The sequence below is a fragment of the Methanocellales archaeon genome (genome assembly GCA_028715985.1).
Classification (GTDB): Archaea; Halobacteriota; UBA148; order UBA148; family UBA148; genus UBA148.
In genome coordinates this window covers 113,141-170,811 of the sequence record JAQUQR010000002.1, presented here as the reverse complement: position 1 = coordinate 170,811, position 57,671 = coordinate 113,141, and the positions used below count along the sequence as shown (strand labels likewise).

Annotated in this window: 58 protein-coding genes (2 of these 58 running past the window's edge); 37 read left to right on the top strand and 21 right to left on the bottom strand. The window is 44.2% G+C overall.

Features of this window, described 5'->3' with window-relative positions; genetic code table 11:
* Positions 1 to 233 carry the final stretch of a nickel pincer cofactor biosynthesis protein LarC gene (gene larC / locus PHI74_03405; protein ID MDD5485060.1) on the top strand. The gene continues 811 nt to the left of window position 1, outside the view, so only the last 233 of its 1,044 coding nucleotides appear in the window; its start codon lies beyond the left edge, outside the window; it ends in the stop codon at positions 231 to 233.
* A gap of 373 nt (positions 234 to 606) precedes the next feature.
* On the opposite strand, the gene PHI74_03400 is transcribed toward larC, so the two are convergent.
* Positions 607 to 1,194 (bottom strand): CARDB domain-containing protein, encoded by a 588-nt coding sequence (locus PHI74_03400; protein ID MDD5485059.1) that lies wholly within the window; start codon positions 1,192 to 1,194, stop codon positions 607 to 609.
* A gap of 620 nt (positions 1,195 to 1,814) precedes the next feature.
* On the opposite strand from PHI74_03400, the gene PHI74_03395 reads away from it, so the two are divergent.
* The 7 genes from PHI74_03395 (at position 1,815) to PHI74_03365 (ending at position 10,016) form a co-directional block, all read left to right on the top strand.
* Positions 1,815 to 2,786 carry a CARDB domain-containing protein gene (locus tag PHI74_03395; protein ID MDD5485058.1) on the top strand — a complete coding sequence of 324 codons (972 nt, stop codon included), beginning with the start codon at positions 1,815 to 1,817 and terminating at the stop codon, positions 2,784 to 2,786.
* 32 nt (positions 2,787 to 2,818) lie between these two features.
* Positions 2,819 to 4,747, top strand: coding sequence for an aldehyde ferredoxin oxidoreductase N-terminal domain-containing protein (locus PHI74_03390; protein MDD5485057.1), 1,929 nt, complete (start codon positions 2,819 to 2,821; stop codon positions 4,745 to 4,747).
* Positions 4,728 to 5,612 (top strand): 4Fe-4S dicluster domain-containing protein, encoded by an 885-nt coding sequence (locus PHI74_03385; GenBank protein MDD5485056.1) that lies wholly within the window; start codon positions 4,728 to 4,730, stop codon positions 5,610 to 5,612. Before PHI74_03390 ends, PHI74_03385 begins: the two co-directional genes overlap by 20 nt.
* Before the next feature lie 20 nt (positions 5,613 to 5,632).
* Complete coding sequence (gene larB / locus PHI74_03380) at positions 5,633 to 6,394, top strand: nickel pincer cofactor biosynthesis protein LarB (GenBank protein MDD5485055.1); 762 nt, start codon at positions 5,633 to 5,635, stop codon at positions 6,392 to 6,394.
* Positions 6,395 to 6,503: 109 nt separating this feature from the next.
* The gene (locus PHI74_03375; protein MDD5485054.1) at positions 6,504 to 7,490 is read left to right on the top strand and encodes a dimethyl sulfoxide reductase anchor subunit; all 987 of its coding nucleotides are present in this window, start codon (positions 6,504 to 6,506) and stop codon (positions 7,488 to 7,490) included.
* Positions 7,491 to 8,035: 545 nt separating this feature from the next.
* Complete coding sequence (locus PHI74_03370) at positions 8,036 to 9,568, top strand: DUF362 domain-containing protein (GenBank protein MDD5485053.1); 1,533 nt, start codon at positions 8,036 to 8,038, stop codon at positions 9,566 to 9,568.
* 7 nt (positions 9,569 to 9,575) lie between these two features.
* Entirely contained in the window at positions 9,576 to 10,016 is a 441-nt protein-coding gene (locus PHI74_03365; protein ID MDD5485052.1) for a hypothetical protein, read from the top strand.
* Between the two features lie 101 nt (positions 10,017 to 10,117).
* Here the strand turns inward: PHI74_03365 and PHI74_03360 are convergent, their stop codons facing one another.
* The gene (locus tag PHI74_03360) at positions 10,118 to 10,720 is read right to left on the bottom strand and encodes a hypothetical protein (protein ID MDD5485051.1); all 603 of its coding nucleotides are present in this window, start codon (positions 10,718 to 10,720) and stop codon (positions 10,118 to 10,120) included.
* Positions 10,721 to 11,488: 768 nt separating this feature from the next.
* Between PHI74_03360 and PHI74_03355 the strand changes: the two genes are divergently transcribed.
* From PHI74_03355 to PHI74_03330, 6 genes are all read left to right on the top strand, one after another.
* Positions 11,489 to 12,346, top strand: coding sequence for a 4Fe-4S binding protein (locus PHI74_03355; protein MDD5485050.1), 858 nt, complete (start codon positions 11,489 to 11,491; stop codon positions 12,344 to 12,346).
* 27 nt (positions 12,347 to 12,373) lie between these two features.
* Positions 12,374 to 13,249, top strand: a complete 876-nt coding sequence (locus PHI74_03350; GenBank protein ID MDD5485049.1) for a 4Fe-4S binding protein — start codon at positions 12,374 to 12,376, stop codon at positions 13,247 to 13,249.
* A gap of 499 nt (positions 13,250 to 13,748) precedes the next feature.
* On the top strand, positions 13,749 to 14,294 hold the full coding sequence (locus tag PHI74_03345) for a hypothetical protein (GenBank protein ID MDD5485048.1): 546 nt from the start codon (positions 13,749 to 13,751) through the stop codon (positions 14,292 to 14,294).
* Between the two features lie 75 nt (positions 14,295 to 14,369).
* The gene (locus tag PHI74_03340; protein ID MDD5485047.1) at positions 14,370 to 14,600 is read left to right on the top strand and encodes a thioredoxin family protein; all 231 of its coding nucleotides are present in this window, start codon (positions 14,370 to 14,372) and stop codon (positions 14,598 to 14,600) included.
* A gap of 68 nt (positions 14,601 to 14,668) precedes the next feature.
* Entirely contained in the window at positions 14,669 to 15,118 is a 450-nt protein-coding gene (locus PHI74_03335; protein ID MDD5485046.1) for a hypothetical protein, read from the top strand.
* A 39-nt stretch (positions 15,119 to 15,157) separates the two neighbouring features.
* A complete protein-coding gene (locus PHI74_03330; GenBank protein MDD5485045.1) occupies positions 15,158 to 15,817 on the top strand; it encodes a cytochrome c biogenesis protein CcdA in 660 nt (219 codons plus the stop codon).
* A 168-nt stretch (positions 15,818 to 15,985) separates the two neighbouring features.
* Here PHI74_03330 and PHI74_03325 read toward each other — a convergent pair whose 3' ends face one another.
* The 9 genes from PHI74_03325 to PHI74_03285 form a co-directional block, all read right to left on the bottom strand.
* Positions 15,986 to 17,521 carry a hypothetical protein gene (locus tag PHI74_03325; protein MDD5485044.1) on the bottom strand — a complete coding sequence of 512 codons (1,536 nt, stop codon included), beginning with the start codon at positions 17,519 to 17,521 and terminating at the stop codon, positions 15,986 to 15,988.
* Between the two features lie 162 nt (positions 17,522 to 17,683).
* Positions 17,684 to 18,742: a nicotinate-nucleotide--dimethylbenzimidazole phosphoribosyltransferase gene (cobT, locus tag PHI74_03320; protein MDD5485043.1), complete on the bottom strand. Its 1,059-nt coding sequence runs from the start codon at positions 18,740 to 18,742 to the stop codon at positions 17,684 to 17,686.
* Positions 18,743 to 19,360, bottom strand: coding sequence for a hypothetical protein (locus tag PHI74_03315; GenBank protein MDD5485042.1), 618 nt, complete (start codon positions 19,358 to 19,360; stop codon positions 18,743 to 18,745).
* A 2-nt stretch (positions 19,361 to 19,362) separates the two neighbouring features.
* Complete coding sequence (locus PHI74_03310) at positions 19,363 to 20,652, bottom strand: ABC transporter ATP-binding protein (GenBank protein ID MDD5485041.1); 1,290 nt, start codon at positions 20,650 to 20,652, stop codon at positions 19,363 to 19,365.
* An 11-nt stretch (positions 20,653 to 20,663) separates the two neighbouring features.
* A complete protein-coding gene (locus PHI74_03305) occupies positions 20,664 to 21,698 on the bottom strand; it encodes an iron chelate uptake ABC transporter family permease subunit (protein ID MDD5485040.1) in 1,035 nt (344 codons plus the stop codon).
* Between the two features lie 179 nt (positions 21,699 to 21,877).
* A complete protein-coding gene (gene cbiE / locus PHI74_03300; protein MDD5485039.1) occupies positions 21,878 to 22,531 on the bottom strand; it encodes a precorrin-6y C5,15-methyltransferase (decarboxylating) subunit CbiE in 654 nt (217 codons plus the stop codon).
* A 16-nt stretch (positions 22,532 to 22,547) separates the two neighbouring features.
* A complete protein-coding gene (locus tag PHI74_03295; protein ID MDD5485038.1) occupies positions 22,548 to 23,486 on the bottom strand; it encodes a cobalamin-binding protein in 939 nt (312 codons plus the stop codon).
* 232 nt (positions 23,487 to 23,718) lie between these two features.
* On the bottom strand, positions 23,719 to 24,522 hold the full coding sequence (locus tag PHI74_03290) for a carbon-nitrogen hydrolase family protein (GenBank protein ID MDD5485037.1): 804 nt from the start codon (positions 24,520 to 24,522) through the stop codon (positions 23,719 to 23,721).
* Between the two features lie 93 nt (positions 24,523 to 24,615).
* Entirely contained in the window at positions 24,616 to 26,688 is a 2,073-nt protein-coding gene (locus PHI74_03285) for a helical backbone metal receptor (protein MDD5485036.1), read from the bottom strand.
* Between the two features lie 112 nt (positions 26,689 to 26,800).
* On the opposite strand from PHI74_03285, the gene PHI74_03280 reads away from it, so the two are divergent.
* The 7 genes from PHI74_03280 to PHI74_03250 are packed head-to-tail and all read left to right on the top strand — an operon-like array spanning position 26,801 to position 32,742.
* Entirely contained in the window at positions 26,801 to 28,228 is a 1,428-nt protein-coding gene (locus PHI74_03280) for a cobyric acid synthase (GenBank protein MDD5485035.1), read from the top strand.
* Complete coding sequence (locus PHI74_03275; protein MDD5485034.1) at positions 28,225 to 28,728, top strand: AAA family ATPase; 504 nt, start codon at positions 28,225 to 28,227, stop codon at positions 28,726 to 28,728. Before PHI74_03280 ends, PHI74_03275 begins: the two co-directional genes overlap by 4 nt.
* On the top strand, positions 28,728 to 30,053 hold the full coding sequence (locus PHI74_03270) for an aminotransferase class I/II-fold pyridoxal phosphate-dependent enzyme (GenBank protein ID MDD5485033.1): 1,326 nt from the start codon (positions 28,728 to 28,730) through the stop codon (positions 30,051 to 30,053). Before PHI74_03275 ends, PHI74_03270 begins: the two co-directional genes overlap by 1 nt.
* The gene (locus tag PHI74_03265; GenBank protein MDD5485032.1) at positions 30,050 to 30,937 is read left to right on the top strand and encodes a cobalamin biosynthesis protein; all 888 of its coding nucleotides are present in this window, start codon (positions 30,050 to 30,052) and stop codon (positions 30,935 to 30,937) included. Before PHI74_03270 ends, PHI74_03265 begins: the two co-directional genes overlap by 4 nt.
* 17 nt (positions 30,938 to 30,954) lie before the next feature.
* Entirely contained in the window at positions 30,955 to 31,422 is a 468-nt protein-coding gene (locus PHI74_03260) for a phosphatidylglycerophosphatase A (protein ID MDD5485031.1), read from the top strand.
* Positions 31,415 to 32,158, top strand: a complete 744-nt coding sequence (cobS, locus tag PHI74_03255; protein MDD5485030.1) for an adenosylcobinamide-GDP ribazoletransferase — start codon at positions 31,415 to 31,417, stop codon at positions 32,156 to 32,158. The genes PHI74_03260 and cobS overlap by 8 nt, the downstream gene beginning before the upstream one ends.
* Complete coding sequence (locus PHI74_03250; protein ID MDD5485029.1) at positions 32,143 to 32,742, top strand: NTP transferase domain-containing protein; 600 nt, start codon at positions 32,143 to 32,145, stop codon at positions 32,740 to 32,742. The genes cobS and PHI74_03250 overlap by 16 nt, the downstream gene beginning before the upstream one ends.
* A gap of 161 nt (positions 32,743 to 32,903) precedes the next feature.
* On the opposite strand, the gene PHI74_03245 is transcribed toward PHI74_03250, so the two are convergent.
* Positions 32,904 to 33,527 (bottom strand): CBS domain-containing protein, encoded by a 624-nt coding sequence (locus tag PHI74_03245; protein ID MDD5485028.1) that lies wholly within the window; start codon positions 33,525 to 33,527, stop codon positions 32,904 to 32,906.
* A gap of 60 nt (positions 33,528 to 33,587) precedes the next feature.
* Between PHI74_03245 and PHI74_03240 the strand changes: the two genes are divergently transcribed.
* Genes PHI74_03240 through PHI74_03230 form a run of 3 tightly spaced genes read left to right on the top strand, consistent with a single transcriptional unit; the run spans position 33,588 to position 36,229 of the window.
* Positions 33,588 to 35,126: a homocysteine biosynthesis protein gene (locus PHI74_03240; protein ID MDD5485027.1), complete on the top strand. Its 1,539-nt coding sequence runs from the start codon at positions 33,588 to 33,590 to the stop codon at positions 35,124 to 35,126.
* 24 nt (positions 35,127 to 35,150) lie between these two features.
* Positions 35,151 to 35,534 carry a 4Fe-4S binding protein gene (locus PHI74_03235; GenBank protein ID MDD5485026.1) on the top strand — a complete coding sequence of 128 codons (384 nt, stop codon included), beginning with the start codon at positions 35,151 to 35,153 and terminating at the stop codon, positions 35,532 to 35,534.
* Positions 35,531 to 36,229 carry a UPF0280 family protein gene (locus PHI74_03230; GenBank protein ID MDD5485025.1) on the top strand — a complete coding sequence of 233 codons (699 nt, stop codon included), beginning with the start codon at positions 35,531 to 35,533 and terminating at the stop codon, positions 36,227 to 36,229. The genes PHI74_03235 and PHI74_03230 overlap by 4 nt, the downstream gene beginning before the upstream one ends.
* Before the next feature lie 589 nt (positions 36,230 to 36,818).
* Here PHI74_03230 and PHI74_03225 read toward each other — a convergent pair.
* The gene (locus tag PHI74_03225; GenBank protein MDD5485024.1) at positions 36,819 to 37,142 is read right to left on the bottom strand and encodes an NMD3-related protein; all 324 of its coding nucleotides are present in this window, start codon (positions 37,140 to 37,142) and stop codon (positions 36,819 to 36,821) included.
* Complete coding sequence (locus tag PHI74_03220; GenBank protein ID MDD5485023.1) at positions 37,135 to 37,422, bottom strand: SOSS complex subunit B family protein; 288 nt, start codon at positions 37,420 to 37,422, stop codon at positions 37,135 to 37,137. The genes PHI74_03225 and PHI74_03220 overlap by 8 nt, the downstream gene beginning before the upstream one ends.
* 401 nt (positions 37,423 to 37,823) lie before the next feature.
* On the opposite strand from PHI74_03220, the gene PHI74_03215 reads away from it, so the two are divergent.
* The 8 genes from PHI74_03215 to PHI74_03180 all read left to right on the top strand — a co-directional run bounded on the left by PHI74_03215 (position 37,824) and on the right by PHI74_03180 (position 44,976).
* Positions 37,824 to 38,921, top strand: coding sequence for a KamA family radical SAM protein (locus PHI74_03215; protein ID MDD5485022.1), 1,098 nt, complete (start codon positions 37,824 to 37,826; stop codon positions 38,919 to 38,921).
* Positions 38,899 to 39,927, top strand: coding sequence for a hypothetical protein (locus PHI74_03210; GenBank protein MDD5485021.1), 1,029 nt, complete (start codon positions 38,899 to 38,901; stop codon positions 39,925 to 39,927). The genes PHI74_03215 and PHI74_03210 overlap by 23 nt, the downstream gene beginning before the upstream one ends.
* 5 nt (positions 39,928 to 39,932) lie before the next feature.
* Complete coding sequence (locus tag PHI74_03205; GenBank protein ID MDD5485020.1) at positions 39,933 to 41,495, top strand: GNAT family N-acetyltransferase; 1,563 nt, start codon at positions 39,933 to 39,935, stop codon at positions 41,493 to 41,495.
* 214 nt (positions 41,496 to 41,709) lie between these two features.
* Entirely contained in the window at positions 41,710 to 41,931 is a 222-nt protein-coding gene (locus tag PHI74_03200) for a hypothetical protein (protein ID MDD5485019.1), read from the top strand.
* A 1-nt stretch (position 41,932) separates the two neighbouring features.
* Positions 41,933 to 42,910 (top strand): EVE domain-containing protein, encoded by a 978-nt coding sequence (locus PHI74_03195; GenBank protein ID MDD5485018.1) that lies wholly within the window; start codon positions 41,933 to 41,935, stop codon positions 42,908 to 42,910.
* Between the two features lie 17 nt (positions 42,911 to 42,927).
* Complete coding sequence (locus tag PHI74_03190; GenBank protein MDD5485017.1) at positions 42,928 to 43,155, top strand: hypothetical protein; 228 nt, start codon at positions 42,928 to 42,930, stop codon at positions 43,153 to 43,155.
* Positions 43,156 to 43,364: 209 nt separating this feature from the next.
* Positions 43,365 to 43,835 (top strand): DUF192 domain-containing protein, encoded by a 471-nt coding sequence (locus tag PHI74_03185; protein ID MDD5485016.1) that lies wholly within the window; start codon positions 43,365 to 43,367, stop codon positions 43,833 to 43,835.
* 88 nt (positions 43,836 to 43,923) lie between these two features.
* Positions 43,924 to 44,976, top strand: coding sequence for an L-threonylcarbamoyladenylate synthase (locus PHI74_03180; protein ID MDD5485015.1), 1,053 nt, complete (start codon positions 43,924 to 43,926; stop codon positions 44,974 to 44,976).
* 51 nt (positions 44,977 to 45,027) lie between these two features.
* On the opposite strand, the gene PHI74_03175 is transcribed toward PHI74_03180, so the two are convergent.
* The 7 genes from PHI74_03175 to hisA are packed head-to-tail and all read right to left on the bottom strand — an operon-like array spanning position 45,028 to position 50,872.
* Positions 45,028 to 46,083 (bottom strand): M42 family metallopeptidase, encoded by a 1,056-nt coding sequence (locus tag PHI74_03175; protein MDD5485014.1) that lies wholly within the window; start codon positions 46,081 to 46,083, stop codon positions 45,028 to 45,030.
* 4 nt (positions 46,084 to 46,087) lie between these two features.
* A complete protein-coding gene (hxlB, locus tag PHI74_03170; protein ID MDD5485013.1) occupies positions 46,088 to 46,696 on the bottom strand; it encodes a 6-phospho-3-hexuloisomerase in 609 nt (202 codons plus the stop codon).
* Positions 46,677 to 47,468 carry a TIM barrel protein gene (locus PHI74_03165; protein ID MDD5485012.1) on the bottom strand — a complete coding sequence of 264 codons (792 nt, stop codon included), beginning with the start codon at positions 47,466 to 47,468 and terminating at the stop codon, positions 46,677 to 46,679. The genes hxlB and PHI74_03165 overlap by 20 nt, the downstream gene beginning before the upstream one ends.
* Positions 47,431 to 47,961, bottom strand: coding sequence for a hypothetical protein (locus PHI74_03160; protein ID MDD5485011.1), 531 nt, complete (start codon positions 47,959 to 47,961; stop codon positions 47,431 to 47,433). Before PHI74_03160 ends, PHI74_03165 begins: the two co-directional genes overlap by 38 nt.
* A complete protein-coding gene (gene metG / locus PHI74_03155) occupies positions 47,924 to 49,642 on the bottom strand; it encodes a methionine--tRNA ligase (GenBank protein MDD5485010.1) in 1,719 nt (572 codons plus the stop codon). The genes PHI74_03160 and metG overlap by 38 nt, the downstream gene beginning before the upstream one ends.
* Positions 49,575 to 50,153, bottom strand: a complete 579-nt coding sequence (gene hisB, locus PHI74_03150) for an imidazoleglycerol-phosphate dehydratase HisB (protein MDD5485009.1) — start codon at positions 50,151 to 50,153, stop codon at positions 49,575 to 49,577. Before hisB ends, metG begins: the two co-directional genes overlap by 68 nt.
* Positions 50,150 to 50,872 (bottom strand): 1-(5-phosphoribosyl)-5-[(5-phosphoribosylamino)methylideneamino]imidazole-4-carboxamide isomerase, encoded by a 723-nt coding sequence (hisA, locus tag PHI74_03145; protein ID MDD5485008.1) that lies wholly within the window; start codon positions 50,870 to 50,872, stop codon positions 50,150 to 50,152. Before hisA ends, hisB begins: the two co-directional genes overlap by 4 nt.
* A gap of 113 nt (positions 50,873 to 50,985) precedes the next feature.
* On the opposite strand from hisA, the gene PHI74_03140 reads away from it, so the two are divergent.
* The 5 genes from PHI74_03140 to PHI74_03120 all read left to right on the top strand — a co-directional run.
* The gene (locus PHI74_03140; GenBank protein ID MDD5485007.1) at positions 50,986 to 52,032 is read left to right on the top strand and encodes a mechanosensitive ion channel family protein; all 1,047 of its coding nucleotides are present in this window, start codon (positions 50,986 to 50,988) and stop codon (positions 52,030 to 52,032) included.
* Positions 52,033 to 52,438: 406 nt separating this feature from the next.
* Positions 52,439 to 55,453: a CoB--CoM heterodisulfide reductase iron-sulfur subunit A family protein gene (locus PHI74_03135; protein ID MDD5485006.1), complete on the top strand. Its 3,015-nt coding sequence runs from the start codon at positions 52,439 to 52,441 to the stop codon at positions 55,451 to 55,453.
* Entirely contained in the window at positions 55,453 to 55,872 is a 420-nt protein-coding gene (locus PHI74_03130; GenBank protein ID MDD5485005.1) for a hydrogenase iron-sulfur subunit, read from the top strand. The genes PHI74_03135 and PHI74_03130 overlap by 1 nt, the downstream gene beginning before the upstream one ends.
* Positions 55,863 to 57,011 (top strand): (Fe-S)-binding protein, encoded by a 1,149-nt coding sequence (locus PHI74_03125; protein ID MDD5485004.1) that lies wholly within the window; start codon positions 55,863 to 55,865, stop codon positions 57,009 to 57,011. The genes PHI74_03130 and PHI74_03125 overlap by 10 nt, the downstream gene beginning before the upstream one ends.
* A protein-coding gene (locus PHI74_03120; protein MDD5485003.1) for a CoB--CoM heterodisulfide reductase iron-sulfur subunit A family protein crosses the window boundary here: on the top strand, positions 57,011 to 57,671 show its 5' portion. It continues 629 nt past the right edge of the window; the window shows 661 of its 1,290 coding nt (coding positions 1–661); its start codon is at positions 57,011 to 57,013; its stop codon lies beyond the right edge, outside the window. Before PHI74_03125 ends, PHI74_03120 begins: the two co-directional genes overlap by 1 nt.

The following is a 57,671-nucleotide window of genomic DNA, read 5'->3' as shown; positions in this document are numbered from 1 at the left end:
AGACGAACGTCGATGATGTCACAGGAGAGGTCATTGGTCATGTAGTTGAGAGGCTATCGAGGGCAGGGGTCCGAGAAGTATGCGTCATTCCGGTGTTCACGAAGAAAAACAGGCCTGGTCAGATAATAAAAGCGATTGTCAGCAAGGAAGATGTGGGCAAAATCTCTCGTTTGATGATGGAAGAGCTTGGAACGCTTGGCGTGCGGGTAATCCCTTGTTATACCATGGGTTAATACCTCCCACTTTTATCGAGTATCACTCAGCCCTCGGTCTTTCACTCGTGTGGGGGGCTCTACAAGGTACTGAACTCGTATTATCCGTTGGTAACTCATGAACTATTTATATATTAATCAATATGCAGACTAACATATTAGGTGAAAGGGTTCAATTAATCGCCAAAACTGTCTTCTGGTATCAATATAATGGGGCATTTGGTTTGGGACTTTGTCATGATGAAATTTTGCGTTACCTGAAATGTCATGGGTCTGCTTAAAGTCGCCTTTATGTAACGATTTGAACCCTATTCACCTCTCTAGTAGACCGAAATGCGAACTTGGAATATGGCAATGACCTGCTATGTCTTTTCCTTTAAGTGTCACTCTATGCCTACGTAATTGGCATAAATGGCGTCGGCGCTAGCACAAACGTTGTTGTCACTCCGCCCACTTCAACCGTAACATCCCTTTCTGTTGGAAGTTCTCCTTCGACTTCTTCCTCTTCCCCCTGGAAAACTTGTCCCAGCTCTTCAGGACTTGTTGTTGTCTTAGTCCTATGTTTGAAAGTGACTTCTGTGGATGCACCTGCTGCAAGAGTAACCTCTTCGGTATCTACTTCAACACCATCAACATTAAGTACCAATGTTTGGGTGCTTTCACTTGCCCCACCATTCTTCACCGTGACTATTATCTCTATGGGACTGCCTGCTATGATTCTAGTTGGGTCACAGGTTATACTGGTGACTACGAAGTCGCCTATAGATGCAGGTGCTGCAGCTGGTGCTGGCTTTGGTGTTGGTGCTGCTGGTGCTGCTGGTGCTGCTGGTGCTGCTGGTGCTGCTGGTGCTGCAGTAGGCTCTACTAATTTCGGTTGTCCAACTGGTATTGATTCTATTGTTGATAATATAATTCCTGCATGAGCAACTAGTATGGTCGCTACAAGCAACACTGCCAATAATGGTATAGTTACTTTCTTCATTACCCTTTTTGTTATATCGCCACGATATATAAAACTTTTGAAGCAAGTAAAATATGATGATGTTAAATGTAGGTATTGGTTTTTATCCATGAAATGAATGTCTCGAATGAATAAGGGGTCGAGATGTCCATAAGACCTTGATTTCTATAGAGTCTTGCTTTATAGAATAATATCTAGATATATAAAAAAAGGGATTTCGGTCTATACCTTTCCAACTCGCTGAGTTCTGAATCCTGATTTTATATCTCCCCATCTTGGTATGGGCAGTACTCTGGATTGCATCAAAACCAGTGCCGCTTTTCATAAGATAATTTTGGGTATAAAGCCAATATCTTTATCTACTATGAAAGCATAATATTAAAGTAGACAAAGATAGAAAACAAGTAAGGTATGTGTAGAAAGTATATGTTAAAAAGGGGGGGGGCATAGTTCATAGCTACATCATACCCTCATAATCGACTACATCTCGTCTCAGAATGGTTTCACACGATATAATTAAATAGGATTAAGGAGTGTAGGCATTAATAGAAAATAAACGATAGTTAATGCCCTAACAAGGTAAACCCCCAATACAATACGACTATCGTTGGTTAAAAATATATGGATGGAAGGATATAAAAATGGCAGTAATATCAAAACCATCAGTTCCGCAGGCCAAGGCACATTTGGCAGGTGACCCAGAACTTTGTAGTGGATGTCGACTGTGCGAGTTAGTTTGCTCTCTTCATAACGAAGGAGTGGCCAATGCTGACCTAGCCAAAATACGTATTGATCGATTAAAAGACTATGGGCAATGGGACACTGGGCTTTTTGTGCCGGAGGTTTGCTATCAATGTGATGAACCGGCATGTTTAATGGATTGTCCACAGGGCGCTATAAAAGCAGATGAGAGTACTGGTTTCGTCAGAGTTGTGGATAAAAATCTATGTACGGGTTCATGCATTTCTATTTGCCAGGGGGCTTGTACATGGAGAATGCCATCTTTCAATCCTGGGCAGTCCGTCGCTAACATAAAGTGCCACCTATGTCAAGGCGATCCTACATGTGTAAAGTATTGTCCCACCGGGGCATTAAAGCTGCTTTATCAAATGCCATACGAAGTGGAGCCTAAAATACCAGCACCAGCAGCACCAGCAGCACCAGCAGCACCAGCAGCACCAGCAGCACCAGCAGCACCAGCAGCACCAACACCAAAGCCAGCACCAGCTGCAGCACCTGCATCTATAGGCGACTTCGTAGTCACCAGTATAACCTGTGACCCAACTAGAATCATAGCAGGCAGTCCCATAGAGATAATAGTCACGGTGAAGAATGGTGGGGCAAGTGAAAGCACCCAAACATTGGTACTTAATGTTGATGGTGTTGAAGTAGATACCGAAGAGGTTACTCTTGCAGCAGGTGCATCCACAGAAGTCACTTTCAAACATAGGACTAAGACAACAACAAGTCCTGAAGAGCTGGGACAAGTTTTCCAGGGGGAAGAGGAAGAAGTCGAAGGAGAACTTCCAACAGAAAGGGATGTTACGGTTGAAGTGGGCGGAGTGACAACAACGTTTGTGCTAGCGCCGACGCCATTTATGCCAATTACGTAGATAGGTGATGAAAAATATTAGGAGAGTGAACGATGTCAGAAATGTATGGATGGGCGGGTAAGGTCCTAAGGGCTGACTTGACGAATCGAAAAGTCACAGAAGAGGATACAAAAAAATATAGCGATAAGTTCATCGGTGGTTCTGGTATTGGCCAGAAGGTCATGTGGGACGAAGTCCCTCCAGAGGTTAAAGCCTTTGATCCTGAAAATAGGATAGTATTCACTCCGGGCGTCTTGACAGGGACCCCTTCGCCATCCTCTGGAAGAACTGACGTGATGGGAAAGTCACCCCATACCTATCCAAAAGAATCTTGTACGAAAAGCGGTATAGGCGGGGATTGGGGCACTGAGCTAAAGCGTGCCGGCTATGATGGGGTGATCGTTCAAGGGAAGGCAGATGCCCCTGTATACCTATGGATCAAGAATGGAGAAGCCGACATACTCGATGCAAGGTTCCTATGGGGCTTGGACACTTATGCTACACAACATGAATTGAGACGTAAGTGGAACGATAAGCAGTATAAGATGCTGACCATTGGACCTGCAGGAGAAAACCTGGTTCGATATGCCTGTATAATGTCTGGAACTGGGCATTCGGCAGGTCAAGGCGGATTTGGCGCTGTTATGGGTTCCAAAAACTTGAAAGCTGTAGCAGTAAGGGGTACAGGTGGAGTCGGAGTAGCAAGGCCCGATGAACTGTTAAAACTGCTGGAATACGTGAAAACTCTTGCAACGATAATGAGTGCTACGCCAAAATCGATACTATGGGTCGATAAGGACATAGATCCGCACGCTGTTAATAGAATACCCTTTAGGTATCGCAGTACTGCTCCAGGAAATCCCGGAGCTATGGCCTTTTTAAAAAAGCACTGGGCTAAAGAAGTTGCTTGTGCCTCCTGTCCGATAGGCGATTACGTATATTGTAAGCATCCGCTGGGTAGCGGCGAGATCCATTGCATGCAGTGGTACTATGCATGGCTTTCAGGATGGATGGACGACGTAGCCTGGGAGGTAAAGCTGCTTCACGACAAGTTAGGAATAAACGTCTATGAACTGCTCTATATGATTCCTTGGTTGCAGAAGCTGAATGAGGACGGAGTTATAACCCCAAAAGATTCTGGCATTGCTTTTGATAAATGGCCCGGACGCGATTTCATAGTGCCCCTGCTCGAAAGTATTGCCTACAGAAAAGGTTTCGGAGATACCCTTGCAGAGGGCGTGCCAAGGGTTGCTGAAAAACTTGGAGTGCTAGACAGCGTGATGAAAGAGGAACCAAAGGGGGGGGCCTCATACGGCGGTCACGGCATGAGCATCCATTACGATGCACGTGATTATATAGTGAGTGGATTGCTCTGGGCTATGGATGATAGGGATCCCTTTCATGATAAGCATAGCCACATAGGACTTGTGCACTGGAGTGGCTTAAGCCTCGAGGAGCAAAAGGTCGCAGCAGAATATGCTTACTATTCGGCTGACGCTGCACAGCCAATGGGTGATTCCAAGTACTGTTCTGCCGAGGCAATGGCAGCGATATTGGATCAGGACAGGTCCTCTTTGAAAGGTACTTTAGGGCTTTGTGATTGGGTGTACCCCATTGTATCAAGTGTGCTTGAGGAACGGAAGTACATAGGCGATACAAGTGTCGAGAGCAAGTTGTTCTCAGCGGTTACAGGGATTGACACGACTGAGGCAGATATGCTAAAGGTGGGTGAAAGGATATGGAACCTACAGAGAGCCATAATGGTCAGAGAAGGTCGCAGAAGAGAGGATGATACCCTGCCTGACTATCTATTCGAACTCCCTGCTGCATGGGGCAGCCCACCAGTAGACCGGGAGAAATGGGAACAATTGAAAGACGAATACTACAGGTTAAGGGGCTGGGATATACAGACAGGAATCCCGACGAAGGCAAAAATGGAAGAATTAGGACTGGGGGGTGTATATGAACAAATTGCTCGATAAAATTGATAGGAGAGACTTCCTCAAGCTTGCCGGACTTGCAGGAGCATCAGTAATTCTACCTGGGCAATCCACCAAAGTACTGGCTCAAGCAGAGCCAAAACCAGGTAGTGGTCCTAGATATGCAATGGTGATAGATGTAGGGCGATGTATAGGATGTGGACAGTGCGTACGCGCCTGTTCCAATGAGAACAATACGTCAGCTGATGTGCAGCGGATAAGGATATTTGAAATGGACCTTGGCAAAGCAGACACACCTAAAGACGTGTTTCATGGTTACGCGAAAGTCCGCAAGGATTCGTCTAACCTAGAGGCTGGTATTAGCCCTTGGGAGTGGAATACCCAGCAAGGGCGATGGTTCATGCCTATGCAATGCATGCACTGTGAGAATCCTCCGTGTGTGGAGGCTTGCCCAACAGGAGCATCCTATGTAAGCGATGACGGCATTGTCAAGATAGATTATGACAAATGTATCGGAGACCTGATCTGTATAAAGGCATGTCCTTATGGGGCAAGAACTCTTAATGCGACAAAGCCGGAGACATCTTCTGCTCTTGACGCGCCTTTTGAGCGTGAAGGGCCCCTTGAGCTATGTGATATCGTCGAAGGGAAACCGCGTGTTAGGGAATCTGATGTGCCTTTGCGTCAAGTAGGCAAGGTAGAGAAATGCACTCTCTGTGAGCACAGGACCACAGAAGGATTCAGGCCCGCTTGCGTGGTCGCATGTCCTGTTCGTGCCAGACACTTTGGAGATCTCAATGATCCAGATAGCGAGGTCTCCAAACTGTTGAGGACTGGACGTTGCTTCCAATTGGTGGCAAATCTGGATACTGGACCTCGGGTGTATTATTACTTTGGCGGTGCATAAGCGGACGGGGTGCATAAGCATTGGAGGATATTCTGAGAAGTCTCTTGAGCGGAGAGATAGATATAGCTACTGCTAAGAATAAGCTGAAGGTATTTAACCTAAAAAAGGTAGCAGATATTGCGCGGCTTGATATAAACAGGTCTCATAGGGCAGGGGCTCCAGAAGCTATTTTGGCTCAGGATAAGTATCCTGAAGATGTGAGAAAGCTTGCACTGGCGAAGGCAGAGGATAGCGGATATGCACTCATAACCCGGGTTAAAGACGAGGATCTAGCTGAACTTGAGGCTAACCTGCCAGATGGTTATGAGCTACTCCATAACAAAAAAGCCAGGACTATCATACTCCAACGCAAAGGGCACGTCTTTCCCAAGAAAGGGAGGATAGGTTTACTGGCAGCGGGCACATCAGACATTTCTGTTGCAGAAGAGGTATTGGTGACCGCAGAGGTCATGGGTTGCGAGGTGATAAAAGCCTATGATGTCGGAGTGGCAGGAATTCATCGGTTCTATGAACCTCTCATAGAGATGTTAGACAAAAATGTGTCGGCCATAGTAGTAGTCGCAGGCATGGATGCGGTGCTGCCCATAGTGGTTTCTAGTAACGTAGATGTTCCAGTGATCGGCGTGCCAACGTCCGTTGGATACGGAATGGGCAAGGGCGGCATATCTGGACTTATGACCATGCTTCAAAGCTGTTCGCCTGGACTGGCTGTTGTCAATATAGACAATGGTTTCGGAGCGGGTGTTTTTGCTGCCATCATAGCTAAACAGTCAGGGGTATAAGATATGTTGAATGAATCAAATCGACAACCTTTTTATATGTTAACAGATTCTTTAATGAGCAAAAAATTTATCATAGTCGACTGCAAAAAAATTTCGGAGGTCAGACGTTATGAGTGATTTACAATATATTGTCTTCACCGTGCTTAGCCAAATGGCGGTCGGTGCATTGATAGCTTTAGTCATAGCAGACTTTCTCGCAAAGGACGAGAAGGAAGAAATGTTCTATGAAACGGCTAGCTATATCATATTGCCAGCTGTGGTCATCGCTGCCATCGCGATTTTATTATCGATATTGCCGAACATTGCCATATCCTACCTTATCATCTCTAAACCTGAAGCCTGGGTGGCTCGTGAGACCCTCACGATGTCTTTATTCGGCGTCTGGGCATTCGTATATACGATCCTGTGGGTGTTACACCCCAAATACGGCAGCCTACGGGGCAAAGTCGGCTTGGTGGATAAAATAGTGGACAAGTTGGTAGGCGACAGCATCAAGGGCATCAGACAAGCTGTGGGTTTGATATCCATTGTTGTGGGTATATTATTCGTGAACACAAGTGGCATGACTTATGCTCTGGTGGGTTTGCCTGTTTTGAATCATTTTACAACGCCCCTGTTCTTCATCATGACAGCTCTATTGGTAGGACCTGCGACTGTAGCTGCAGTAGTATCCCTCAAATATAAAAGGGCAGAATCAAAGCAATACTCAGAGACATTGAGCGCATACCTGGGCATCATATGGAAGTACCTGTTGGTAGTCACCATTGTGCTTCTCGCACTCATAGCAGTCCACTTACAATTCTTGCAAAGCCCGGCAATGGGACCCAGAGGACGAATGGTTGTAGAGGGTATGTTGGCTGGAGAATATGCGGTACCCTTCTTGATGCACATAATAATCGGTATAGCTGTGACACTAATTCTTCTGGTCGGTGTCATGCTATCTTTAAAGGCTGAGAATGTATCAAGGGCTGCAACCCTTATGCTGGGGATATTCGCTTCAGTGCTAATCGGCGAGATAATGGGGCGTATGCTGTTCTACGAATTCTCCCATTTAAATGCGTACCTCTTCGAGGGCATACCTCTGCTTGGTCTTTGATTGAATTGAATCGAATCGAATTGAATTGAATCAAAACGAAATGTTCCAATAACTCCACGCCCTTCAAGGTGATGGATAAATTGGAACAAACCTTTTTTTTAAGTTATATTATGATGAATGAATGAATAAATAATCAATAAATCCATCTTGAAAATCACTTTTTAATTAAAGTTTAGAATTAACTTGAGATGTGCCTCTAATGGGCGAGAGCAATTCAATTAATACCAGGCCAAGAAAGTCTAGGGGGCGGCATGTTGGTGAATATATCTCTCAGTCCCATTTTCAGAAAAAAGAGAAAAATTGGGCTGAAACTGACTATGAGATGCCCACAAGCAGAAAAAAGTCGTACGGGCAACAGCGTATAATTTGTATCATGACTTTTATTTTATTCATCTTATATGATATGTTATATCATATTTTTTATTGTATCCTATTAGATCATGGAACCTCTTGGATTTTCTTCTTCTTAAGTCAGTACAATCCCCACTAAGCAACCTTTAAATAGTATTAGCCACAAAATTAGTAGTATAGGAGGATCGATAAGTATGGAAATATCCAGAAGAAACTTATTGAAGATGTTAGGTATCGCAGGCGGTGCCGCAGTCGTTGGTGGTGTTGGAGGTTATGCATCTCGCGGCTCTGGCGCTGGTGCTGAGGCGGAGAATTGGCCAGCCAAGTGGAGAGTTGAGGATTACTATGCAGTAGTTGAGAGAAAGCCCATACCACCCAAAGCCACAGTATGGTGGGCAGATCCCGATAGTGCAGGTTCAGGGAAGTCTTGGCCGGAGAAAATAGCACATGTGTATGATAACGCTGGATTTGAAGACTGCATCGACAAGGGAGATACGGTGGCAATCAAACTGCACACAGGGGAGCGAAACAGGACCGCTCAACTAAGGCCTGATCTCTGTAGAGCGGTTGCAAATAGGATAATACAGGCAGGGGGACAACCTTTTGCTGCTGATACGTTAACCGCCTATGGTGGTAAGACCACTACCAGACAGTCCATCAAAAACCACATGGTGACAGCGCTCTCACACGGGCTCGTGCCAGAGGCCACTAACTGCCCTGTCATTCCTTACTGTGATGGAGACGGCTCTGATCACGTGGCAGTGAAAATTGACGGAAACCAACTCACAGTTGCCTTGGTGGCAAAACTGCTGGCAGAGGCGGATGCCATGATAGTTCTGACTCACGGCAAAGGACATGGTTCGGGTATGTTTGGCGGTGCCATCAAGAATCTTGGAATTGGAGGCGCATCCAAACAAGGAAAGGTTCTGGACCACGTCAGGTTTGCAGGGAGATATGCCAACCCTCGAATGATGACAATGGATGTTTCAAAGTGTCCAGGCAAAAACGCTTGTCCAGTGTACGGCGACCGCATTGTGCAAAACTGTATTGACTGGTGTCCATGGGGCGCCCTGACCTTCGATGCTGCAGGGAAGCTGGTACAAAACGTAGAGATGTGCAACACCATATGTAGAAACTCGGTGTGTGATACATGTACGACCATAACTAACAATGGCTGTGCGGTAACGATGAAAGATGCGACAACTCCCATGCCTTCAGCTAGGGTACAGAGGGCTGTCTGTCAAATAAGATACGCAGATACCGCCGTAGCTGTCCACAACTGCTTTGCTCCAGGGAAGGTGGGCTACATAACCGTTGGAAAGGAAGTTTGCCGTCAGTGCGACTGCGCTGGTTATGACGATCAGCCGATCGTGCCCAATATGGGAGTGTATAGCACGTGGGATCTTGCTGCCGGAGATGCCGCCGAGCTTGACATGATCACAGCGTCTGATGTGTGTCCTGGCTCGATGGCGGACGACAAGGGTCTGGGACCCGGTGATGAGAAGTTTGAGCCTGTAAATGGACAGAGTCCATGGTTCCAGGTTTATGCAGTTGAGAAACTTGGGCATGGTACCACAAGCTACACGCTTGAGCAAGTAGATGAGCCTTGGCTGTTCCCATGGTTCAATACTCCGCAATATGAGTGGGATTATGGTGCATCGTATCGGTCATTGATACCAATGCCCCCAGATCAACTAATGGAGCGCGGTTGGTATTACGACGAGTGAAGTCTAAATGGGTGAAAACGACTCTTCAACGCTGATGCTGGGAGCCATGTGCTGGCTCCTCGGCGAGGAGAAGGCGAAAAAGCTAGCGCGTTCAGTGGGTAGAATTTCAGGTGAGTACAAAAGAACGGTAAAGGAACTGGAGTTAGGTCTCACTGAGCAAAAGATCGTCCCCCCAGATATGGAGACGTTGGCTAGAAGCTTCGGTATAGATACAGAAGATAAACCAAAAAAGGAAGTACTAGGTGAGATTAGGGGAAAAGTGATGGAGAGACAGAGACATTATGATTACCTCGTGGATCCCTTTGGATATCCTGAGGAATATGTCCCTGTATCACCCCCTGTATCACCCCCTGCATCACCATCCGAAGAGTCACCATCCGAAGAGTCACCATCCGAAGAGTCACCATCCGAAGAGTCACCATCCGAAGAGAGGAGTAGAGAGAGTTAATCTCTCTCAACATCTTCTTTTTTTTATTTTTTATTTAATTTTTTTTATTTAAATATAAAAATGCGAAACTTATAAAATAGAAAAATAAAATAGAAAAATTTTTATTTACGAAGACCTAAACGTCGTTTCCATCTGTTTTTCAGAAATTGAAGTTTTATGGATAAGCCCAGGGTACAGTATTGTATCTTCTCTAGTCTAGCTTTCTTAAAGGGCATCAGCTTATAGGTTAAATTAAGAGGAAGACCGGGGGTCCCAGCAAGAGGTGCCACCTGCACCGTAAAAGCACCTTCCTTTTCTACGATCTCATATCGAATCGAATGCATCGATTTTTCGTGTGGGCCATGTGCTTCACCGATCTCATCCCCTCCTAAAGGCGAACGAGCAGCATCCTCAATCGCTGCTACCGCTAACCTTCTGCCTGTAGAAACATTAACTGCAAAATTGATGTCTTTGGAATCCCCTCTGAATCCTGCTATTTCTGAAAGTGCTGCCAAAAAAATTTCTCCGTATTTTGTAGTTACATCCTTTTTTCTAGCACGAATCTTCATGCTGTCAAATATCTGCATTAACTCGTCAATCTTTTTGCTTTCTACATCATCAGCGACGTTGAACAGTAACACTCTATAGGGCTTAAAATGCTCCAGAGCCCCTACATGCTTCTCTATGCTTTCATTTCCTGCGACAATGAGATGAATATGCTCCATTACCTTTTACACCACCTAAGTCATTTTCTGTCAAAAGACGTACCAGATCGATCTCCAACACCTACTGTCATGTCACTACAAGGTAAGGATATCAATCAAACGCTTCTTTTGTCATATATAAACGACTCATCTTTATAAGTCTAACGGTTTTACCTCGCTATTATGTCTTGGTACTTCTGAGAGTCATCTAATCCTGCGATTGGTTAAGCAAAATAAACTATTTCTTCGTCTCTTCATAGGAAAAATAAACTTCTTGATCATTATTTGAATGTAGGGTGGCATTATCCATTTATGCTAAAGGGTATGGTCCTAGATCGTAGCAGAATTTAACTAAGAAGATAATTAATCGGACACCACTCCCACAAAAAAACGCTCCTTCTCTAACTCAATATCAGCGTCAAGTCAAGATAGGTATCCCTTCCTGGCAAACCTCTCATTGTGTCAGATATGGTTCAATCTGATTCTACAGTATCTACCTGCTTCAACTCTTGGAATGTTGATCCCTAGTAATAAAAAGAATGCGATCGTTTTACAAAATTAAAAAAAGTTCGAAAAGGAAAAGTTTTATTTAGTCTACTTCACTTAGTATTCTACTACAAAAATGCGGTATCAATCTATGTAAAGAGAAACTCCAGCTTCAGTTGCTGAGACGATCTGCTTGATACCCCAAAAAGGAGAATTAGACCCATAAAAGTACAATGGAGGTTGGTATTGTTAACTTAAGTATATCTTGAAACGCAAAGAGGTAGATGATACAAGGTGGAAAATATGCGTTTTGAGATATATGTATCTCTTCTTAAGTTAATAATAAAGGAGGTTGAACAGAACATGAAGATAAACCGTAGAGATTTTATATCTTTTTTTGGATCAACTGCGATTGCATCTGCTCTTTTCTATCTTGTAGGTAAAGTTCCTCAACCAGCAAATGCCTCAGAACAAACAGGCTCAGAAGCGATATTAAGGCCACCTAGCGCAAAGGAGGAAGAATTTCTCTCATTATGTGCAATGTGCGGTAAATGTTCTGAAGTATGCCCTACACATGCAATAGCTACTTCAACGCTGCTCGACGGGTTCGTTAATATTGGGACGCCAAAGCTTCTTGGAGAAGAAAAGGATGAAAAAGTACTTTTCGCAGCCCTTAAGGAATTAAAGGAAACCGATATGATAATCAAAGCAGGGACGATAAATGAAACCAGTGCGATAACTAAAATCGGAACTATAATTAAAGGTGCTAATGAAACTGGAACCAATGCAACTGCGGTGACAACTAAAACCAGTACTAAGGACCTCACTGGACTCTGTATTAGATGCATGAAATGCACTGAAATATGCCATACTGGCGCCCTTAGTAGACAAAGAATCACCATTGATACGGAAAAGTGCCTTGCTTGGCTTTATCCAGGCACTTGCCTGCTGTGTGTGAAGGCGTGTCCGATAGGTGGAGTCATAAAAGACGATAAGGGGCGTGCAGTGGTTATGGAAGATGTCTGCACCGGCTGCGAGCTTTGCGTGGATGAATGTAAGATAAAGGTAATAAAAATAGTCCCCGTCGAATCGAAGGTTCTCTGGAAGTGGACAGCAAAAGATGAAAATGTAACAGCTGCTCAAAATACGACAGCCAAGTAATAGCTTATCATTAGGAGTGTGTATAAAATGGAAAATTCATCAGTAGACGAATCCTCTACAAGGCCAGTAGAAGAATCCCCTAAAAAGCCTGTTAAAGGTGAACCAAAGAAAAAGGTGGCAAAGAAGAAAAAGATATCTTTTAAAAAGAAATATCTAAAAGAGTACATTCGACACATCTCTCAAATATTCTTCTTTGTAGCGCTCTTGGTACTCGTAGTTGGCACTTTTTGCTCCCTTTTCATAAGGGATCAAGTCTTGAGCTGTCCTACAGGGTCGCTCCAAATACTATTCTCAGGTAAAATGCTTACGCTCACTCTTTTGGTTTCCATCATTCCCCTGGTCGTTTTGACCTTGGTGCTTGGAAGAGTTTTCTGCAGTTGGGTATGTCCGATAGGAAGCCTAACCGAGCTTTTCTCAAAAGTTGGACCAAAAAATCCAAGATGGCCGGGTTTCCTGAGAAGCAGGCTCCCCAAATATGGGATATTGGCAGGCGCCCTATCAGTAGGTCTTTTTGTCAGAAAGGCAATTTTCTGTCCAATTTGCCCAATCGGTACAATATGCAGGTCTGTTAACCCTACCGGTCTTGATGTAGGTCCTGAAGCACTTGTGGTACCCATCGTTGCAGGTCTTGAGCTGGGGGAAAAGAAGACTTTCTGCAAATACCTTTGTCCGGTCGGAGCAACCCTGGGCATATTGGCCAAGTTGAAGCTCTATGGCCCTAGGATAAATCAAGAAAAATGCAAAAAGTGCAAGCTCTGCATTAAGGCCTGTTCGAATTCAATGGAAATCATACACGAGGAAAACATAGAAGGCAAGAGAATATCCAAATCCGAATGCATAATGTGCTATAAATGCGTTGATGCATGCCCGTATGGCGCTATGAAGATGAAAGTTGGATTTTAGTTTCTCCAACTTTCTTTTATATTTTTTAAAAACTATTCTATTTTTTGAGAAGCTGTCCTGCACCAATAAGGCATAAAATCGGCAAATCCAAAAGAAGCCACTAAAGCAATCTTTTTTGTAATCTGGATATGTATATATAGGTCTATTTGTTGGCAGTTCTCAGATTTATCCGCTGATAACTTTTGATCTATTTATTTTTATCCCAAACCGCAAAAGCCACTGTTAACCCATAGTTTTGTAGAGGCATCTTAAACTAATTGCTGGCGAACTCTTAAGACATTCTAATCTTTTTTTGAGATTGCATAACTTAAAAAGATCGGGTTGGATGTGTAAACTTTTTATCGATATCTCCTCGAAGTTAAAGCGGTCGATATAATCAAATTATGGGCCATGTGCAGCACAAAGAGCTTCTCAAAGTTCATATTAAAAACTGCTTATATGAGCGAAGGATTATGTATATATATGTGTAACTCCATAAACATTGGGTGGTAGAAAAAATATGGAATGCAAAATTGGCTTGGTTTTAATATTGAGCGTGCTAACACTAACTTTTTCAGGATGTGTCGAAGAAGAGCTAGTCATGCCCTCCCAGCCTATAGCACCAAGAGTTGAGGCTGCTCCAACACCAACTCCAACGCTTAAACCAACACCGGCTCCAACACCAACGCCAGCCCCAACGATTACAACACCAACTGTTATCGTTACAACTCCAGCGGCTCCAACTGCTCTACTATCCTGGCGTAGTGTTACCAACTTCACGGGAAACGGCTCCTTTACCAGCAACCCCTTCCAAATTGATGGGCTTGTTTGGCGAGTACATTGGAGCTATACAGCGGACCCATCAGCTCCTAGTTCAACTTTCTCTCTCGACGTATGGAGAGAATATAGGGCGTGCCCAGCCTGTGAATTTCCTCTTGGATCTGCGTATATGACTGCTGCTAATGGGAGTGGTGTCGTGGATGTGTTTCCAGGTAATTCCACCTATTATGTGGAGGTGTTCGCCGATAACGTAGAATGGACACTTGCAGTCGAAGAATTCGTCTGATCAAGTGATGCATTCGGTTATAAATCTTGGACTAAAGAAGCCTCAAAAAAAGAACGTGTATATGAGGTTCCTTATATGGAAATAAAAATACTTGGAGTAGGCTGCCCGAAGTGCGAGAGAATGGAAAAGAACGTGAAGAAAGTGATTGAGGATATCGGAATACGGGCGGAAGTGGAGAAGGTAAAGGACATTGAAAATATGATGGAATACGGCATCATGATGACTCCAGCCCTCGTCATAAATAATAAGACCAAATGTCAGGGCAGAATTCCAAGCACAGAAGAGATCAAAAGTTGGTTGAAGTGAAAATGAGATAATGTGAGTTACGATAAATCGAACAGAATACTGGAATAATCAAAGGGTGGGCTATTAAAATGAAACTGACCATAAACAAACAAGCAATGCTGATACTTGTTTTAATAATGGTTTCGATAATGGTGCCCCCCTCTTTTTTGCCTAAAAGCGATTATGGCACTGAAACTACCGGCGCAAAGCCTGGAACTACCGCGCCTGGAACTACCAGCCCCAAGATCGAGGTAATCATGTTCTATGGTGCTACGCGATGCGATAGTTGCAATAATGTGGAAAAATGGACTCTGGAGGTTTTGCAGGAATACCATAAAGAAGAGTTTAATCAGGGATCGATAACCTTTCAAGCTGTATGCGCGCCCAAAAATCCAGATTTAGTTATTAAGTATAACGTACAAGCTAAATCGCTTTATATCAACGGAGTGGAATTCCCGGAGGCTTTTCAGTATTCTGATTCCGATGACCATGATACGTTCGTAAAGCTGCTGAACCAGAAGCTGGAGAGCATCAAATAGAGGTGAAATAACACGGATCTCACTGTAATCACTGTTTTATTGGCTGGCTTTGTCATCTCCATAGAGCCTTGTGCCATCACCGTTGATTTGTTGATTCTGGGGTACATCCTCGGGGCTGAACATGCTGAAAATGCCCGCAGGGGGCTTGCAAAGGGCTTCCTGGCAGGTCTCACCTTTATTTTTGGCAGGTCGCTGACCTATGCCCTGATGGGCGGTTTGGTCTCCTTCATCGGCTCCACCTCCATAAGGGCTTATGCCGGCTCAGCTGCGAACGCCATAATCGGTCCGATTCTGGTATTTGTCGGGCTGATAATGCTCGATGTCGTTCATTTGGATCTTGGCGGTAATACCAAAATCCTTGAAGCGAGAAACAAGTTGGCATCCTATGGAATCTTTGGTACATTACTTTTGGGCATATTGTTCGGGATTGCCATATATCCCTGCAGCACGCCCGTTTTGATCGCACTTCTGTCGATGGTTGCGGTAAAAGCCAACATAGCGCAAGGAACGTTCCTCATGTTCCTGTATGGGTTGGCTCTCGGTGCACCGTTGCCCTTCCTCGCAAGCGGGGTCGTCAGCATGAAGTCCTATGTGGAAAAGACGAAGGGGGCAGGTCTGCTTTTCAAAAAGGCTGCCGGATTGATATTGATTGGTTTCGGGGTTTATTATCTGCTTCCGTATTTGAGTGGGAATTTATAAATCTGATTTTTTTTTACGATTTGTCAAGGTCCTGTAACAGTCCTCATATGACTCTCGGAAAGTAGCAATTTTTGTTGAAGGGCTGGAAAGCCTACTCCTATTATGGGGGTGAATGATTTGATAATAGAGTTGAAAAGGATATGCACTGTATTCAAACTTAAAAAACGTTTATGTGCTTGGGGTGTAATACTCAATGGCAAATATGCCAATAACTAGGGGTATATAAATCCATATATAACTATATTTCAGCATAAGCAAAATATTAGTGCTTGAGATGTACACTCCCCTCAAAAGTGCTATAACATACAATATACCAGCCAATGGATTATATCTGAATAAATTACAAAACCTTTTAACAATATCTTTTTCTAATAATTTTTTGAACTTTACTTTTATAACTATTCTAAATATACTGCCTATAACTAGTATGAGTCCAACTAAAACATTTATGATTAAAATATTATCCCCCGTTTTCTTTTCATATGATGAATATTCTACTATAATAAGATCGCCCAATGGTTTTTTTCCTTCAAAAAGCCACACCGCCCTATTACTATCACTGGCACTCAAATCGGAAATCAAATAACCTTTTAGACTTACATTTGGATTAATATAATAATCCTCTGGGGTATTTAGTTCTAAAGTGACTTTTGAATCTGGGGAATCTAAATTATAAGCAACCTGATAAGTTAAACGTTTTGAGAAACCATCTGGCAATTTTTCTATAAAGCCTAATCCCCGATCAAGCTCATAGTGAATGTGGATATTCTCTCCTTTTTCAAGATAATAACCTACAAATAACTTTTTATTATTTATATCGTCCCAGATATAATATCCTAGTTTTTTATTTGATTGAGTTTCTGCTAAAAAAACGTTTAAGTCATCATATTTCTCAATATGTCTTTCATTTAGAGATACCGACCCCTCTTTTAGAATATCTTTTGTTGAAAGTTCTATTATAGAGAATCCCGTACCTTCACTGTAAAAATAGAGATCGCAAATTTCGGTAATTGTATCGTCCTGATGCACGTTAATCATTATATTTTGAGTTGTTTGTTTTGATGTCCTATTATAAAATAAAAAACTAACTTTTTCAGTATCAGGATATGTTGTTTTTCTAGTAAAATTGGTAGAATAAAACCCATTATCTTGATAACCTATTCTTACGTCTGAAGTGAAAGCTGCTGCACTCCAACCCTTTTTATTTGAAAAGATTATTAAATCATATTCATATGTTTTTTCAAAGGATGTTTTTGGAAACGTTGTATACAAGTCAAACACAAAGTTAGTGCCACTATATTCTTTGAAATTTTCAATGTAATATGTATATTCAACAGTAAAAGGTGCGCTTAAATTATCCGTTATTGCAATGCTCTTAAGGTGAAGATTGGGTTTAAATTCCTCAGTATATATGCCGAAGTTTGAATAGTCTTTTCCATTAACTTTGACAGAAACGTTTGTTATTTTATAATCTAGGGGGTGGTCATCTGATATTAATAGTGGTACTTCTTGAAAATAATCAAAATTTACATAGGTCGATGATACAACTTTGATATTACCGTCCTCTTCCAATGTTACTGTAGTAATTCTATTAATTTTATGGTTATCATCTTCTAAAGCCATTGCTTCTAATGTAAAAACTTGAGGTAGATTTATCACAAATAAAATTACTAAAAATAGAAGAGCTAATTTACTTATTTTCATTATGATTTCTATTTTAGGTTAATATATTATATAATTTCTTTGGCTACCTACTCCGAAGCCCATCTGAAACCTCTCAAGAGAACGAAATAATTTTAAATTTCAAAGATTTTCCAAAATTGAAACTATAAAAGCAACTCAGAAACACCATTAAAAAATCAAATCCTATACCTCGTCATCCATCGCCCTTGACACTCCTGCATCCTCAAAGGTTGCCATTTCCGTCAGTATCTTTACACTCGCCTCCACTATGCCAATTCCAAGAGCTGCACCAGTCCCCTCCCCCAGTCTCATATTCAGGTCCAGTAATGGCCTCAACCCCATTCTTTTTAACAGTAACCTGTGGCCGATCTCGACCGAGTTGTGAGAGGCGATTAAATATTTCTTTGCCAGAGGAGCAAGCTCTGTTGCTAGAAGTCCGCTGGCAGCGGAAATGAATCCGTCCATCACCACCGGTATCCTGTGGGCTGCGGCGCCCAAAATAACCCCCGCCAACCCTCCGATCTCGAACCCTCCGACCTTTGCCAGGACATCCAAGGGATCCTTTTTGTCCGGAGAGTTGACTTCCAGCGCCCTCTTGATCACCCTTATCTTGTTATCATACATCTCATCCTTTATTCCGGTCCCTCTGCCGGTAACTTTTTCCACACTCTCTCCTGTGACCGCAGCGACTATGGCAGAGCTTGCCGTCGTATTGCCGATGCCCATGTCTCCTATTCCCACGATATCCACTCCTTTCTTGATTTCCTCTTCCAGTACCTCTACCCCTGCCTCAACTGACCTTATGGCTTCATCATAGCTCATCGCTGCCCCTCGGGCAATATTTTTTGTGCCATAGCCTACCTTTTTATTGATCACATTTTGCCCTATGTCACTAGCGACTCCCATATCCACTACCATCACCCTGGCGCCTATATGCCTAGCCAGGACGTTTATCGCCGCTCCGCCGTGAATGAAATTGTCGACCATCTGCAGGGTTACTTCCTTGGGAAAAGCGCTCACCTCCTCCTCCACAACCCCATGATCGCCTGCCATCGTTAGGATGACCTTGTCCCTTATTTTGGGCATGGGGTTTCCTGTTATGCCTGCCACTTGAATGGATAGTTTCTCCAGGATTCCTAGGCTGTCTTTGGGCTTGGTCAAAAAATCTTGCCGTTCTTTGGCAAGTTTCATCGCTTTTTCATCCAGCGGCTTGATTCGATCAATCGTTTCTTCGATCCTCAATTAACATTCCCCCAATAGGGTGCATGCAGCAGCCCATGCAGCTCGCTCCGCCTCTCTCTCGCTGTCCCCGGTGCCTATTATCAAAACGTCGCCCTTTTTCATTTTCATATCCTCACAGAGCATCCTCATTCTTGCTTGCATGTTCTCATCGGCATTTATCATCGGAATTCTCGGACCGGTTTCATCAAATATGAGCGTTGATGCGCCAACGGCGCCCGCTAAAATTGCAGCATCCCTCTGCATCATTCCCGATTTTATTTTATGAGCAGCATCTCTAACGATAACTGCACTATTCTCTTTTCCGAGCGTTATGTACCCGACATCTATCTTTGGGTGGTGTGAAACTCTCTTTTTGAGTTCTTCCAACATTTTGTTTCCTTTCTTTGTCAGATGGCATCCGGTGGGAGAGGCCTTAACTAGCCCTACATCTTGCAACTTCTCTATCATGGTGCGTGCGGTCCCCTCACCTACGCCGAGAAGCTCCCCCAGCGTCTTTCTACCCAAGGGGTTTTTACCAATGTTGAAGAATGCCATAATCACATGGAAATCCGAATAGTTTGGCGATGCCCCCCTCTTGGGAGTGCTTAACCCCCCGGTTATCTTCAAGATAGTATGCATCTTCACCTCGCTATTTCTTCGATAATCGATAAAACCTCTTTCATGTTATGCAGAACAACTGCACCGTTATCTTTCAATCTGTTGTATATTCTCTTTGCCTCTCCACGGGTAAAGTCTCTTTTTTCGATGGGCTCCTCCTCTATGAGAAGCACTGGTTTACGTTCCAAAGCCACTTCGGCTGCCTCTAGGTTTTTCAGGTTACCATAGCCAAATGGTATGCTCGTCAGCACGACAGCATCCGCTTTATCAATCAGCTCTAAGTTGGCCTCATGTGCCTCACAGGAAATGGATGAAAATGGGGCCTCGCTTACCATGGGGATGCCCAGATAATTCATTTCGTGATCGGTGTCTATCGCATTAAGTACGCCAGCAGTTACCTTATACCCCTTCTCGATGAGAAGATGCATCAACTGCGAGCCAGTACCAGCACCGCATATTATGTGAACGAAAAACATCCTTTTTGGAGCGCCCTGGGAATCAGGAGGAGTCCTGCTCTCTCTTCTCGGAAGTAAAGTAACGTATATCGAGTTAGTTGCGGGTTGTCTTTTGATCAGTACCTCCACACCGTATACCCTTTTGATGTTTTCAGCAGTCAGAACCTCTTCTGGTGAGCCCAGAGAAAATATCTTTCCGTGATGTATCAACATAAGGCGATCGCAATACAGCGAGGCCAGGTTGAGATTGTGGAAGACAGCTATGACGATTATGCCCTCTTCTTTGCTCAATCTCTTTATTAAATCCAATATCTCTATTTGGTGACCGATGTCAAGGTGATCGGTAGGTTCATCCAGGAGAAGAACTTTGGGTTCCTGTGCAAGGGCTCTTGCGATGATGACTCGCTGCTTTTCGCCACCGCTTAACTCGTTGATCGGCCTTTCGGAAAGGTGCCATGTGTTTGTCAACTCCATCGCTTTTCTGGCAATAGCTAGATCATCAGCGCTTTCTGCATCAAATCGACCTAGGTGGGGGGTTCTCCCCATAAGCACGATCTCTAGTGCAGTAAAAGCAAAGGTTATCACTGACTCCTGGGGGACCACAGCTAATTTTTTTGCCACCTCTTTGCTTGGCAGGGCGTAAACATCTTTTTCATCCAGGAGAATGGCACCCATATAGGGTCGTAGCGTCCTGCTAATGCTCCTAATCAACGTTGATTTGCCTGAGGCGTTCGGTCCGATTATTCCTATGAAGTCGCCTCCAAGAGCGGATAGCTCGATGCCCTCCAGAACCGAGGTACTTTCATAGCGACAGGCAATGTTATTGATTTTGAGAGTGACGGATGTCATTTTATTCATTGTCCTCCTGCTTAGTATAGGGATTTCTTTTTCTTTCGTAAAAGGTAAATGAAGAAGGGGGCACCAAAGATTGATGTAATGATGCCCACCGGTATCTCTGTGGGAGCGATGATGGTTCTTGCCAGGGTGTCAGCCCAAACCAAGAAGACTCCTCCGACGAGAGCGGAGCATGGTAGGAGAATCCGGTGATCCGGTCCCACCAAAATTCTCATGGCATGGGGTATTATCAGGCCAACGAATCCAATTATTCCACTGACGGCAACTGCGGACGCAGTTATCAACGAGGTAAAAATCATCATGATCTTTTTCAATCTCTCCACTTCTACGCCCAGGTGCTGAGCCGGCTCCTCATCCAGAAGCATTACGTTCAAATCTCTGGCGAAGATGTAAATGATCATCATGCCAATCAAGATCCAGGGAAGGGTCATCCAGACATCATCCCACGAGCTGGCCCAGAGCCCCCCCATCAGCCAAAAAACGATCCCATGTAATTTTTCGCCTGAGATATACATCATAAATGAAGTAATGGCTGACAGGAAAAGAGTTACCGCTATCCCGGAAAGGAGCAGTGTACTCGTAGGGAGTTTGCCCCCCACTCTTGCGATGCTATAGACCAGAAAGATGGCGCCCATTGCAAAAATAAACGCCATCAATGGTACTATGTACATGCTCAGGGAGGCGAGTGTAACCATGGCTAATGTCGCACCTAGGGCAGCGCCTGCAGAAATTCCAATTACATAAGGGTCTGCCATGGGATTTTTAAACAATCCTTGCATTGTCGTACCAGCAACACCCAGGGCAGCTCCGACAAGGACCCCCAAGATGATTCGCGGCAACCTTATCTGGAAGACTATGGTTTCCTCTGAAACAGACCATGAGGGAGCAACCTTTAATAACGGCAGTCTACTGGCCAGCATCTTTAAAACAATCAGTGGGGGTATGTGTGCCGGACCCAAGGTTGCTGTTATGACAATGGTTACTCCCAGGACAACTATTAGGTAGGTTATAATCAATTTCCAATGGAGGATTTTTTCAAGATAGTTCAAAGCTTCCTCCCAATTCTACCAAATTTCAATAACTTCGCTTTTCAAGGATATGCCCCAGTTTCGATGAGATGTTAGGTATTTTCTAGTTTCATCCACTGCCCTACCTATTTCTTCCTGGTCGGCCAAGGAGTTCCAGAAAAGGGGATCCATCCATCATTCATTTTGCTCTTCATTATGCCTCACTTCCCAATTACCACCACCGAGAGATAGGTGAAGGTCTTCCCTATAAGTTCCTTTAGATTTCCATGAAACACCCTCTCATTTTCCAATGTCAGATTTTCATATACGGTGATGGGCATCTTGTCATCAATACCACCGGATAGGAGAAATTTTGCAATATCTTTCGGCATAAACCGTGACTCAGAAAGTAGAAGGACTGTATGTCCACCTCTTACGCTATCCAACAGATTTTGCTTTTTCTTCTCTAAATCCTCACTTACATGAAATGTTAGCAAAACGATCTCATCCCAGGCTAGCTTGGATTTAGCCGCAGCTATCTGGACTGAACTAATTCCTGGAATTATTTCTGCATCTGGGAAGCGATCATAAATATCCTCTATGCCTGAGCTGCCGGAAAAATTTGGGTCACCCGAGCGCAATATGGAGCAATTCTTGCCAGAGGTCACTTCCCTCGTTATGTAATCCAATTTCTCATTTCGGTTCGACCATGTCATCTTAATGATCGTTTTATCGTGGGTTAACTCTCTGACAGCATTCAGACAAAGATCGTAACCTGCCACTATGTCCGATCCTTCGATCGCTTTTATAGCTTTTTGCGTAAGATATTCAGGCGATCCAGGGCCAATTCCCACAACCCATGTTTTGCCTTTCATACTCTATCGCTCACTTTTATTTAAATAATTCTGGATGGATATATATAGCTATCTCTTCTAACCCGTCTACGATCCTAGGGCCTTTACGGGAGATGATGTCACCATCGATTCCATATACCCTGTCATTCTTGACAGCGCTTATCGCATCCCATCCAGGCTGACCTTTCAAATCCTGTGCTGTTATTTCTATTGTACCCATCTGTTTGTTAAAAATGATCACATCAGGATCACGTTCGATTAACAATTCCGAGTTATATACTACGTATCTTGCATCTGCATCTGCAGCGATGTTGTATCCTCCTGCTAGTTGAATTAGGATATGGGCTAATGACCCCGGACCAGCTACTCTTAATGGGTCAAGCTCAAGGATAAATAGGGCTTTGGGTAATTGTCCCTCATTTAAGCTCTTCGTGTTATCAGTTATGGCTTTGATTTTATCTCTCATGTTTGCTGTTAATTCCTGAGCGATCTCCTCTCTTCCAGTAATTTTTCCAATTAGCTCTACATCCTCCAGTATTTCATCTACATCATCCGCGCCCAAAGCTACTACGGATAAACCAAGTTTTTCCAACTCTTCCACGACGGCTTTTTGTAGACTGGAGTCAGCTAAAATTAAATCAGGCTTTAAAGCAACAACTTTTTCTATGTTTACACTGACAAAGCCACCAATTTCCTCTTTCTCCTGTGCTTCAGGAGGGTAATTGCAATATCTTGTTACACCCACAACTTTATCTCCCAATCCAAGAGCGAAAAGTATCTCGGTATTGCTGGGTGACAGAGAGACAATTCTATTCAGTTCTTTAGGTATAATCACATCTCTTCCTAAGTCGTCTGTAACGGTTAATGGCTGCTCTTCTATCATTGGTGATAATTTGATACAACCACCAGATGCCATAAGAAGCACGATCATCAGGCATATCCATGTCTTCTTCCAATGAAAGATTTTCTCTCTCATGCTATTTTTCACCGCTTCCTATCGCAAGCCTTCGCTCACCTTTAAACAGATACGTTTCGCAAATACTCCTTTGTTACCTTCACCCAATCCTCGACCGCTCCTGCAGTTGTCTTTCTCTAATGATCTTTATGTGAGGAAACGTCTCATTTCTGAATGGAATACTTGGATCGACATTGGCTATAAACTTGGTAGTTCTTTCTATTTCCTCGCAAATATGTGATGTGCTATGTGTTCATGTTGCCTTATTTCTTGATAAGTCTAGTTCGGCTGAAACGATTTCTTCCATGTTTTCTTCCATGGCCTCTTTCGCGATGCCCCAAGGTGAGACTATGGCACTTCTGCTGCCCACCTTCTTTCCACTAGAGGATAAACCAACACAAGCATTCTTTAAGATGAACAAGGAATTGGCGTGGGCTATCGAAATAGATGCTGGATGCCCGTGGGTAGAGGGATGCCCCTCGGAAGGCAAAGATATTGGCAAGAATAGCACCTCTGCGCCCATCGATGCTACCGTCTTGACAATCTCTGTAGATAAGATATCAGCACATATTAGTATGCCAATTTTTACATATCCAGTATCGTAAACAAAGCATTCCTCCCCCCTTTTTAGTTCTGGCATTTCTGGTTCAGTCAAATTTATTTTTCTATATTTCCCTAGGATCTCTCCATTTTTGAGCAAAAAAGATGTATTGTAGAAGGCGTCTCCTTCCTTCTCCAGTACGCTTCCACCAATGATATAAATCCCCAGCTCTTTTGATTTGGCTCTCAGAAAAGATATCGTGGGTTGATAAATTTCATCAAATATTTCCTCTTTCGATCTATTTTCCTCTTTCGATCTGTCAAAGATAGGTGCAGAGAAGTATTCTGGCAAGCAAACAAAATCTGGAGCAAAGCTCTCGAAAGATCTATCTATCATCTCTTCTGCTCTATCTAAGTTGTCTTCTACTCGATTTCTAACTTCCATCTGGATGAGACTTACCCGCATCTCGTCAACCCTCCTTTGGACGTATAAATATAGCCATCTCCTACCATCCATCTACTATTCTAGGTTCAGCCTAGCAATAAGGTCTGTATTTATCTCATGCATTAATGTGTAAGGGGGAGAGATTCTCCCTTCATTTAGGTTTGTTTACTCTTCTCTCCGCTTCAGGACCAAATATGCGACCGCTAGGAGTCCGACTATTGCGAAGGCTGCCTCAAATCCCGGTATTCCTGGTTCTGGTGTGGGCGCTGGAGTGGGCGCTATTGTTGGCCTTACCGTTGGCATTGGTGTTGGTTTGGGTGTGGGCGCTGGGGTTGGTGTAGGTGCAGGTGTAGGCGTTGGCGTTGGAGCAGGTGTAGCTGTAGGAGTTGAAGTGGGTGCTGCTGTTGGTGCTGGTGTTGGCCTTGGAGTAGGCGCTGGAGTAGGAGTTAAAATGAGTGCTGGAGTTGGAGTAGGTGTTGGTGTTGGGGTTGGCACTGGAGTAGGAGTTGAAGTGAGTATAGGAGTAGAGGTTGGAGTAGGAATAGGAGTAGGAGTAGGTGTTGGTGGCACATACCCTCCCCCTCCTATTCCCTGACCTACAGGCGTTGGCTTTGGAGTGACTCCAGTTATGCCATAAATACTAAAGTGTGAAACGTTAGCCCAAACACATCCAGTATAACCCCCCTCCATATCTGTAGTAGAGACGCCAGTATCATATACACCGTCCATGCTATTGTCTAGTGTCTTCCACTCATCAACAGTCTCGTCATACCAGCGAAGATTCAATGTGCTTTCCAATAAATTAGACGCATCAAGTTCTGCTTGAGTATAGTACACTCTAATAACTGCCCAATTCAAATTTAAGTTCTCATCTTCTATCTTTACGAACTTTCCGAGAGAATTTTCAAAGGGCGCGCTTATCCCAAAAGGAGTGCTAGATTTTGTAATGTCAATATATGCCGAAGCATTTGACAAAGCTACAAGGTCCAAAACCAAATCATCATTCTCAGCGCTTCTTATCCTCACAGTCTTGTTTGCGGTTACATTTACTAATGGATTTGTAGAAGATATTACATTCACTCTGATCAGATCGTGTACCCGTTCCAGACCATCCACTATCCTGGGTCCAGCCCGCTCGATGATGTTGGGGTCATCTATAGCATAAATCCTTCCGTATCTATAGGCATCGGTCTTTTGAATGACCTCATTGTTCATTAAATTGTCTCTAATAAGTTCTGACCCCCCGCCCATTCCTGAGCATATTATAACCTCTGGGTTTTCATCTAATAAGCTCTCTAGATTTATCACCCCCCAACCATCAAGTTGTTCAGCGATGTTTATCCCGCCAGCTTTTTGGATCAAGTCATGGGCATATGTTCCTGAACCTGCTGTCCACAAAGGATCATACCAAACCACGTAAAGTACCCGTAGTTTTTGTGTCTCAGATAATGTACTCGTTTTGCTTGTTACAGCATCGATTCGTTGCACCATATTAGCCGCCAATGTCGAGGCATTACTCTCTTGTTTCGTTATTTTTCCGACTAATTCTATGTTATCGATTATGTCGGGGGTGGTTTTGGGGTCTAATGACACCACCATATAATTAAGATTTATTAACTGGTCAATCACATCCATGGAATTGCCATAAGCGCCCAGAATCAGATCTGGTGTTAAACTAACAATAGTTTCAACACATGGATTGTCATAGCTGCCAACCGTTGGTATGTTTTCCACTTCTGATGGGTAATCACAGTAGTCTGTAACTCCAACGACTTTATCTCCAGTCCCAACTGCAAAGAGTATCTCAGTATTGCTCGGCGATAGAGAGATGATCCTCTGCGGTTGTTTAGATATCTTCCAAACCTTTCCCAGATCATCCGTAAAAATCAGTTCTACGATGACATTCCAAGTAATTGTCTGCGTTTTTCCGTTTTCGTTGGAGCCAGAGACATTGACATAGTACGTCCCGTAAGATGAAAATGTGTAATCAAAAGTGCTTGCATTGTTATTTTGATCAACGTCGTTCAACATCCAATTCCATGTAGTGATGCTCTGGTTGGCAGTGACGTCGAACGTAACCGTTTCTCCTGTGCTGATGGTTATGTCCGTTGAATCGTCGTTCGTCTTGCTATTATGCCAATACGTTATTGTTGGTGCAGAGTTGGCATTTCCTAATCCGACACTACATGTTGCGAGCAATATGCTCGCAATGAGAAATATCGCAATCTTTCGAGACATTTTTATGGACCTCTGATACTTTCTTTTCTTTTTCAATTTTACTTGGTTAATATATCCACCTAGTTGGTTAAGTTAACCACCTTTATATAGTTTATCGTTCTATTCTATAGCTATGCCAGCGATAGCGATCCATGGGACCACTTCTAATGCAGGAAAAACGATTATAACCACCGCTCTCTGTAGAATATTTGCTGACAAAGGATATAGGGTGACTCCTTTTAAGTCTCAAAACATGTCTCTCAACTCGTGTGTACTCCCAAATGGAGGGGAGATCGCCAGAGCACAAGCATTGCAGGCACACGCTGCTAGGGTTGAGCCTACAGTCGAGATGAATCCGATATTGTTGAAGCCAAAAGCAGAGCATGTTTCCCAGGTGGTCATACGTGGCAGACCTTATGCTGATATGAACGTTAAAGAGTATCATGACTTCGTCGAGAGGCAAGGGCGGGAAATCGTTGAGACATCTCTCAAGCATCTTTCATCAGAATACGATTTAATCATCATGGAAGGGGCTGGCAGCCCGGCGGAGATCAATATATTACAACGCGATATAGTGAATATGTATCCGGCAAAATTGGCGGGGGCAAAGTGCATACTTGTACATAATATCAATTACGGCAGCACTATCGAATATCTATTCGGCACTTTGAATCTCTTGGGTAATGAAAGAGAGTTGTACAGCGGGATTATACTTAACAAGTCTCGAGGAACAGTTGATACCGTCGAGCTAGAGCGCATCCTGGAAAAACCCATTTTTGGTGTAGTTCCACACATAGAAGATCTGCATCTACCAGAGGAGGACTCCCTGTCTCTAAAAAATCAGGATGAACATTTTGATGTAGGAGTTATTCGCTTGCCTCACATGTCAAATTTCACTGACTTCGATGCACTCACATTGGAGGGGCTAAAGGTCCGCTATATATCGAGAGAGGGTGAGATCAAACGTGCTAGCGTTTTGATAATCCCAGGAACTAAGAACACGATCCTAGATTTAAAATGGTTACGTGAACAAGGGCGGGACCATGCAATAGTCCAAGCTGCGAACGACGGCAGGGTCATCATCGGGATATGTGGTGGTTATCAAATGCTTGGAAAGAGAATAATCGATAGCGGCTTTGAAAATAACGGAGAGGAGATCGACGGTCTGGGATTATTGGATGTCGTAACGAGGTTTGACTCATATACCAAGATCACTGAGCGCATTAAGGGAACCATAGTTGGAAACGGAATATTAGAAGAATTTCAGGGGAAGGAAATCACCGGTTACGAGATTCACATGGGTCAAACCTCCACAAGCTTGAAGCCCTGTTTTATTATTGACAGGGGCGGCAAAACGATCCAGGATGGTGCCATTAATGGAAGCGTATTCGGAACATACGTTCATGGTATTTTTGACAATCCTCCTATTCGAAAAGCGGTATTAAAAGCTATTCAAAAGCCCTCTGATACCCTTGAACGAGACCTGGATGATGAAATAGATAAGCTAGCCAACATCTTTTCTGCGAGCGTTGATCTCGAAAAAATAGAGGCATTGATATGAACAACCTAATGTTCTTGGGTGCGAAAAGTTGTGGAAAAAGCACCATAATAGCTTCGTTACGAAGGTTGCTCAGTGAAAGGGGCTATTGTGTATTCACCCTTAATAAGCGGGATTACGCCTCTATGGGGGCGATTGGGCGGCTCCTACACAAATATGATTGCATCCTCCTGGAGGGCGATGAGCTGACAGATGTGAAGATTGCAGATATGTTTGATGCCTCGATTGTTTTGGTCGGAGATATCGAGAGGGGTGGTGTGTTTGCCGTACTATATGGGATGTATGCACTTCTCAACGGTCAGCGTGTATCTGGCTTTTTGGTCAATAAATTCAGAGGCGATGATACTATCCTAATGCCGGGGCTGACGTTCTTGGAAGAAAAAACAGGAGTTCCGTTTCTAGGAGTAATACCCTATGTATCCGATATGGAGGATTTCGTCGAGGTTTTCAGAAGGGCTGTGGAGCCCGATTTAATATCACAAATATTGGGCGTGAATCTATAATGGTTAGAAAAGAAGCATTGGCATTAGAACGATGCATGCATGGGGGGAAGGCATCAGAAGTTATTGGTAAGAGTGGAAGGTTGATAGACTTCAGTACCAGTCTCAACCCCATGGGTCCGCCAGATGTAAGGGAAATACTACTGGATGCATGTGAAAACATCGGTAGGTATCCAGATGACCAATATGCAAAATTTAGAGAAGCTGCGGCTTCTTTTGCAGGCGTTCACAGCGAAAACATAGTTCCAGGAAATGGATCCTTAGAACTCATCCGGCTATTTGCTGAGCTCATAGTTGAGCTTGGTGACAAGGTGATAATACCTTCCCCAACTTTTTGTGAATATGAATTTAATTGCAGATTGTTCGGTGCAAAGCCCCTGTTTGTCGAAAGCTCGAAGGTGGATGGGATATCAGACAAAATGCTAGAGGAATCCAAGGCTCTTTTTATATGCAATCCTAACAATCCAACTGGAGAATTGCTTCAACGCCATAATTTGGAAGAATTGGCGCATCGCTGTGTCAAAAATGAGACCTATCTCTTTGTGGATGAAACGTTTATCGAGCTATCAGATCCGGAGCAAAGCATCTGTGATATCGCAGCCAAAGAGTATTACGTCTTTGTGTTGCGATCACTGACTAAGTGCTTTGCAATTCCCGGAGTCAGGATTGGATATGGCATAGGCTCCAGAAGGTTGGTCGAATTGATGAATAACTCGCGACTTTCATGGAATCTAAGTTGTTTTGCTGAGGCAGTTGCCATCTATCTATTTCAAAAATCTGATTACTTGGAAAAATCACGCGAGCTGATAAAGGGTGAGCGAAAATGGTTGATGAACCAATTAAGCGAAATTAAAGGCGTAAATCCCTTGGAAAGCCATGCAAATTTCATCTTGCTCGATGTTAAGGGGACCGGTCTTAGCTCTAGCAAGTTGGCGGAGTGCATGCTTTATCATGGTTTTCTTATAAGAAATTGCGATTCTTTCTCTTTGGGAGAGGGCTATGTAAGAGTGGCTGTAAGGACGAGGAAAGAAAACGAGAAACTCGTGATAGCACTAAAACAGGTCATCGATCCCAATGCCAGAGAGAGTTGTGAGCACTATCCCTGTCATTTCTTAGGACAGGATTGCACGTTCTGTTTCTGCCCATTCTACCCTTGTAAGGATAAGAGATTGGGAAAATATGTGAAAACTTCATCGGGTAGAGTTGCATGGAGTTGCATTGACTGTGAGATAATACATCAAACGGATATTGTACAGGAGATAATGGATGGACTCCTTGCAGGTGACGAATTGAGCAAAATCTGGAAAGTCATAGAGGGGAGACTATGATCTGGAAGATATTGCTAATTGCAATCCTCATCGATCTCATTTTTGGAGAACCTCCGGAAAAAATTCATCCGGTGGTATGGATGGGTAAACTCATAGATGGCTTACGATCTTATATAAGCGAATCGAAAACAGGTGGGGTTGTTTTGGCACTGATGGTTGTGGGAGGTTTTACATTAGGAGGATACTTAATCACCCTTGTACCTGGGATCGTCGGCTTGATTGTGTCAGCATATGTTTTAAAGGCGACGTTTTCCATCAATTGCCTGGCAGGCACTGCAAATATGATGGAAAAATACCTCGCGAGTGACGATCTTGAGAATGCTAAGAAGAATTTGCCCAAGCTTGTAGGAAGGGATCCATCTCAGTTGTCCAAAAAAGAGGTTACCTCTGCCGTCATAGAATCGGTTGCAGAAAATTTCGTGGATGGCATCTTTTCACCCTTGTTCTACTTCCTGCTTTTTGGCATACCCGGAGCATTGGCATACAAGGCGATCAACACCCTCGATTCCATGGTTGGACAAGGGGATTTCGGCTACTTCTCTGCAAAATTAGATGACCTGGTGAACTACATACCGGCAAGGTTATCTGTGCTCTTTATCTCGGCTGGGGCTATCTTCTATGGTTCGCCTCTTTCTGCACTGAAGATATCGAGGAGAGATCACGGATTGACAAAAAGCCCCAACTCCGGATGGCCTATGGCTGCGATGGCAGGTTCACTAGCGGTGTCTCTTAAGAAGCCGGAACATTATATACTTGGCAGTGAACTTGACATGCCGGAATCCTACCATATCAAAAGGGCAGTACGCATTATGGAAATTGCAACGACCTTTTTAATAATTGTTTCCTTTACTATCGTCTATTTTGTATATCTGCCGCTGTATTAAGGAGAGATATGATATATATGAAAATTAAAGAGTTACTCGAATCACAGGGACTATCGCCTGAAAAAATCGTTTCTGCTGCAATGCAGATGCATGTGCCTCATCCTGGTGTTGAGACCGAAGATGAGGCGAGGAGGATTTTTGGAAAAGAGCTGGAGCACGCATTGGCAGATCCGAATCTATGCGCTCTTATCTATGCTGGGCTCGCTCTTGAGAGAGATGCTGCCCAAGGATTGATCGATTTGGGGGAGAGGTACCCTCTAGATGCTTCATCACTGATCGCTGACGAGGTGCTGGGTTTGAGCATTTCAACATACATAGGCGGATATAAGGGCTTGTTTGAATACGTTCGGTGCGATAATGCCAAGCCCGGCATAGTTGCGGAACTGGGTCCTTTCATGGACGATGTGATTGCAGGGCTCATAGGGGGCATCTCGGCAAACATGTATGATGCGGGGCTTAGGATAAAGGAAGATAAAAATGAATGAGTATATCCCCCCGATAAGGGCAGGCATAGGTTTTTTCACCACCATTCCAGTTGGAATCGACGTCGAGGGCATCCAAAAGTTGAGTTCACATGCCTATCTGTTTCCGGTTATGGGCTTCATCATCGGTCTTTTGGTTGGCTGCATTGGATTTATGCTACAGTTTTTGTCAGACTATTTATTCTCTGCCTTGCTCATTGCCGTATTATATATGGTCACTGGAATGAACCATTTAGACGGATTAATGGACTTTGGAGACGCTCTACTTACACATGGCTCTGTGGAGGAGAAAATCAGGGCTATGCGTGACCCCTCTATGGGCGTGGGTGGGATTGCTTTTTGTATAGTGTCGATCCTGATCCTGTTCTCAGCCATAGCTGAACTAAAGCCAAACATACTGTTCTCGCTATTGGCGGCTGAGATTTGCGCCAAGCAATCCATGGTAACTGCAGCCCTGTTTGGAAGAAGTATGCACCAAGGATTGGGGTCCATATTCGTTGATAATGTTACCCTGCGTGATGTCCTGATTGGACTAGCCTTTTCGATGATGGGTTGTTGGCTCGCTTTAGGCCTGGTGGGAATCATTGCTTTATTTGCCGCACTTTCATCTGCATGGATAGTTGTAAGAATAGCGCATCACAACTTGGGTGGCGTGAGTGGCGATGTTCTCGGAGCTACAAATGAAATTGGGCGTATATCAGCATTAATTGTGGGAGGAGTTGCATGGACGCTCTTGTGATGGCAGGTGGGCCTGGAACTCGGTTGTGCAGGGGAGAGAAACCCCTGATAGAGTTACAGGGAAGGGCTATGATATCCTACGTATTGGATGCACTTCTACAAAGCGAGAAAGTCGATGAAATTTTTGTCGTAACATCTCCCCATACGTTGAAAACAAAAAAGCATCTGGAGGGCAAGTTCCCTGTGATCGAGACGAGAGGCGTCGGATATGTACCTGATTTGATAGAAGCTGCGGAGATTCTGGGACTAAAATCACCGTTTCTCATCGTAATGGCTGATCTGCCCCTTCTGGATTCGAAGCTAATCGATGAGGTCATCTGCGTATATCAAAAGGCGAACAAGCCGGCGCTATCGGTTTATGTCCCTCTTAAAGTTTGCAATGAGATCGGTAGGCGTCCCGATATCGTGCTAAACAGGGAAGGACGATTGATCGTGCCTGTGGGCTTGAACATCTTGGATGGGCGCTTGATAAGAGAGGAGCAGGATGAGCATTTGCTCATAATGGGGGAGCCTGCCCTTGCAGTTAATGTGAACACGACCGACGATCTGAAAATTTGGGAGAGATTTGTCGGAAAGAGGATGTGATTTATTTGATCTATCTTATCCGAATTTATAAATCGTTTTGCACGTAGTTTAAATGAAGTGGATGGGGGATATATACTATCTCAATCAATATCTCAACTATGTCCTTGATCCCAGTTACCCTCATATCCTCAAAACGATATTATCCGCTCAAAAACCCCTCTTTAAAGTTGCACGATCTTTAGCAAATCTGCTTTTGTTATTATGCCTGTTGTAATCCCCCTTTTTATTGTTAAAACTGCTGGACTGTGTTGTAATAGTGGGATAACTATCTCTACCGGGGCATCTTCGCTTATCTGAGGCAATTCTCTTTCCATCACGCTCTCTATAGGCCTTTTTGATAATTTTTTTGGGTCTTTATTTTGCACTATGTGGTTGGTTATGACTTTTTCTGTAATGATGCCAACAGGCGTATTTTCATCGTACACTGGTAGCTGTGAGATATCGTATTTTTGCATGAGCTCTATTGCCCTATGAATCGAATCTTTTTTATCCACACAGACGACCTCTTTGTTGCTAATCTCTTTCGCCAATATCGCCTTTTTTTGTTTGCCCATCTCCTTTTCCAACGCTTTGAATACCCTTTTGACGTTTCCATAGGAAGGGTCTATTTTTCCCCCCTCTATCTTTGCTATCAATGATTGACTAACGCCTGCATAACATGCCAGTTGTTTTTGCGAGAGGCCAAGACTTCTTCTCCTTTTTTGTATTTCTGCTAGATCTGGAAGCATGGTTGGTATTATGTTATGCATTCCAAGTATATATTCCCTTTGGAATATTCTATTCAACAATCTATTTATATCGGAATAACAAATTTATATAAAGATATCACTCATAGGTGGCTTAGAATGGTGGAAAAAACAGTCCAAGACATCAACCAGAAGATCAAGGATGGCAGCGTGCATGTTGTCACTGCGGAACAGATGACTGATATAGTGGACGAACTTGGTCCAGAGGATGCCGCCAGAGAGGTGGATGTTGTTACCACTGGCACCTTCGGTGCGATGTGCTCCTCAGGAGCGTTTTTGAACTTTGGGCATTCTGACCCCCCGATCAAAATGCAGAGAGTGTGGCTGAACGATGTGGAAGCATATGGTGGCATTGCAGCGGTAGATGCATACATAGGCGCCACGCAGATTTCCGAATCACGAGGGATGGAATATGGTGGCGGACATGTTATAGAAGATTTAGTAGCTCGCAAATCCGTTCACATAAGGGCCGTTGCAGATGGCACAGATTGTTATCCCAGGAAAAACATTGAAACTGAGATCACGATAGACGACTTGAATCAAGCGATCATGCTGAATCCCAGAAACGCATATCAAAGATACAATGTAGCAACAAATTCGTCTGACAGAACCTTGTATACCTATATGGACACTCTTCTTCCAAACTATGGAAATGCAACCTACTCTGGTGCTGGGGTGCTATCTCCCTTATATAATGATCCTGACTTTGAGACGATAGGCACGGGCTCCAAAATTTTTCTATGCGGTGCCCCGGGCTACATCATCGGGGAGGGGACACAACATGAACCCCAGAACGATCTTGCAACGATAATGGTTACTGGAAATCTAAAGGAGATGAATCGCGAATTTCTCAGGGGTGCTGCTTTCCATGGCTATGGCGCTACACTATATGTTGGGCTAGGGATACCGATCCCCGTTCTAAATGAAAATATTGCCAAAAAAACAGGAATAAGTGATGCAGACATCATCACAAATGTATTGGACTATTCCTCTCCGAGAAGGTTACGGCCAACGCTAAGAAAGGTCTCATATGAGGAACTAAAGTCAGGTATGATTGAGCTGGATGGTAAAGAAGTTCGTACTTCACCGTTATCCAGCTTTTTTATGGCTAGGAAAGTCGCCTCCACGCTGAAGCATTGGATCGAGCAGGGCAATTTTATGCTGTCTCAGCCCATGGAAAAACTGCCGACTGACACCCTATTTGGGCCAATGAAACAGACAAAGGAAACACCCCTTGTCAAAGACGTGATGTCAAGAAAGATGATCACGATTAGACAAGGGAAAAGCGTTGAAGATGCGGCTAAGTTGATCATGAAGGGGCAGTCCACTCATCTGCCAGTCACATCTGAAGATGATAGGTTGATAGGCATAATAACTGCGTGGGACATATCCAAAGCAGTAGCTCAGGGGAAGTATGATAAACTGGATAGGACGATGACCAGAAGAGTTATTACCGCCACATTAGACGAGCCGATAGATGTAACCGCTAGAAAATTGGAAAAACATAATATCTCAGCATTGCCAGTTATAGACAAAGATGGCAAGGTCATTGGAATGATAACGAGCGATGACATAAGCAGATTAATTGCGAAACGAAATGGATGCTCTTTCCAAGCACCTCTCGAAGAAAAACGGTAGGTAGCATTCCGTGGTGATTATGATATGAAGATATTTCTAAGGTTTGCCCCGGAAATAAATCAAGAGCCGCATATTTCAGAGGTGATACTTGAAACAGGGGCTAAATTGAACATCAATAGGGCGAGCGTAGACGCAGTAAGTGGTGAAGTTGTGGTCGATGTTCCAGATGAAAAGCTCAATGAGGTGATAAAACTATTCCGCTCAAGAGGAGTGGAGGTATCCATCTTAGAGCACCCGGTCATTCTGGATGAGGATGAATGCATTAATTGCGGTGCATGTATCTCTGTTTGCTATGTTAGAGCACTCAGTTTCAAAGATGACTGGAGCATAGCTTTGGATGAGAAACGGTGTAATCAGTGTGGTGCGTGCATAACTGCATGTCCCCACGGTGCATTGGAATTTTCATGAGAACCAGATTTCAGCTAAAAGAGACCCTTGTAACGATCACCGCCGATGAGAAATACATAGAACTTGCCAAAGAAGTTATCAGGGAGCATAGGGGGCATCTGGAGCGATACATTCTATCCGATCCTTTTTTTCAAGTCACGCTTGAACCGTATCAGGCACCAAAGAATGTGCCTGAAGTCGTGAAGAGGATGTGTGACGCTGGCAATGCTGCTGGTGTGGGACCGATGGCCGCCGTGGCTGGTACCCTTGCAGAACTGACGGTTGAAGCGATGATGCAAAAGGGTGCAAAACATGTGATAGTTGATAATGGTGGCGACATAGCATTGGTGAATGAAATCCCTGTAAACGTTGGAATCTACACGGGTGAATCTCCTATTAAAGACCTTGCGCTGCAAATAGAGCCTAGGGATTCCATGATCGGAATCTGCACCTCATCTGGTAGGGTTGGCCATTCGATCAGTTTCGGTAATTCAGATGCAGTCACTGTTGTTTCATCCAGCGCAGCACTTGCAGATGCGACTGCGACTGCATTAGGTAACAAGATAACATCTAAGAAGGACCTTGATACTTCATTTGAGGGCATCAAGAACATAGACGGTGCGCTGATAATCTATGGGGATAGCATGGCAAAATGGGGCAAACTTCCCAAAATCGTGAAAATGTCTGTGGGTCCAGAACTGATAACTAGACCCTGAATCATGAGAAAAGTTCCCAACAAAACATGGCGTCTTATCATTATTGGAATGGTGTTAGCGTTCGTAGACATTTCAATGGTCAGATTCTCCCTTTCAGTGATAAGGTCAAAGCGCTTGATGGAGCAGATGCTAAAGCACTTTCCATAGCGGTCTCAACTTTTCCTTTAGTTCCACTTTCATTCCTCAATCTTCAGCGCTTTTGGGAACGCCTTCCTTCTAATGTTCATCATCCCCTCCCAGATCTTCTTCTATAATTTAACGCAGCTAAGCAGTGATGAATTTCTCGGATATAACTCCAAAATCTCCGAACTGCAAAATAAACGCATCAAGCTTATCGAGAGCTATACTGAACAGGAAGTTAACATAATTCAAAAATTTGTGCCCGGAGGGATTGATATGGATAGATAGATGCTGAGACTGCAAGCAAAGGACGGAACAATTCCTGCTATGGTGACGCCAGAGCTGCCATTCATGATTCGATTCCATTGACGCTTGGTTTTATCGTCGTCTATGGAGATCTGATGTACTTGGTGGTATATCCCTTCTTGTTGACGTAATATACCGGCAATATAGCACTCATTAAAACAATTCAATCAAACCCATATTTTGCCTTAGACGGCTTTTTGGGAAGTCTCACACAAAGGGTGAACCTATAGATCGATTTACCATCTTGAACCCTAAGATATTTCATACTTTCAGTTCTTTTTCCACCCACCACTTTCAATATTTTCGCAACTGTATGTCTGGCATCATTTAATGATGACATATATATGTCATACCCATTTTTTGCCTCAGATATTTCGTAATCACTTTTTCCCTTATATCGATCGATTATGTTTAGGATCGATTCTCTCTCATTCTCCTCTATCCCTCTACTTGCCCTGATTTGGATGAGTGCATCGTGCCTAGACAACCTTCATACTCCCTCTTCTTCCTAGCGTTAACTGCGGCTCTCCTTGGAACTCATTGACAAAAGCATCCTTTATCTCGACCATGTCCCCGACTTGAACCTCTTCAATGTTTTTGCCCCAGAGCGTGAAGGGAATCGTTCCAGTCTCATCTTCTAATGTTGCCGTAGCAACTTCCAATGTTCTACCGTTTCTCGTCTCAACTCTCCTTGGGTTTTGCTTATCTATTATCTTTGCTTTTAGACAATCAACAGTATCTCTTGGTTTCAGCTCTTCTATTTTCAATTTCTCACCTCCCTTTTTTCTATTTATTTATGTTAGCTAATATAACTCTCTTATTTGATGGAATTTTTGGTATCATGGCTTAAACTCTTCATAGACTTCTAGTCTTACATCTAGCAGTTCCGTGTTTGGTCTGGCCATGAAATTCCACATATACCGTGTCTTCTCGAATCACTTAATATGTTTGTCTAACCTTAAACATTACAGTTTGGTCTATAAGGCGTAGTTTCATTATTCGTCTCTATACTGTCCTGTCCTGTCAATAGCATAAGAGTGTGGATTTCAGTACATTCATATAAATTCTTAAGGAATAAAAGATGAAATTTCGTAATCAATATTTTTCAGGTTTATTACATACGGAAAGTTTATTATATCAGGAGGAGTTTTAAGGTACGACAGAAAAGATGGATACCTGCATTAGTCGAGTATCGAACCGAGATAATGGGGCAAGCGAATCCGAGTCTGAAGAACCCCCGGATAGACAGCAGAGAACCCACAGTTTTTCCGTATTTGATAATCTCTATAGTCTAGGGGCTGACTTGCAGGAAATAAGAAAGGTAACTAAGGTTTACCCTGCCAAGATAAGCCGCCATTTCTTTAGCCTTATAAAAGAAAAGGACGACCCCATCTGGAGGCAGTGCGTACCCAGTCTGGCCGAACTCCAGGATAATGTTAATTCCGCAGACCCCCTGCAGGAGGAAAGGGACACGAAAGTTCCTGGTCTGGTTCACAGGTACCCGGATAGAGTCCTCCTCTTGGTGAGTTCTAAGTGCGCCATGTACTGCAGGTTTTGCACCAGAAAGAGAAAGGTCGGTAGAATACAGCAGATCCCAATGGAACAAATCGAAGGAGGCATTGAATATATACGACAGCATCCTGAGGTCAGGGATGTCATCCTTTCAGGTGGAGACCCACTTATGAGGGAGGACTGGGAATTAGAGCATATCTTGAAAAAGCTGCGGGACATAAAACACCTCGAGATTATAAGGATCGGAACCAGAGTGCCATGTGTCCTGCCTTCGAGGATCACCAAGCACCTATGCGATATGCTTAGAAAGTATCACCCCTTATACATGAACATACACTTCAACCATCCTGCGGAGGTCAACTCTGAGAGCAGGAGGGCATGTGAGATGCTGGCTGATTCCGGAATTCCGCTGGGGAGCCAGACGGTGCTTCTAAAAGGTGTGAACGATTCGCCTGAGATTCTCAAAGAGCTGATGCAAAAACTGGTCCAAATAAGGGTCAAACCTTACTACTTATACCAGTGCGATCTTGTCAAAGGGGTCGAGCATTTCAGGACAACGGTCCAGGAAGGTTTGGCAATAATCAAATCCATCCAGGGATACACCTCTGGTCTTTGCTTCCCACACTTCATGATCGATAGCCCCGGCGGTGGCAAAGTACCACTCTTGCCTGAGTACGTCGAAGAGCTAAACGAAGAGAAAATCGTCTTGAGAAACTATCGGGGGGAGCGTTATGTCTACCCCAACCCAAGATAGCATGAGGATAGCCCTAACCTATAACGCGCTACCTGAGAAGAACAGCAGGTATAAAACCGACGCTTTCGTTGAGTTCGATGAGATTTCGACTGTTGAAGCTATAAAGAAAGCCATCGAAGCCCTGGGTCATGAGGTAACGCTGATAGAGGCGAATGAAAACGCCTTCCAGAAATTAAGGGCTACGAAGCCGGATTTCGTCTTCAACATAGCGGAAGGAATGGGGGGCGAGAGCAGGGAGTCCCATATTCCTGCAATGCTCGAACTGCTGGGGATACCGTATTCAGGTTCAGGAGTCGCTACACTGGCCATTACTCTGGACAAAAGAAGAAGCAAGGAGGTGTTGGGCTACTGGGGCATTCCGACGCCAAAGTTTTGCCTTTTAGCCTCGGAAGAGCAATCCTTGGATGGACTTAAGTTTCCATTGTTCGTGAAGCCCAACGCAGAAGGATCAAGCAAAGGCATTATGAAAGACGCGCTTGTCGAAAATGAAAGGGATGCAAAGAAAATAATTAAGAGAATCTTTCAGGAGTATAACCAGTCTGCTTTAGTTGAAGAGTACTTGCCAGGAAGGGAGTTCACGGTATCGATCCTAGGCAACGATCCGCCCAGAGTTCTTCCAGTGCTTGAGATTGACTTCGACGGGCTTCCAGATGACCTTCCTAAATTCGATTCCTATGAAGTAAAATGGTACTGGGACGCTCCAGATAATGAGCATGATGGAATAATTTGCCCTGCCAAATTGGACGCAGACTTGGAGGAATGCCTGAAAGATACCGCCCTTCGGACGTATGAAGTCCTCGAGTGTCGTGATTTTAGCAGGATTGACCTGAGGCTCGATGCTGATTCCGTGCCGAACGTGATCGATGTCAACGCGTTGCCTGGTCTGATCCCGGACCCCAGGGAGAATTCACGATTTCCGAAATCTGCCTATGCCTCTGGCATGACTTACGAGGAATTGATCGCCGAGATTTTGAATGCGGGGCTCAGCCGTTACTCCGAGGGTTAAATGAAATGAAGATTGGGATATTGTACAACCTTGTTGAAGAGGGCCAACTCCAAAGAGGAATGCCTGCCGACATTGTGGCTGAAAACGAGGTGCTTGACGCGGTCTCGGCTGTGAAAGCCTCCCTTGAAAATGCAGGTCATGAGGCTTTATTGCTGCGGGTGAGCAGTGAATTACTGGGGGAATTAAACGAGCTGGACCTTGACATGGTCTTCAACCTTGCAGAAGGGCTGGGCGGGGATACGTCGGCCGAGAGTAAGATTGCTGCCCTCCTCGAATTGCTTAAGATACCCTACACAGGCTCAAATTCCCGTACCCTGGCCATATGTCGTGACAAATTCATCACCAAGAACATACTGGTCAGCCATGGGATACTAACGCCAGCTTATCAACTGATCCTGGAACCGAATGAGCCCATCCATGCTGAGCTATCCTATCCGTTAATCGTGAAGCCTGTTGGGGAAGATGCCAGCATAGGTGTAGGGCCTGATTCGGTGGTATATGATGAGGCACACCTGAGAAGGAAGATAAGCCACATCCTTGAGGTGTATCTCCAGCCAGCCCTCGTGGAAGAGTTCATTGATGGGAGGGAGCTGAATGTGGCACTATTGGGATCTGGTGAAACAGCAAGGGCTTTACCCCTTTCTGAGATAGTCTTCAATTTACCTCCCCGGGAAGAGCGGGTGGTCAGCTATGAGGCGAAGTGGATTGAAAATTCGAAATGGTACGAAGGAACGTGCAGAAGCTGCCCTGCAGAGCTTGACCCTGATACAGCGGCGAGAGTGAAGGACTTGGCATTGAAGGCTTACAGGGCGGTGGGTTGCTTTGGATATGGGAGGGTTGACATCCGGCTGAGGGAGGGAATCCCATACGTGCTGGAGGTCAATCCTAACCCGTGTTTAAGCCCCTGCCATAGCGGCTTTGTGGCCTCCATCGAAGCTGATGGAATGACCTTCGGTCAATTAGTTGACATAATCCTCCGATCAGCTATTGAAAGAGGCCGTTTGAAGGAGAGACCCTCAGACAACAAAAGCGAGTTAATCAAGACGAAGAACCTGACCATGAGGCCTGTGAAGCTATGTGATGTCGACATTCTGCTGAGTTGGTTCAACGACGCTGAAAACCTCAGATTTATGGACGACTCCGGCCAAATCTCACGGGAATATCTGGAGCGAGAACTGATGAAACCCTCTAGCGACTTTGATTTCATCGTCTCGTTGGGTGATAAGCCCATCGGTTTCGCCTCGGTGTACAATGTGGATGGAAAAAACATGAGGGGTGAGATATCCATCCTCATAGGGGAAAGGGAGTTCCAGGGCAGGGGGTATGGATCGGAGATTATTATGGCTCTCTTGCATTTTGCCTTCGAAAAACTCAGGCTGCACTCTCTCTTTGCTTCTGCGACCGTGTTAAACAAAAGCCCACAACGGATTTTGGCCAAGGCAGGGTTCAGGAAGATCGGCACGCGTAGGGAATATCACAGGTACGAAGGTGAATTTTTGGACGAAATATTCTTCGACATCACAGAAGGGGATTACAAAGCGATGTTATCGCAATCCAAAACGGGATGAGAGCACCTTCTAAAGAAAACTTCAACGTTTAGATAGAATTCAAGGTTTGGGCCTACAAAAGAAGAAACGGCGATTAATTTAAATGAGCTGTTATGATAATGAATAATGAAAAAATAAATGAAAGAAGAAATCTTGGATCTATTCAATAAGAAAAAGATGGATAAGGAGTGGTCTTTTGTAGAATATAAGCCCTCGGATACAGGCAAATGGACCCATGACTACCATCGATACCCCTGCTAAATTCATCCCCCAGTTGGTTGAAAAGTTAATTGATGAGTATGTATCTGAAAAAGTCGCACATATAAATGACCCTTTTTACGGCTGTGGAACTACCATTGTCACCGCAATATCAAGAGGGTTTAAGGCAAGTGGTACGGATATTAATAAAATAGCATATTTAATAACTAAGGTAAAATCGACACCAATGGGGGCATGAAATGGCTTATCACATATTTCTAACAGGGGAAAATAATTTTAGAACATGTGTTGAGAAAGGGGTTTATGGGGGTGTTCAGAGTAGTGGATCTGTTAGGTCTGGACCAATGAACGCTGATGTAATCTCTGGTTTTTGGGGAATTAAGCCAGATGATTTTGTTTTCTTTTATGTTAAAAACAGAGGCATATACGGCTTATGGAGAGTTAATAAAAGACCTTTTTATGATAAAACAGACATCTGGCATAACCCAAGCCAAGCATATCCTTACAGAGTTTGCCTGGAGCCAGCCCTGAGAGAATTTGCTAAACCCGTAGATTTAAGTGACATATTAGATCTGCGAGATAAGGGAAAGATTTGGACTTTTGATCTGGGAATTATGGCAAAGAAAAATCATTTTTCCATTACTACCGCAGAAGGAAAGGAAATAATACGACTTTTATTGAGGAATAATCCAGTATATAACCCGCCTTATAAGCTCCCCGATCCTTATTTTACTCTCAATCCTAAACCATTGCCATTGATTTTGGAGTGCAATAATCAAGGTCACCTTAGATATGAGGGATATCTCAATGCATGGTTTATGAAATCTTTTACTGAGGGCAAGCTCAAAGAAATCATAGGTGATTACGATGATTTCATAAATTACGTTCCAACCTCATTCAACAAAGTAATGGATATTTTTCTTACACATGTAACTACGATAGATTCTTTGAAGATACTTTACAAATTTACCTGCATGGAACTGAAGACGGGAAAAGTCTCAGAGGCGGATCTTAACCAAATTATCAAGTATGAAAATTGGTTGATTAGAAAACTTGCGGATGGGGATTCTGGGATGGTACAAAGTATTCTTGTTGGCTTTGATTTTGACAAAGAAGTTTTACAGTACCGAGATAAAAGAAAAAGCATTGAGGAAAAAACGGTGAGACTAATTCAATATAGGGTAGACGAAGAAAACATTTTTTTAAAGGAAATATAACTAAAAAGAGATTTAAAGTGTCAAAATATAAATGTAAAAGTTGCGGATACCGAGGGGAAGAGCTGATTTATCAGTTCAATAGCTATGGATATTGTATAGCCTCAAATGAGGAGGATCCTGGGTATCTCGGAGATGATCCTGCTTGGGTCAAAGACAAAGGCTACGGATCCGCTTATATAGATACGCCAGTTGGCTGCCCTAAATGTCATGCTTGGGGCACCCATAACTTCGAAATAATTTCATAAACTCATGTTTGGCATGAGAGAGCAAGAAACTTCATTTTTATCTTCGTGGATTTAAGTATTTGTTAATAATGAGTAAAACCAAGAGATAGGATAGATAAGATGGTGAAGAAATTGCCGCATCGCTTGCTTAATTAACGTAGCACATATACTACTGAGAATCACAACCTCTTTTATCTACAAAAAGTTATACACAATACTCACACTTTGAAATGAAAAATCATCACAAGATTTTAATCGGTATATTGGCACTTGTAACCTTAGCAGTTTTAATTATTGGGTGCATCAGCGATCAACCCCCAGAAGTCTCCAAACAAAACCAGGTCTGTATAAAAGGTACTTGCTTCTATGTTGAACTGGCCACAACTCCTGACGAACGAGCTCGTGGTTTAATGTTCAGAGAACATCTTGATCCAGACAAAGGCATGCTTTTCATCTTTGAAGAAGAAGGAGTGCACCCCTTCTGGATGAAGAATACCCTGATCCCCCTGGACATAATCTGGATCAGTGAAGACAAAGAGGTTGTTTTTATCAGCAAGAACACTCAACCTTGCGAAGCGGATATTTGTCCCAGCATAAACCCTGATAAAAAGGCAAAATATGTCCTGGAAGTAAACGGGGGTGTTTCAGATAAGATTGGGCTGAGAGTGGGTGATAAAGCATTGATATTTTGCAATTATTAAACGGAACGACCCCTGATAATTGAACAAAATAAATCATTAAGTGCTCAAACAAACCCTAAAATACACCATCATGCATCTTAGTTTTGCCATGTCAGAAGAGCGCAAACCCTTGGTACTAAAAGTAGACTCCGAAGAGCCAGAAATAGGTAAAATTCGTATCGCTGCGGACGTAATCAGGAATGGAGGCTTGGTTGCCTTTCCTACCGAGACGGTGTACGGTCTTGGAGCGGATGCTCTCAACGCGGAAGCGGTTGCCAGCATATTCAGGGCCAAAAACCGACCAGTGGACAACCCCCTTATAGTGCATGTTGCTGACAGGGAAGAGGTTTACAAGCTGATGAAAGACATTCCAGTGAAGGCAGAGGAGTTAATGGACTTTTTTTGGCCTGGTCCGTTGACGCTTGTCCTAAAAAAATCTGAGATCGTGCCCTATGTGACCACCGGCGGCTTAGAGACGGTAGCCCTAAGAATGCCTGATCACCGGGTGCCCCTTGCCCTCATAGCTGAATCTGGAATGCCAATTGCAGCACCAAGTGCCAATCCTGCTGGAAAGCCCAGCCCAACCAATGCAAGACATGTTATGGAGGACTTAGGGGCTAAGGTGGATATAATACTTGATGGGGGTCCAACGAGGGTGGGGGTGGAATCCACAGTTCTTGATCTGACCGCTTCTAAGCCAAGGATATTAAGACCTGGGGGCATCACCGCTGAAGAGCTAGTGGATGTGTTGGGAGATGCTGATCTAGCTGGGATAAAAATGGAAGTGGAGGTTGCCCTATCTCCGGGAATGAAACACAAGCATTATGCACCCAGCTCAGATATGATCGTGGTAGAGGGGGAGGATTTTGACATCCTCACAAGAAAGGTTCAGGAACTCGCAGATGAGCACAGGCGGAAGGGAAAAAGAGTGGGAATAATGGCAATGAGCGAAAGCCCCAGATACGATGCAGACATCGTTAAAGTTGCCGGTAGCAGGGCTGATCTGAGGACGGTTGCTAGAAATTTGTTTGAAATTCTCAGGGGTTTCGATGAGGCAAAAGTTGACATGATCATCGTGGAAGGCGTGGAAACAAAGGGCATTGGGCTAGCTATAATGGATAGGTTGGAGAGGGCAGCAGGTTATAGGGTCCTCAGAGTTTGAGGATGTCACTTTCGTTGAAAAGTTTTTTTTGTTCTATTTTTTTATAATCTGCTAAATACCCCAAAAGTACCCGTCAACCGTCTCTATGGCGCGTGCAATCAGTTCTGCACATCGATCTAGGTCTTTTAGGCTTATCACCTCGACTGGCGAGTGGATATATCTTGCTGGTAGGCTTATCGTTCCGGAAGGGATGCCTGCCTTTGTTAGCTGAATTGCAGTCGCATCTGTCGTTCCTCCGCTGGATACTTCTAACTGATACGGAATTTTGTTGCTCTCAGCTGTCCTTTTAAGCCATTTTAGCACAGGTTCGGATGTAATGAGTCCGCGCCCGGACCCATCCAAGACCGTTATTGAAGGCCCTTTGCCAATTTCTATGGAAGAATCTTTTTTCTCTATGCCGGGGTTATCTCCGGCAATGGCGACATCAGTTGCAATCGCAACGTCTGGTCCCAATCCAAAGGCAGATGTCTTCGCGCCCTTTAATCCAACCTCCTCTTGAACGGTCCCGACTGCATGCACTGTCACCCTACCATCTGTTCGCTTTAGGGCTTCAATCAACATCACCAGCCCTACCCTATCGTCGAAAGCTTTGCCAGTAACCATATCATTTGCCAGCGGTCGGAACTCCCTGTCCATGGTGATCGATGTGCCCTCCATTATGCCCAATTTTTTTGCATCCTTTTTACTCGTCGCCCCGACATCGATGAACATGTCCTCTGCATTGACTACCTTTTTCTTATCCTCCTCTTTCATAACATGGGGCGGCTTTGATCCTATGACGCCTGTTATCATCCCTTTTTCTGTGTGAAGTATGACGCGTTGGTTGAGCAAGGTCTGATCAAACCAGCCGCCAACCTTGACAAATTTGATAAAGCCCTCATCATCCACATATTTGACCATCAAGCCTATCTCATCCATGTGGGCAGCAAGCATGATAGATGGCGCTGCACCTTTCTTAGTAGCAATGAGATTTCCAAGTTTATCCGTCCTGATCTCATCGACATATGGATGGATCTCCTCCTCAACGATGGTCCTGATATTTCCCTCATACCCAGAGGTGCCATGAGCATTTGACAGTTTTTCCAACAAATCTTTTATTTCCTTCATGCTATCACTCCAAGGTCGCATGTTTTAGTTTGAGATCCCCTTCTCCCTTCTTGGTGATTTCCATCAAAGCAGCGATGATTCCATCCAAAAAGACCATGGAAGTGATCTCAAATAACGTACCTAGGGGTGCCAATGATCTATGCGCCCCCCTTACTTGTCTTTCTAGGTAGTCCATATCATCCGTCTTGACCCTTTTCCCTAATGTGATCAATATATCGGCATAACTTGCCGCTGTTGAATTGGGGTTTGATGTGACCAAAATAATCTTCGCTCCTAGGTCCTTTCCAATTTGGGCTAAGTCGACCACGGATTGGGTTTCACCTGAACCAGAGATGACCACCAAGAGGTCGCCTTTTTCCACAGAGGGGGTTATGGTCTCCCCCACCACGAACACACGAAATCCCAGATGCATCAGCCTCATTGCGAATGCTTTGCCAACCAAGCCTGAGCGACCGACGCCCAGCAAAAAGATCTTTTTTGCGCTGAGAAGTTGATCGATCACCTCTTTTATTGTGTCATCTTTTAAATCCTCAGCTGCATCAATGATATGGGTACTCATCATCTTCATCGCTGACCTGACTGTGCTCTGATTTTCATCCTTTGATTTTGGCATTAATGACCTCCTTCATCTTCAAGGCATCCACCTCTAATAAAGGTGATTCACAAATCACCGTGGCATCGTAGCTCCCTTCTATTAAAGCCTCTGCTAGGGGTTCAAAGTTTGGCTCGTCATCCACAGGTATGTGTTTTCTCTCATTTCCATCCTCATATTCCACTCCGCTAAAATGGATGTGGAACTCATCATGATCAAATCTACTAAGCACTCCCTCGAAATCACTTTTGCTTTTTAACGAGCCGTTACCCCTGGCGTGGATGTGGCCGAAATCCAGCACTGGTTTTGTTCCTTCAACCTCAGATGTGATCTTGATGATCTCATCAAGGGTGCCAAACTGACTTTTCCGCCCGGCTGTCTCAATGCCAAGAAGTACTTTCTTTTCTATTTTGTCCTTGATCTCCTCACAAGCGCTCTTTACCAATTCAAACGTGTTTTCTTTTTTCGAATAATATCCCGGATGGAGAACCACTATATTCGCATTCATCTCGATAGCCCTTAGAGCGGAATTAATGATGAATTTTTTGCTTTTTTCGATGGTCTCTTTGCTCCCAGCGAGGTTAACATAATAGGGTGCATGTACTGAAAGTTTGATACCCACCTCTTTTGCAGTTTCACCAACTCTCTTTGCAGCCTCGCTATCCATAAAAATGCCCCTGACGAACTGAATCTCCATGGCATCCAATTTGATCTCAGCAAGATATCTGATGCCAGCATCTATTCCTTTTCCCTTTTTAGCCCGGGGGATTCCAGCTATACCCATCTGAATCATCTTTGAATTCCGTCCTCTTGAGATGCCAACCAATTACATTATCGTTTAGTTCTGTGAATAATAACATTATCTTAGTGGAGTTGCCGTTCCAGAGAAAACTTTTTTGAACATTCCCCTCCCTTAGTTCCTCGAGAATGGATTCAGTAAAGCATTCCAGGGCATCTTTTCTTGAAAGTGGCACGTTGAACACAACTCTATATTTCTCCTTTGTCCTTGCATATGAGATTAGGATATAACCCCTGCTCTCGTATTTTTCGATGGCATCGAAGTCACAGATGACTTCACTTTCATATTCGATGGAAGAGTCGACTTTTGATATACTGGATAGGATTCCTATGATCAGGTCTTCCGTTGCTTTTTTACCGAGCCAGAGTGAGATCTTTCCTTGGGTACAGGCCAAGGTGACCTCATCTCTACCCATCTCGACAAGGTTCAATTTGGATATGTCAGAGCGATCATCTATCCAGCTTTGTCTTTTGCTCTGCAATTTCATCGCCCTCAATTATCCGGAACAACGGCTTCACATCCCTTACAGGCTGAGATTCGATAGGATTCTTGGCAGATTGCAATCGCTGTTCATGTACGGAGCTTTCATAACCCAGCATACTCCAAAGTCTCTGTGCAGAGAAGGGTAGGAACGGAGCCATCAAGATTGCCAAGGCTTTTATGATGCAAGCGCTTAAATGAAGCGTTGTTTTGCTCATCGCCTTATCTTTCCAAGGCTCCTTTTCATTGAAATATTGGTTGCCAAATGAGGCAAGCTTCATGACCCTTGCTATGGCCTTCTTAAACTCGCAATTCTGAAGGAAGTTGTCGGTAACATCCACCGCTAGCTCGATCTCTTTTAGCACAGAAAGGTCTTTTTCATCGAGATCATAAGGCTCTGGAATGATTCCATCGTGGAATTTTTCAATAAATGATAGTACTCTGTGCGCAAAGTTACCAAATGTGGACACAAGTTCTTCGTTATTTCTGCGTTGAAATTCATCCCAAGTAAAATTCGCATCCTTGGATTCCGGCATATTGATGGAAAGATAGTATCGCAGTGGGTCTGGATCGAAATGCTCTAGGTATTCGTCTAACCAGACGGCGTAGTTCTTGCTCGTCGAAAATTTATCCCCTTCTAGATTGAGGAACTCGTTGCCTATGACATTTGTGGGGATGTTCAGTCCTTCGTAGCCTAACAACATGGCAGGCCATATAATGGTATGGAAAGGTATGTTATCCTTTCCAATGAAATAATAAGTTTCCGTATCCGGATCCTCCCACCAAACCCTCCATGCGTCTGATTTGCCTTGTTCAGCAAAGTATTGTTTTGTCGCTGAGATATATCCAATGACAGCCTCAAACCAGACATAGATGACTTTGTCCTCTTCACCCTTGATAGGGACCGGGACCCCCCATTTGAGGTCACGAGTTATGGGCCTGTCCTCTACTCCCTCTTTCAGCCAATTGATCGTAAATTTATAGACATTCGGTCTCCAAAGATCTTTCTTGGTCTTTATCCAACTCAGCAGCCTATCCTGAAATGCAGTTAATCGAAAGAAGTAATGCCTGGTCTCACGCATCTCTGGCGTAGTACCACAACTCTTGCAATAGGGATTGATCAATTCCGTGGTGTCAAGAGTCCTACCACACGCATCGCATTGATCCCCTCTGGCACCCTCTGAGCCACACTTGGGGCACTTGCCCTCCACATATCTGTCTGGTAAGGACTTGTTGCACTTGGGGCAATATAGCATATCCATGGCCTTTTCGTAGATAAAGTCATGCTCAAGCAATTTAAGAAAGAAATCCTGGGCCGTTTCACGATGGTTCCTGGTCGTCGTCCTAGTGAATAGATCATATGAACAGCCCACATCATATAGAGAACGCTTGATTCTCTCATGATAATTATCAACTATCCCTTTGGGAGAACGCCCCTCTACCTCTGCACGCATGGATATGGGTGTTCCATGCTCGTCCGTCCCGGAAACCATCCGTGTTTCGTTTCCCATCATCCGGTTATACCTGGCAAAGATATCCGCCGGCAGACACGAACCTGCTAAGTGTCCCAAGTGCAAAGGTCCGTTTGCATAGGGCCATGCTGTCGTTACCAGTACTCTCTTACCCATACAACATTCCTTTTGTGCTTGGGGCGCTTTTTCCTCGTTGGTCGATTCTCGTGGCTTCATTTAGTGCCAACGCCAAGGATTTGAATAATGCCTCTCCCTTGTGGTGGTCGTTTTCCCCCTCAACTCGCACATTTATGTTTATGCTCGCATTACTGACAAATGCCTCTAAGAAGTGTTTAATCATCTCTGTGCTGGTATCCCCTATTTTCTCTGCCGAAAATTTAGCATTGAACACCAGATAGCCTCTACCGCTTAGGTCAATTGCAACTATTGCCAAAGAGTCGTCCATTGGAACGATTGCATGTCCAAATCTGTATATAACCTCTTTCTCGATCAGGGACTTTTTTAAAGCATGGCCCAACACTATGCCAACATCCTCTATTATATGGTGCTCGTCATCCCCTGATGCTGTGAGGTTAAGGTCAAATTTTCCATGAACGGCAAAGCTTGAAAGCAAGTGATCGAAAAATTTTAGGCCTGTGCTTATGTTGCATTCCCCTTTTCCATCTATGTTTAGATCGACTTTGATGTCAGTCTCCTTCGTCTTTCTTTCTACCTTGGTTCTTCTCATTTTGTCACCTTCATTGCCTCCTTTAGCGTTAAATTACCCTTATAAAGTGCTGTTCCAATCACTGCGCCAACAGCACTGGTGTTTTTAATTTCAATCAGATCCTCAATAGATGAGATGCCCCCAGATGCGATTACGGGGATATCTACCACCTCAACTAACTCCTTGATCGGCGCCGGGTTCACGCCTTGCAATAGCCCTTCTACATCTATGTTTGTAAATAAGATGAATCCTGCGCCAAGTTTTTGGAACCTTAGGCCTACCTCCGTTGATTTGAGACCAGAGCCTTTTTTCCAACCCTCGACCATGACCTCACCACTCTTCGCATCCAATGAGACCATGATGCGTTCACTACCATATTCACTTGCCAATTTTTGCACGAGAGAGCCATCCTCTATTGCGGCAGTCCCCAATATTATCCTATCAGCACCGATGTCAAGTAGGGCTCTTGCAGAGTCGTATGATCGGATGCCCCCACCAACTTGGATCTTTGCAGGACATCGTTCTATTATCTGTTCAATCAAGGGTGCATTTCTTCTTTTTCCTTCGAAAGCACCATCCAGGTCTATCAGGTGCAGTGTCTTGGCACCCTCATCGACCCATTGCATGGCCATTCCGATGGGATCGTTGCCACTCCAAGAAACGTTGCTGGGCACGCCTTGTACGAGTTGAACGCACTTCCCATCCTTTATGTCCACTGCAGGAATCACTTCAAATTTCACCTTATCCTCTCTTTACTTTATTGTAACCCTTTTGTTATTGTAACCATTTTATCATAGATTATCTTTTTGATAGGATAAGATTTTTAATGTACTTTAGAGTTATATCCAACGGAATGGTTGAAATAGCAATGATATGGGACTATATACAATACATAGAGGCATTGGTTATTCTCCTCTTGACCCTTGTTGTAGCAAGGGTGGTCATGCGTTTTTTCGAAAAATATCTGGAGAAATTTGCAGCTAGAACGAAGATTAAAGGGGTAGATGTTATAATAAAAACGATAAAAGGGCCTCTTTATATACTCATACTTCTTCTTGGTATTCATCTTGCTTTAATCATTGTAAAATTTCCGTTTTTAGCTCAAATTGGACTTGTATTTAAGATAATAGGTGCTATACTTGGCACTTGGGTTATCTATAATATTGTTCCAGCCTTGATGCAGGAATATGGACGTTCTCTGGCAAAGAGGACCAAGACCAGTATTGACCAGGTTGTCATCCCTGTCTTGGAGAGAATAGTAAAAGTATTTCTCTTAATCGTAGGCATCCTGCTAATCCTGAATATTTTGAAAATAAACATAACACCGCTGTTAGCTGGGATGGGTATCGCTGGTTTAGCAATTGCATTGGCATTGCAAGATACTCTCTCAAACATGTTTTCTGGATTTTATATGATGCTCGACCACCCATTCAAACTTGGAGACAGAATCATGTTGGGCGCGGAAGAGCTTTATGAAGTCAGGGATGTTGGCATGCGAAGTACTCGATTGTATGACATCATCAATCACACAATAGTAACCATACCTAATTCAGAACTCTCAAAGATGAAGCTGACCAATCTCGTCGAACCAGATCGCAGATTAAAGGTTCGTATACCCATCGGGGTTGCATATGGGTCAGACATGGCTAAGGTACGAAGAGTTCTTTTGGAGATAGCAAAAGAGGCACCAGATGTCTTGGACGACCCAGAACCAAAAGTTATCTTCAATGAGTTTGATGATTTTTCGCTTAATTTAATCTTAATCGTATGGATAGAAGATGTAACGAAGAAGGTAGATGTTATAGATCACATAAACTCCAGGATAAAGGAGAGATTCGAGGAGGAAAACATAGAGATACCCTTCCCCATCAGGACGCTTTATATGAAAAGGGGCAAATAAAGAAAAAACTATCTCCAGTGACTTTTTTGAAGTGGGATTCGAACACTTCTTTATCCTGGGGTAGAAAGAGAGAACCGTTGCCATTCCAGCTCACTTAAAAGTTTGAGATTAAGTTATTTTAAGCTAATTGCAGAGTTCAGACATTTCGAAGGTCTGGTAAATTTCTGGAGGGGTGCTTTAGATCGATTTATGGTCTATGGTTTATTATTTCGGCTCGTATAACACTTTTCTACTCGTATAACACTCTGGCTACAGAAGTAACCGTTGACAAATATAACGGTTTAAAATAGTTGTTTATTGATGTTGGGGGAATCTTCAACGAAAGTACTAAATATGATCTGAGAGATAAAATAAGGGAATATAAATCGAAATAATTTTTGAGAATAACGATCTAGGAGAAGAGTTTATGCAAGCCTCTAAGAAAGTCGGAGCAGTACTTGTCGTTGGTGGTGGGATAGCAGGTATACAGGCATCTCTTGATCTGGCAGATTCTGGCTTCAAAGTGTACCTGCTGGAGAAGTCCCCCTCTATCGGAGGAGTCATGGCACAACTCGACAAGACCTTCCCAACCGGCGATTGCTCAATATGCATTTTATCCCCTAAACTCGTGAATGTGGGAACACATCCAAACATCGAACTCATAACAAATGCTGATCTGACTGAAGTTTCCGGCAAGGCAGGAGACTTTAAGGTAAAGATACTCAAGAAACCCAGGTACGTGGACGAGGAAAAGTGCACCGGCTGTGGTGATTGTGTTTCTGCCTGCCCCTACATCAATCTTCCAGACGAGTTTGATATGGCCCTCCGCTCAAGGGGCAATATATTTATCCCGTTTCTCCAGGCTGTGCCCAGAGTCGTTATGGTGGACAGGGAGCACTGCGTCAAATGTGGAAACTGCGTAGCGGTGTGCGACGCAGGAGCCATCGATCTCTATCAAAAACCAGAGGAAATCGAGATTCACGTGGGCGCCATCATCGTTGCTTGTGGATTCGATTCCTTTGATCCCTCTGGGATAAAGGAATACGGCTATGGCAGATATAAAAACGTCATCACTGCCTTGGAGTACGAGCGCTTGGTTTGTGCTTCAGGTCCCACAGGCGGCCATCTCGACAGACCCTCTGATAAGAAGACTACGAATAGCATCGCCTTCATCCAGTGCGTCGGCTCGAGAGATGTGAAGAACAATCCCTATTGCTCCTCGGTATGTTGCACCTATGCAGTTAAAGAGGCGATAATAACAAAGGAACACAATCCTGCCATAGATGTAAATATCTTCTACATTGACATTCGAACTCATGGAAAGGGATTCGAAGAATATTACAATAGGGCAAAGGAAGAATATGGGGTAAGGTTCACGCGATGCAGGCCGTCTTCAGTAGAAGAGACCGATTCGGAAAAAATGTTGATCAAGTATGAAGATGAGGATGGAAAGCTAATAGGGGAGGAGTTCGACCTCGTGGTGCTCTCGGTCGGGCTCATGCCACCCAAGGAACCCAAAGAACTCAGTGAAAAGCTTGGAATAGAGCTAAACCAATATGGTTTCTGTTCAACCAGCGAGTACTCACCAGTGGAAACCTCTAGGCAAGGAATATATGTGTGTGGCGCTTTTGCCTCCCCCAAAGACATTCCAGAGAGCGTAGCCCAAGCATCTGGTGCTGCCTCCAAGGCATCAGGCCTTCTGTCCTCTGAAAGGGGGACGCTGGTAGTAGGAAAGTCATACCCTCCCGAAAAAGATGTCTTGGGTGAAGATCCAAGAATTGGCGTTTTCATATGCAACTGTGGAGTAAACATCGGCGGCGTAGTGGACATACCAAGGGTTGTGGAATATGCCAAATCACTGCCAAACGTGGCGTATGTGGAAGAGGACCCCTACACCTGCTCTAGGGATGCTCAAGATAGGATAAAAGGTGCCATAGAAGAGCATGACTTAAATAGGGTGGTTGTGGCTTCTTGCACTCCCAGAACCCATGAATCACTCTTCAGGAGCACGATAAGGGAAGCCGGGTTAAATCCCTATCTTTTTGAGATGGCGAATATCAGGGATCAATGCTCATGGGTACACCAACATGAAAAAGAAGAAGCAACGGAGAAGACTAAAGACCTGGTCAGGATGATCGTTGCGAAGGCAAGACTACTTGAGCCGCTAGAAAGAATATTTGTGGATGTAAACCCCTCTGGACTGGTAATCGGCGGCGGCATAGCAGGAATGACCGCTGCCCTCGAATTGGCTAATCAAGGCTATGAGGTGCACTTGATAGAGAAGGAGAAGGAACTCGGTGGCAATCTGCGCAGACTATACTATAGCTTGGGTGGTGTAAGCCCCAAGGAACATGTGAATGAGCTTATCGATGAGGTTATGAAGAACTCAAAAATACATGTTTACACGGGCACAAACATAGTGGACGTTGGGGGTTATGTTGGAAACTTTCTGGTTAAAATAAATCAAGATGGCGATGAAAAAGATCTGGCGAGTGGAGTGATCATCATAGCTACTGGCGGAGTTGAATACAAGCCAGAGGAGTATCTATACGGCGAGGATGACCGAGTGCTTACACAACTTGAGCTGGAGGAAAAGCTGGCTAACAATGAGTTAAAGGCTAAGACGATTGTGATGATTCAGTGTGTCGGCTCCAGAAACGAAGAGAGACCCTATTGTAGTCGAGTCTGCTGCTATGATGCGATCAAGAATGCGCTGAAGATCAAAGAAAAGAGCCCAGATGCAAACGTCTACGTATTATATAGGGACATAAGAACCCCCGGATTCACAGAAGATTACTATCGAAAGGCAAGAGAAGAGGGCATCATATTTCTTCGCTATGATGAAAAAGAGAAACCAGAGGTTATCCTGGAGGACGGAGTCCTGAAAGTATTGGTGGTCGATCGCACCTTGGGGAGAAAATTCTTGATCAAGCCGGATCTCTTGGTACTGAGTGCTGCAGTACTCCCTCATCCTGGCAATAAGGAACTATCAGAAATGCTAAAAGTCCCTCTTAGGGGAGATGGCTTCTTCTTAGAGGCGCACGTTAAGCTGCGGCCAATCGACTTCTCAAATGACGGAATCTTCTTGTGCGGCTTGGCTCATTCGCCCAAGTCCATAGACGAAACCCTCTCGCAGGCCAGTGCAGCTGCATCCAGAGCAGCCACGATACTGTCTAAAGAGCGTGTAGAGGCAGAGGGAGCTGTCATTAGCGTTGATGAAATCCTATGTAGGGGCTGCGGTAGGTGCGAGGAGGTATGTGAGTATAATGCCCTAGAGCTAAAAGAAATCGAGCCAGGAAGGTTAGTAGCGCAGGTAAAAAAGGTTCTCTGCAAGGGATGCGGCACCTGCTCTGTTGCGTGTCCAAGTGGCGCCATAACTCTCAAGCATTTCACAGACAAACAAATCATCGCGATGATAGATGCAATGGCAGGGATATTCTGATGGATCCAAAAATCGTGGCTTTTTGCTGCAACTGGTGCTCCTATGCAGGTGCAGACCTGGCTGGTGTTTCCCGCATGCAATATCCGCCCAATGTGCGCATCATCAAGGTCATGTGCTCTGGTAGGGTGGAGCCCAGCTTTGTACTCAGGGCATTCGAAGGCGGCATAGATGGAGTTTTAATCACGGGGTGCCACATAGGCGACTGTCATTATATCTCTGGAAATCTTAGAGCAGAAGATAGGGTAAAAATGACCAAGGAACTCCTGAAGACATTGGGTCTGGAAGAGGAGAGGCTACGCTTGGAATGGATCTCTGCGTCAGAGGGAGAAAAATTTGCCAGTGTCATAAAAGAATTCGTGGAAGACTTGAAAAGTATGGGGCCAAATCCGCTGGGGAGGGGGGTGGCATCATGTCCTTAGAGAATATAGTCAAGGAGACCAAGGCTTATTATTGTCTTGAATGTGGAAAGTGTACTGGTAGCTGCCCCATATCGAGAGTGAACAAGGATTATTCTCCCAGGCTTACCGTTGAGAAGGCTCTGCTCGGCTTTGACAAAGAGCTACTGGCAGATGGGGGCATCTGGTCTTGCATGACCTGTAACCTCTGTAATGATAGATGCCCCTCTGATGTGGACTACACAAGGTTCATCAGATATGCCAGAGCAGAGGCACTAAAGACAGGTTATACGGGTAACTGCACCCATGGTGGTGTTCTATTGTCCTTGATGCGGATTATGGGGAATCCAAATCTCAAACAGGATAGGTTGGGGTGGGTCTCTGATGACCTGGAAATTTCTGAAAAGGGGGATATTCTCTATTTCACAGGATGTCTGCCCTACTTTGAAACCATCTTCAGAGACATCGGCGTGAACAGTCTAGACATCGCCAGAAGCACGGTTAAAATACTTAACAGCCTTGGCATAAAGCCAGTTGTAATGCCTGATGAGAGATGCTGTGGACACGATCTGCTCTGGACTGGCGATGTGGAGAACTTTGAAAAAATTGCCAGGATTAACGTAGGTCTTATAAAGGAAACTGGTGCAAAAAAAGTGATATTCTCGTGTCCGGAGTGCTACAGGACTTTTAAACAGGACTATTCAGAGTACGTGGACATGGATTTCGAGCTAGCTCACATCTCAGAATTTCTCGCAGAAAAGATCGACGAAGGAAAAATAGCTTTTGGAAGGTTGGAGGAGGACGTGACCTATCAGGATCCCTGCAGACTTGGAAGACATCTGGGAGTCTATGATCCGCCCAGGGAGGTCATATGCAGCATTCCTGGTATAGGACTGATCGAGATGGAGCACTCACGAGAGCGCTCGATATGCTGTGGTACGAGCACTTGGACCAATTGCGATAGGTTTTCAGAGCAAATACAGAAGGAAAGACTGAAAGAGGCAAAAGCAGCTGCTGAAACCCTGATAACAGCATGCCCGAAGTGTCAGATCCATCTGAGTTGTGCAATGAAAGGTAAAACCCCCACCGACGAGGTTAAGATCAAAGACTTCTCTGTTCTGGTTGCCTCTGCGTTGGGTTTGGGAGAAGGGGGTGACCCTTAATGGTAGATGACGTTCTTGTTATCGGTGGTGGAGTGGCAGGCATCCAAGCAGCAATAGATCTGGCTGAGAGGGGTTTAAAGGTTTACTTGGTTGAGAGATTTCCAAGCATAGGGGGCAAAATGGCACAGCTCGACAAGACCTTCCCAACCGGCGACTGCTCGATATGCATATTGGCTCCAAAGATGATGGAGTGTTTCTCTCACGAAAACATCGATGTGCTCACTTATGCAGAAGTGACGGGCGTTTCCGGCAAGGCAGGAGACTTTAAGGTAAAGATACTCAAGAAACCCAGGTACGTGGACGAGGAAAAGTGCACCGGCTGTGGTGATTGTGTTTCTGCCTGCCCCTACATCAATCTTCCAGACGAGTTTGATATGGCCCTCCGCTCAAGGGGCAATATATTTATCCCGTTTCTCCAGGCTGTGCCCAGAGTCGTTATGGTGGACAGGGAGCACTGCGTCAAATGTGGAAACTGCGTAGCGGTGTGCGACGCAGGAGCCATCGATCTCTATCAAAAACCAGAGGAAATCGAGATTCACGTGGGCGCCATCATCGTTGCTTGTGGATTCGATTCCTTTGATCCCTCTGGGATAAAGGAATACGGCTATGGCAGATATAAAAACGTCATCACTGCCTTGGAGTACGAGCGCTTGGTTTGTG

Coding starts and splice junctions, on each gene's coding strand:
- PHI74_03400 (MDD5485059.1), bottom strand. CDS start 1,194: ATGAAGAAAGTAACTATACCATTATTGGCAGTGTTGCTTGTAGCGACC.
- PHI74_03395 (MDD5485058.1), top strand. CDS start 1,815: ATGGCAGTAATATCAAAACCATCAGTTCCGCAGGCCAAGGCACATTTG.
- PHI74_03390 (MDD5485057.1), top strand. CDS start 2,819: ATGTCAGAAATGTATGGATGGGCGGGTAAGGTCCTAAGGGCTGACTTG.
- PHI74_03385 (MDD5485056.1), top strand. CDS start 4,728: ATGAACAAATTGCTCGATAAAATTGATAGGAGAGACTTCCTCAAGCTT.
- PHI74_03375 (MDD5485054.1), top strand. CDS start 6,504: ATGAGTGATTTACAATATATTGTCTTCACCGTGCTTAGCCAAATGGCG.
- PHI74_03370 (MDD5485053.1), top strand. CDS start 8,036: ATGGAAATATCCAGAAGAAACTTATTGAAGATGTTAGGTATCGCAGGC.
- PHI74_03365 (MDD5485052.1), top strand. CDS start 9,576: ATGGGTGAAAACGACTCTTCAACGCTGATGCTGGGAGCCATGTGCTGG.
- PHI74_03360 (MDD5485051.1), bottom strand. CDS start 10,720: ATGGAGCATATTCATCTCATTGTCGCAGGAAATGAAAGCATAGAGAAG.
- PHI74_03355 (MDD5485050.1), top strand. CDS start 11,489: ATGCGTTTTGAGATATATGTATCTCTTCTTAAGTTAATAATAAAGGAG.
- PHI74_03350 (MDD5485049.1), top strand. CDS start 12,374: ATGGAAAATTCATCAGTAGACGAATCCTCTACAAGGCCAGTAGAAGAA.
- PHI74_03345 (MDD5485048.1), top strand. CDS start 13,749: ATGGAATGCAAAATTGGCTTGGTTTTAATATTGAGCGTGCTAACACTA.
- PHI74_03340 (MDD5485047.1), top strand. CDS start 14,370: ATGGAAATAAAAATACTTGGAGTAGGCTGCCCGAAGTGCGAGAGAATG.
- PHI74_03335 (MDD5485046.1), top strand. CDS start 14,669: ATGAAACTGACCATAAACAAACAAGCAATGCTGATACTTGTTTTAATA.
- PHI74_03325 (MDD5485044.1), bottom strand. CDS start 17,521: ATGAAAATAAGTAAATTAGCTCTTCTATTTTTAGTAATTTTATTTGTG.
- PHI74_03315 (MDD5485042.1), bottom strand. CDS start 19,360: ATGCATACTATCTTGAAGATAACCGGGGGGTTAAGCACTCCCAAGAGG.
- PHI74_03310 (MDD5485041.1), bottom strand. CDS start 20,652: ATGAATAAAATGACATCCGTCACTCTCAAAATCAATAACATTGCCTGT.
- cbiE (MDD5485039.1), bottom strand. CDS start 22,531: ATGAAAGGCAAAACATGGGTTGTGGGAATTGGCCCTGGATCGCCTGAA.
- PHI74_03295 (MDD5485038.1), bottom strand. CDS start 23,486: ATGAGAGAGAAAATCTTTCATTGGAAGAAGACATGGATATGCCTGATG.
- PHI74_03290 (MDD5485037.1), bottom strand. CDS start 24,522: ATGGATGGTAGGAGATGGCTATATTTATACGTCCAAAGGAGGGTTGAC.
- PHI74_03285 (MDD5485036.1), bottom strand. CDS start 26,688: ATGTCTCGAAAGATTGCGATATTTCTCATTGCGAGCATATTGCTCGCA.
- PHI74_03280 (MDD5485035.1), top strand. CDS start 26,801: ATGCCAGCGATAGCGATCCATGGGACCACTTCTAATGCAGGAAAAACG.
- PHI74_03275 (MDD5485034.1), top strand. CDS start 28,225: ATGAACAACCTAATGTTCTTGGGTGCGAAAAGTTGTGGAAAAAGCACC.
- PHI74_03270 (MDD5485033.1), top strand. CDS start 28,728: ATGGTTAGAAAAGAAGCATTGGCATTAGAACGATGCATGCATGGGGGG.
- PHI74_03265 (MDD5485032.1), top strand. CDS start 30,050: ATGATCTGGAAGATATTGCTAATTGCAATCCTCATCGATCTCATTTTT.
- PHI74_03260 (MDD5485031.1), top strand. CDS start 30,955: ATGAAAATTAAAGAGTTACTCGAATCACAGGGACTATCGCCTGAAAAA.
- cobS (MDD5485030.1), top strand. CDS start 31,415: ATGAATGAGTATATCCCCCCGATAAGGGCAGGCATAGGTTTTTTCACC.
- PHI74_03250 (MDD5485029.1), top strand. CDS start 32,143: ATGGACGCTCTTGTGATGGCAGGTGGGCCTGGAACTCGGTTGTGCAGG.
- PHI74_03240 (MDD5485027.1), top strand. CDS start 33,588: ATGGTGGAAAAAACAGTCCAAGACATCAACCAGAAGATCAAGGATGGC.
- PHI74_03235 (MDD5485026.1), top strand. CDS start 35,151: ATGAAGATATTTCTAAGGTTTGCCCCGGAAATAAATCAAGAGCCGCAT.
- PHI74_03230 (MDD5485025.1), top strand. CDS start 35,531: ATGAGAACCAGATTTCAGCTAAAAGAGACCCTTGTAACGATCACCGCC.
- PHI74_03215 (MDD5485022.1), top strand. CDS start 37,824: ATGGATACCTGCATTAGTCGAGTATCGAACCGAGATAATGGGGCAAGC.
- PHI74_03210 (MDD5485021.1), top strand. CDS start 38,899: ATGTCTACCCCAACCCAAGATAGCATGAGGATAGCCCTAACCTATAAC.
- PHI74_03205 (MDD5485020.1), top strand. CDS start 39,933: ATGAAGATTGGGATATTGTACAACCTTGTTGAAGAGGGCCAACTCCAA.
- PHI74_03200 (MDD5485019.1), top strand. CDS start 41,710: ATGACTACCATCGATACCCCTGCTAAATTCATCCCCCAGTTGGTTGAA.
- PHI74_03195 (MDD5485018.1), top strand. CDS start 41,933: ATGGCTTATCACATATTTCTAACAGGGGAAAATAATTTTAGAACATGT.
- PHI74_03185 (MDD5485016.1), top strand. CDS start 43,365: ATGAAAAATCATCACAAGATTTTAATCGGTATATTGGCACTTGTAACC.
- PHI74_03180 (MDD5485015.1), top strand. CDS start 43,924: ATGTCAGAAGAGCGCAAACCCTTGGTACTAAAAGTAGACTCCGAAGAG.
- PHI74_03175 (MDD5485014.1), bottom strand. CDS start 46,083: ATGAAGGAAATAAAAGATTTGTTGGAAAAACTGTCAAATGCTCATGGC.
- hxlB (MDD5485013.1), bottom strand. CDS start 46,696: ATGCCAAAATCAAAGGATGAAAATCAGAGCACAGTCAGGTCAGCGATG.
- PHI74_03165 (MDD5485012.1), bottom strand. CDS start 47,468: ATGATTCAGATGGGTATAGCTGGAATCCCCCGGGCTAAAAAGGGAAAA.
- PHI74_03160 (MDD5485011.1), bottom strand. CDS start 47,961: ATGAAATTGCAGAGCAAAAGACAAAGCTGGATAGATGATCGCTCTGAC.
- metG (MDD5485010.1), bottom strand. CDS start 49,642: ATGAAGCCACGAGAATCGACCAACGAGGAAAAAGCGCCCCAAGCACAA.
- hisB (MDD5485009.1), bottom strand. CDS start 50,153: ATGAGAAGAACCAAGGTAGAAAGAAAGACGAAGGAGACTGACATCAAA.
- PHI74_03140 (MDD5485007.1), top strand. CDS start 50,986: ATGGTTGAAATAGCAATGATATGGGACTATATACAATACATAGAGGCA.
- PHI74_03135 (MDD5485006.1), top strand. CDS start 52,439: ATGCAAGCCTCTAAGAAAGTCGGAGCAGTACTTGTCGTTGGTGGTGGG.
- PHI74_03130 (MDD5485005.1), top strand. CDS start 55,453: ATGGATCCAAAAATCGTGGCTTTTTGCTGCAACTGGTGCTCCTATGCA.
- PHI74_03125 (MDD5485004.1), top strand. CDS start 55,863: ATGTCCTTAGAGAATATAGTCAAGGAGACCAAGGCTTATTATTGTCTT.